At 53.4% G+C, this 49,301-nt stretch carries 47 protein-coding genes and 1 riboswitch; of the genes, 23 read left to right on the top strand and 24 right to left on the bottom strand.

The window, feature by feature from the left end; all coding sequences use genetic code 11:
- Positions 1–133: 133 nt before the first annotated feature.
- Positions 134–787 (top strand): hypothetical protein, encoded by a 654-nt coding sequence (locus tag ACFCTO_RS10185; protein ID WP_499876823.1) that lies wholly within the window; start codon positions 134–136, stop codon positions 785–787.
- 470 nt (positions 788–1,257) lie between these two features.
- On the opposite strand, the gene ACFCTO_RS10180 is transcribed toward ACFCTO_RS10185, so the two are convergent.
- Positions 1,258–2,541, bottom strand: a complete 1,284-nt coding sequence (locus ACFCTO_RS10180; protein WP_020310302.1) for an adenylosuccinate synthase — start codon at positions 2,539–2,541, stop codon at positions 1,258–1,260.
- A 712-nt stretch (positions 2,542–3,253) separates the two neighbouring features.
- Here ACFCTO_RS10180 and ACFCTO_RS10175 point away from each other — a divergent pair.
- The 6 genes from ACFCTO_RS10175 (at position 3,254) to ACFCTO_RS10150 (ending at position 9,934) form a co-directional block, all read left to right on the top strand.
- The gene (locus tag ACFCTO_RS10175) at positions 3,254–4,378 is read left to right on the top strand and encodes an NADH:flavin oxidoreductase (RefSeq protein ID WP_370842803.1); all 1,125 of its coding nucleotides are present in this window, start codon (positions 3,254–3,256) and stop codon (positions 4,376–4,378) included.
- A 73-nt stretch (positions 4,379–4,451) separates the two neighbouring features.
- Positions 4,452–5,198, top strand: a complete 747-nt coding sequence (locus tag ACFCTO_RS10170; RefSeq protein ID WP_370842804.1) for a hypothetical protein — start codon at positions 4,452–4,454, stop codon at positions 5,196–5,198.
- Positions 5,191–5,604 (top strand): GerW family sporulation protein, encoded by a 414-nt coding sequence (locus tag ACFCTO_RS10165; protein WP_020310297.1) that lies wholly within the window; start codon positions 5,191–5,193, stop codon positions 5,602–5,604. Before ACFCTO_RS10170 ends, ACFCTO_RS10165 begins: the two co-directional genes overlap by 8 nt.
- Before the next feature lie 104 nt (positions 5,605–5,708).
- Complete coding sequence (locus tag ACFCTO_RS10160; RefSeq protein WP_178323713.1) at positions 5,709–6,137, top strand: OmpH/Skp family outer membrane protein; 429 nt, start codon at positions 5,709–5,711, stop codon at positions 6,135–6,137.
- A 613-nt stretch (positions 6,138–6,750) separates the two neighbouring features.
- Positions 6,751–7,071 carry a metal-sensing transcriptional repressor gene (locus tag ACFCTO_RS10155; RefSeq protein ID WP_020310295.1) on the top strand — a complete coding sequence of 107 codons (321 nt, stop codon included), beginning with the start codon at positions 6,751–6,753 and terminating at the stop codon, positions 7,069–7,071.
- A 13-nt stretch (positions 7,072–7,084) separates the two neighbouring features.
- The gene (locus ACFCTO_RS10150; RefSeq protein WP_499876822.1) at positions 7,085–9,934 is read left to right on the top strand and encodes a heavy metal translocating P-type ATPase; all 2,850 of its coding nucleotides are present in this window, start codon (positions 7,085–7,087) and stop codon (positions 9,932–9,934) included.
- Here ACFCTO_RS10150 and ACFCTO_RS10145 read toward each other — a convergent pair.
- From ACFCTO_RS10145 to ACFCTO_RS10110, 8 genes are all read right to left on the bottom strand, one after another.
- Complete coding sequence (locus ACFCTO_RS10145; RefSeq protein WP_370842806.1) at positions 9,900–11,048, bottom strand: sensor histidine kinase; 1,149 nt, start codon at positions 11,046–11,048, stop codon at positions 9,900–9,902. The two genes, ACFCTO_RS10150 and ACFCTO_RS10145, sit on opposite strands and share 35 nt — an antisense overlap.
- Positions 11,035–11,751 (bottom strand): response regulator transcription factor, encoded by a 717-nt coding sequence (locus ACFCTO_RS10140; RefSeq protein WP_499876821.1) that lies wholly within the window; start codon positions 11,749–11,751, stop codon positions 11,035–11,037. The genes ACFCTO_RS10145 and ACFCTO_RS10140 overlap by 14 nt, the downstream gene beginning before the upstream one ends.
- A 13-nt stretch (positions 11,752–11,764) precedes the next feature.
- Positions 11,765–12,142, bottom strand: a complete 378-nt coding sequence (locus ACFCTO_RS10135) for an HI0074 family nucleotidyltransferase substrate-binding subunit (protein ID WP_499876820.1) — start codon at positions 12,140–12,142, stop codon at positions 11,765–11,767.
- The gene (locus ACFCTO_RS10130) at positions 12,129–12,413 is read right to left on the bottom strand and encodes a nucleotidyltransferase domain-containing protein (protein ID WP_020310291.1); all 285 of its coding nucleotides are present in this window, start codon (positions 12,411–12,413) and stop codon (positions 12,129–12,131) included. The genes ACFCTO_RS10135 and ACFCTO_RS10130 overlap by 14 nt, the downstream gene beginning before the upstream one ends.
- 270 nt (positions 12,414–12,683) lie before the next feature.
- Entirely contained in the window at positions 12,684–13,301 is a 618-nt protein-coding gene (locus ACFCTO_RS10125) for a DUF6803 family protein (protein ID WP_299721509.1), read from the bottom strand.
- Positions 13,302–13,329: 28 nt separating this feature from the next.
- Entirely contained in the window at positions 13,330–13,626 is a 297-nt protein-coding gene (locus ACFCTO_RS10120; protein WP_292300743.1) for a hypothetical protein, read from the bottom strand.
- A gap of 102 nt (positions 13,627–13,728) precedes the next feature.
- Entirely contained in the window at positions 13,729–14,574 is an 846-nt protein-coding gene (gene panC, locus ACFCTO_RS10115; protein ID WP_020310288.1) for a pantoate--beta-alanine ligase, read from the bottom strand.
- Between the two features lie 27 nt (positions 14,575–14,601).
- Positions 14,602–15,576, bottom strand: coding sequence for a bile acid:sodium symporter family protein (locus ACFCTO_RS10110; protein WP_292300746.1), 975 nt, complete (start codon positions 15,574–15,576; stop codon positions 14,602–14,604).
- A gap of 482 nt (positions 15,577–16,058) precedes the next feature.
- On the opposite strand from ACFCTO_RS10110, the gene ACFCTO_RS10105 reads away from it, so the two are divergent.
- The 5 genes from ACFCTO_RS10105 to ACFCTO_RS10085 all read left to right on the top strand — a co-directional run bounded on the left by ACFCTO_RS10105 (position 16,059) and on the right by ACFCTO_RS10085 (position 21,578).
- Entirely contained in the window at positions 16,059–16,406 is a 348-nt protein-coding gene (locus tag ACFCTO_RS10105; protein WP_292300747.1) for a LytTR family DNA-binding domain-containing protein, read from the top strand.
- A 94-nt stretch (positions 16,407–16,500) separates the two neighbouring features.
- Positions 16,501–16,917: an ESPR domain-containing protein gene (locus ACFCTO_RS10100; protein WP_292300748.1), complete on the top strand. Its 417-nt coding sequence runs from the start codon at positions 16,501–16,503 to the stop codon at positions 16,915–16,917.
- A 36-nt stretch (positions 16,918–16,953) separates the two neighbouring features.
- Positions 16,954–18,585, top strand: a complete 1,632-nt coding sequence (locus tag ACFCTO_RS10095) for a YadA-like family protein (protein ID WP_499876819.1) — start codon at positions 16,954–16,956, stop codon at positions 18,583–18,585.
- 500 nt (positions 18,586–19,085) lie between these two features.
- The gene (locus tag ACFCTO_RS10090) at positions 19,086–20,492 is read left to right on the top strand and encodes a sodium:solute symporter family protein (protein ID WP_292301651.1); all 1,407 of its coding nucleotides are present in this window, start codon (positions 19,086–19,088) and stop codon (positions 20,490–20,492) included.
- A gap of 270 nt (positions 20,493–20,762) precedes the next feature.
- Positions 20,763–21,578 carry a basic amino acid ABC transporter substrate-binding protein gene (locus tag ACFCTO_RS10085; protein WP_416183659.1) on the top strand — a complete coding sequence of 272 codons (816 nt, stop codon included), beginning with the start codon at positions 20,763–20,765 and terminating at the stop codon, positions 21,576–21,578.
- 221 nt (positions 21,579–21,799) lie between these two features.
- Here the strand turns inward: ACFCTO_RS10085 and ptsP are convergent, their stop codons facing one another.
- From ptsP to rpmH, 15 genes are all read right to left on the bottom strand, one after another.
- Positions 21,800–23,431 carry a phosphoenolpyruvate--protein phosphotransferase gene (gene ptsP, locus ACFCTO_RS10080; protein ID WP_292262080.1) on the bottom strand — a complete coding sequence of 544 codons (1,632 nt, stop codon included), beginning with the start codon at positions 23,429–23,431 and terminating at the stop codon, positions 21,800–21,802.
- Positions 23,432–23,452: 21 nt separating this feature from the next.
- Positions 23,453–23,710, bottom strand: a complete 258-nt coding sequence (locus ACFCTO_RS10075) for an HPr family phosphocarrier protein (RefSeq protein WP_292262081.1) — start codon at positions 23,708–23,710, stop codon at positions 23,453–23,455.
- Between the two features lie 82 nt (positions 23,711–23,792).
- Positions 23,793–25,742, bottom strand: coding sequence for a PTS fructose transporter subunit IIABC (locus ACFCTO_RS10070; RefSeq protein ID WP_292262082.1), 1,950 nt, complete (start codon positions 25,740–25,742; stop codon positions 23,793–23,795).
- A 49-nt stretch (positions 25,743–25,791) separates the two neighbouring features.
- Complete coding sequence (gene pfkB / locus ACFCTO_RS10065) at positions 25,792–26,697, bottom strand: 1-phosphofructokinase (protein WP_370836719.1); 906 nt, start codon at positions 26,695–26,697, stop codon at positions 25,792–25,794.
- Positions 26,694–27,455: a DeoR/GlpR family DNA-binding transcription regulator gene (locus tag ACFCTO_RS10060; protein WP_292262086.1), complete on the bottom strand. Its 762-nt coding sequence runs from the start codon at positions 27,453–27,455 to the stop codon at positions 26,694–26,696. The genes pfkB and ACFCTO_RS10060 overlap by 4 nt, the downstream gene beginning before the upstream one ends.
- Positions 27,456–28,190: 735 nt before the next feature.
- On the bottom strand, positions 28,191–29,429 hold the full coding sequence (locus tag ACFCTO_RS10055) for an L-lactate MFS transporter (RefSeq protein WP_292301393.1): 1,239 nt from the start codon (positions 29,427–29,429) through the stop codon (positions 28,191–28,193).
- Positions 29,430–29,504: 75 nt separating this feature from the next.
- A riboswitch (ZMP/ZTP riboswitch) is annotated at positions 29,505–29,589 on the bottom strand.
- Positions 29,590–29,647: 58 nt separating this feature from the next.
- A complete protein-coding gene (locus ACFCTO_RS10050) occupies positions 29,648–30,793 on the bottom strand; it encodes a D-alanyl-D-alanine carboxypeptidase family protein (RefSeq protein WP_499876818.1) in 1,146 nt (381 codons plus the stop codon).
- 17 nt (positions 30,794–30,810) lie between these two features.
- Positions 30,811–31,521, bottom strand: a complete 711-nt coding sequence (gene rsmG, locus ACFCTO_RS10045; protein WP_292300730.1) for a 16S rRNA (guanine(527)-N(7))-methyltransferase RsmG — start codon at positions 31,519–31,521, stop codon at positions 30,811–30,813.
- On the bottom strand, positions 31,508–33,397 hold the full coding sequence (mnmG, locus tag ACFCTO_RS10040; RefSeq protein ID WP_292260529.1) for a tRNA uridine-5-carboxymethylaminomethyl(34) synthesis enzyme MnmG: 1,890 nt from the start codon (positions 33,395–33,397) through the stop codon (positions 31,508–31,510). Before mnmG ends, rsmG begins: the two co-directional genes overlap by 14 nt.
- A gap of 12 nt (positions 33,398–33,409) precedes the next feature.
- Positions 33,410–34,786, bottom strand: coding sequence for a tRNA uridine-5-carboxymethylaminomethyl(34) synthesis GTPase MnmE (mnmE, locus tag ACFCTO_RS10035; RefSeq protein WP_499876817.1), 1,377 nt, complete (start codon positions 34,784–34,786; stop codon positions 33,410–33,412).
- 167 nt (positions 34,787–34,953) lie between these two features.
- On the bottom strand, positions 34,954–35,742 hold the full coding sequence (gene jag, locus ACFCTO_RS10030; protein ID WP_481325017.1) for an RNA-binding cell elongation regulator Jag/EloR: 789 nt from the start codon (positions 35,740–35,742) through the stop codon (positions 34,954–34,956).
- Positions 35,739–36,428 (bottom strand): YidC/Oxa1 family membrane protein insertase, encoded by a 690-nt coding sequence (locus ACFCTO_RS10025; protein WP_499876816.1) that lies wholly within the window; start codon positions 36,426–36,428, stop codon positions 35,739–35,741. Before ACFCTO_RS10025 ends, jag begins: the two co-directional genes overlap by 4 nt.
- A 36-nt stretch (positions 36,429–36,464) precedes the next feature.
- The gene (gene yidD / locus ACFCTO_RS10020) at positions 36,465–36,674 is read right to left on the bottom strand and encodes a membrane protein insertion efficiency factor YidD (protein WP_292297765.1); all 210 of its coding nucleotides are present in this window, start codon (positions 36,672–36,674) and stop codon (positions 36,465–36,467) included.
- Positions 36,675–36,680: 6 nt separating this feature from the next.
- On the bottom strand, positions 36,681–37,034 hold the full coding sequence (gene rnpA / locus ACFCTO_RS10015) for a ribonuclease P protein component (protein ID WP_292297766.1): 354 nt from the start codon (positions 37,032–37,034) through the stop codon (positions 36,681–36,683).
- Between the two features lie 75 nt (positions 37,035–37,109).
- Entirely contained in the window at positions 37,110–37,244 is a 135-nt protein-coding gene (rpmH, locus tag ACFCTO_RS10010; RefSeq protein WP_020310268.1) for a 50S ribosomal protein L34, read from the bottom strand.
- A 384-nt stretch (positions 37,245–37,628) separates the two neighbouring features.
- Between rpmH and dnaA the strand changes: the two genes are divergently transcribed.
- The 11 genes from dnaA to budA all read left to right on the top strand — a co-directional run bounded on the left by dnaA (position 37,629) and on the right by budA (position 49,103).
- On the top strand, positions 37,629–39,158 hold the full coding sequence (dnaA, locus tag ACFCTO_RS10005) for a chromosomal replication initiator protein DnaA (RefSeq protein ID WP_499876815.1): 1,530 nt from the start codon (positions 37,629–37,631) through the stop codon (positions 39,156–39,158).
- A 225-nt stretch (positions 39,159–39,383) separates the two neighbouring features.
- Entirely contained in the window at positions 39,384–40,499 is a 1,116-nt protein-coding gene (gene dnaN / locus ACFCTO_RS10000; RefSeq protein ID WP_499876814.1) for a DNA polymerase III subunit beta, read from the top strand.
- A complete protein-coding gene (locus tag ACFCTO_RS09995) occupies positions 40,499–40,714 on the top strand; it encodes an RNA-binding S4 domain-containing protein (RefSeq protein WP_499876813.1) in 216 nt (71 codons plus the stop codon). The genes dnaN and ACFCTO_RS09995 overlap by 1 nt, the downstream gene beginning before the upstream one ends.
- Positions 40,715–40,716: 2 nt before the next feature.
- Complete coding sequence (gene recF / locus ACFCTO_RS09990) at positions 40,717–41,826, top strand: DNA replication/repair protein RecF (RefSeq protein WP_499876812.1); 1,110 nt, start codon at positions 40,717–40,719, stop codon at positions 41,824–41,826.
- A complete protein-coding gene (locus ACFCTO_RS09985; protein ID WP_499876811.1) occupies positions 41,807–42,709 on the top strand; it encodes a DciA family protein in 903 nt (300 codons plus the stop codon). The genes recF and ACFCTO_RS09985 overlap by 20 nt, the downstream gene beginning before the upstream one ends.
- Complete coding sequence (locus tag ACFCTO_RS09980; RefSeq protein WP_020310262.1) at positions 42,687–42,950, top strand: hypothetical protein; 264 nt, start codon at positions 42,687–42,689, stop codon at positions 42,948–42,950. The genes ACFCTO_RS09985 and ACFCTO_RS09980 overlap by 23 nt, the downstream gene beginning before the upstream one ends.
- Before the next feature lie 75 nt (positions 42,951–43,025).
- On the top strand, positions 43,026–44,945 hold the full coding sequence (gyrB, locus tag ACFCTO_RS09975; RefSeq protein ID WP_292260550.1) for a DNA topoisomerase (ATP-hydrolyzing) subunit B: 1,920 nt from the start codon (positions 43,026–43,028) through the stop codon (positions 44,943–44,945).
- Between the two features lie 11 nt (positions 44,946–44,956).
- Positions 44,957–46,117 carry a pyridoxal phosphate-dependent aminotransferase gene (locus ACFCTO_RS09970; protein ID WP_370842830.1) on the top strand — a complete coding sequence of 387 codons (1,161 nt, stop codon included), beginning with the start codon at positions 44,957–44,959 and terminating at the stop codon, positions 46,115–46,117.
- 33 nt (positions 46,118–46,150) lie between these two features.
- A complete protein-coding gene (locus ACFCTO_RS09965) occupies positions 46,151–46,939 on the top strand; it encodes a hypothetical protein (protein ID WP_302485419.1) in 789 nt (262 codons plus the stop codon).
- A gap of 26 nt (positions 46,940–46,965) precedes the next feature.
- The gene (locus tag ACFCTO_RS09960) at positions 46,966–48,345 is read left to right on the top strand and encodes a hemolysin family protein (protein ID WP_292299972.1); all 1,380 of its coding nucleotides are present in this window, start codon (positions 46,966–46,968) and stop codon (positions 48,343–48,345) included.
- 26 nt (positions 48,346–48,371) lie between these two features.
- The gene (budA, locus tag ACFCTO_RS09955) at positions 48,372–49,103 is read left to right on the top strand and encodes an acetolactate decarboxylase (protein WP_292299971.1); all 732 of its coding nucleotides are present in this window, start codon (positions 48,372–48,374) and stop codon (positions 49,101–49,103) included.
- Positions 49,104–49,301: the final 198 nt, after the last annotated feature.

Genomic DNA, 49,301 nt, shown 5'->3' with positions numbered 1-49,301 from the left:
CACTTTGGTCGCTAAGGCCCAAACCGCAAAAAATCCAACGGACTTAGTTCAGGCCTTGTGTAAACTAGCTTCATCAACTTCCGAGGCAGCGTAAAAGTTGTAAAGTGCTGTAGATTCAGAAAGGATGTAAAAAATGCCAACATTTACTGACCCCTTGCGGGAAATCGACGCTGCCAGCGTCAAAGAATATGCCTTGCAGCGCGGAGCTGCTGAACTTTCCGATGATTTCGTCCACGAAGCCTGCCAGCGCGTCATGGATTTGGCCAAACCACAGGCCACATGCCAGCAGTGCTTCTATGACAGCACGTCCCATATGGTCCTTTGCGACAGCCCGTTCATCATCAACAGCCCGACTGTCTGCCAGCGCATCGAAGATTCGGCCATCGTCCTGATGTATGCCGTCACCCTCGGCGAAGCCCTGGAAAAAGAGGTCGATGCCTTGTTCATGAATAAAGAAATCACCCGCGGTCTGGCCCTCGACTCGGCCCTGGCCGTCGCCACAGCGGGCTATACGAAACAGCTCATCGACATGCTCGACGAAGCCGGCGCCGACAAAGGCTACAAAGCCGCCTGGATCATGAATCCTGGCACTGGTGACTGGCCATCCGGCCAGATGGCCAATATCGCCCAGGCCGTCCATGCCGAACAAATCGGCGTCTCCCTCCTGCCCAGCGGCATGCTCATGCCACGCAAAACCGTAACCGGCGTCATCGGCCTGAACTTCATCGGCGGTGGCTGCTCCGGCTCGTGCAGCGCCTGCGCCATGGCCGGCCATTGCGGGGAGTAGGGGCTAGGGGTTAGCCGTTAGCCAGCGGACCGCTGGCTCGTAGCTCGTAGGGGCCGTCCCAAAGGGCGGCCCGCTACGAGCTGAGGGTTTCCCGAAGCGTCGTTGTCAGCTTGAGTCTGTCGCGGCGGAACGCCGCATCTGAATCCGAAAAAAACGCCGGTCGTAAAATCATGCCACATGAACCATATAATGTATTACCGACTGGTCACGGCGGGCCGCCTTTCAGGACGGCCCCTACGAATGCCCCGATTGGGGCGTTTGTTTTTGACGAACCACTAATAACTTGAAAGGGACTGTCGCACAAAGGTTTCTGCCATCATGCGAGGTTCCCTTTGCTTCATAGTTTGTAGTTTGTAGAAGAGGGCTTTAAATTTAAAAGCCTTCACTACAAACTGCAAACTTAATACTCAAAAAGGCGCTGTCTTCATAAGACAGCGCCTTTTCACAATTATGGTGTAATTCAGTTGTTTTTAGAAAATCTTTTTGAGGATGATCGTCTGGCTGCGGTTTGGGCCGACGGAGACGATGCCCAGGGGAACGCCTGTGAGTTCGCTGATGCGTTCGACATAGTGGCGGGCAGCTTCAGGCAGTTCATCGTAGGATTTGCATTTCGAGATGTCTGCTTTCCAGCCCGGCATTTCTTCGTAAATCGGTTCGACGTTTTCCAGGACGTCGAGGCTGGCCGGATATTCTTTCAAGAGCTGGCCTTTATATTTGTAGCCCGTGCAGATTTTAATGGTATCCAGGTCATCGAGGATGTCCAGGCGGGTAATAGCCAGGTAATCGAGGCTGTTCAGCATGGCTGCATATTTGACGACAGCCGTGTCGAGCCAGCCGCAGCGGCGGGGACGACCGGTGACAGTACCGAATTCATGGCCTGTGTTGCGCAGATATTCGCCGACTTCGTTGAGCTGTTCTGCCGGGAACGGGCCAGCGCCGACGCGGGTCGTATAGGCTTTGACGACGCCGACGATATTTTCCATGCGGCGAGGACCGACGCCGGAACCAGTGCAGGCACCGCCAGCCGTCGGATTGGAGCTGGTAACGAAGGGATATGTACCATGGTCGAGGTCGAGCATAGCAGCCTGTGCCCCTTCAAAGAGGACTTTCTTGCCTTCACTGACATAGAGGTTCGCCGAGTAGTTCGTATCCTTGACGTACTGGCGGATCTGATCGGCATAGCCGAGGTATTCTTTGAGGACTTCATCGTAATCGAAGCCTTCGCAGCCATAATATTTTTCAAAGAGACGGTTTTTAAGGTCAATATTGATGCGCAGTTTCTTGGCAAATACATCGCGGTCCATGAGGTCGCCGATGCGGATGCCTACGCGGTTGACTTTGTCGGCATAGCACGGTCCGATACCGTTTTTCGTCGTGCCGATTTTAGCGTCACCCTTGAGTTTTTCATCTTCTTCATCAATGCGGATATGATACGGCATGATGACATGCGCACGCGTGGAAATTTCCAATTTGCTGATCTGCACACCTTTGGAGGTCATGCCTTCGATTTCTTCAAGGAGGACTTTCGGATTGACAACGACGCCGCTGCCGATGATGCAAGTTTTGTCGGAAAAGAGGATCCCCGACGGCAAGAGACGCAGTGCAAAGGACTTATCGTCGACGACGACCGTATGGCCGGCGTTATTCCCACCCTGGGAGCGGATGACGACATCGGCCTTCTGGGCCAAATAATCTACAATCTTACCTTTACCTTCGTCGCCCCATTGGGTTCCGATTACCATTGCTGTAGCCATGTATTCAACATCCCTTCGTGAATTGTAAAATTAACAAACACTTATATTATATCATAGTCGCTTAGTGAAGCCAACTAGAAACATCATTCTTTACAAAAGGAGCAGAAAAGGAGCTGTCGCATGACGACAATCCTTTTTAAGGGGTTAGGGGTTAGGGGCTAGCAGTTAGTGGTTAGCGGATAGTTCTAAACCATAGAGAAAGCCCCTGGAATGGCAGTTCCAGGGGCTTTCGTGTTTCAATTGCAAAAATTCACTACTTTTACTAACATTATATCATTTAAACTCACTTTGTCAATTATAGCGTACCATTTCCCCATTATGCTATAATGCGAATGTTGCTCGCCCCTATACTGAGCTGGTAAGGGGGTGTTTCAATGCAAAAATTCACTAACTTCTTAATGGCTGTCATGGCAAGTGTAGTATCTTATTACCTTTGCAAGTGGTTAGACACCATTATTTCCCTTATGAGCAACTAGCCCCGGTGCGTCTCCGCTAGACGCCACATAGAGAAAGCCTCTGGAATGGCAGTTCCAGGGGCTTTCGTGCATTTGCATAATACTATATTTCCTACCATTATTATATCATTGAAATAGGTACTATCAATGAATCCCAAATGTTCAAAAAACAATGCATTGGCTTATTTCCTCAAATATTGTATAATATTCGGGATAAACTGAAATTCATTTTTTATTACCAAGGAGAGATTTCTACCATGTTATTTGATACATGTCACATCGGCGGTATTGAAGCGAAGTGCCGCCTTGTCCGTTCTGCTACCTTTGAAGGAATGGGGAACTACGGCCTTCCGACAGAAAAGCTGGCCCAAATGTATGAAAATCTGGCCGACGGCGGTGCCGGTATCATTATTACCGGCATGATGGCTACTACCAAAATGGAACCGCGTCAGCACTGCCAGATCCGCATCGACGATGATGAATGTATTGCCCCGCTGTCCCAGGTCGTCCACCGCGTCCACCAGCACGGCGGAAAAATCATCGCCCAGCTCGTCGTCATGGGGTCCGCCATCCTCCTGCCGGAAATCCCGGAAGGGGAAACGCGCATTATCATCAGCCCCAGCGGCGTTACGGAAAAGGTCGGCAAGTGGACCCAGGAATCGCAGGCCCTGACAGTCGACCAGATCCACGAACTGACGGAAGCCGTCGCCAAAGCCGCTGCCAGAGCCAAGGCCGCCGGTTTCGACGGCGTCCAGTTCCACGGCGCCCACGGCTACCTGGCCAGCAAGTTCTTGTCGCCCCATTTCAACACCCGCACCGATGCCTACGGCGGCAGCCTGGAAAACCGGGCCCGCTTCCTCCTGGAATGTGTCGCCGCCATGCGCCAGGCCGTCGGCGCCGATTATCCGGTCTGGGTCAAATTGAACTGTGCCGATTTCATGAAAGACGGCAGCATGACCTTTGAAGAAAGCAAGCAGGTCATGACCTGGCTGGCCGACATGGGTGTAAACGCCATCGAAGTCAGCGGCGGCAACACATCGTCCCTGCCGCGCAAGGGCCCGATCCGGGCTATCCGCCGCACAAAGGAACCGATGTATTTCAAAGCCTATGCCTCTGAAGCCGCAGCTATGCTGAAAGACAAAATCGATGTCGGCGTCGTCGGCGGTTTCCGCAACGTCAAAGATATCGAAGATACACTGGAATCGACAGACCTGGCTTTCGTGTCCATGAGCCGTCCCTACCTGCGCCAGCCGGACCTGCCGAACCGCTGGAAATCGGGCGATACCGAACCGGCCCTCTGCATTTCCTGTTCCCGCTGCTTCGGTGCCGAAGATGTTGACTGCATTTTCAATAAACAAGAAAAAGCAAAACAAGACGCCTAAAAAAGAGGAAATCGCCCCGAGTTCATAGAATAAATAAAAGTAACGGATTATTTTCACAAAAGGGGGCTGCCCTATGGCAATCATCGTCATCCTTGCCATCTTATTCAGTTGCATACTGCTCATCCTCTGCCTGCCCGTCTCCTACGCCCTTACCATCCATATGGGAACGCCCTTCCACATCGAAGGCCAGGGCCGATGGGGCCGGAAATTGGCTGATGCATCCTGGTCCTATACGCTGGGAGAGGAACCGCATCATGAACTGCATATGTGCTGGAAGCGCAGCCCTGCCGTGAAAGAGTCTGTCGAACCGCCGCCCCCTACAGCGAAAGAGGAAGAAAAAGCCTGGGACGAACTGGAAAAAGAAAGCCAGCGTCTCACGTATGAAGACCTGCTCCGCCAGGAAGGGCCGGATGCTCCGGCACGGAGTGACGCGAAAGAGGCGAAAAAAAAGAAACCGCCCATACGTCACTTCCTGGCCAGCCTCTTCAATGCCGACTTTCTAGCGGCTTTCTTCACCTGGCTGTCGCGCCTGCTCGGCTACGGCCAAATCCGCCGCTTCACCCTGACCGGCATCATCGGCCTCCCTGAACCGCATGAAACGGGGATGCTGGCCGGCACCCTCTATGCCATCTGTCCGGGGAGCGTCACAGACTTACAATTCAATTTCGTAGAGGAACAGTATGACTGTACCGTCCGTGCTTCGGGCCGTCTATATCCGGCAGTGCTGCTTCTGTTTACAGCCGCCTTTGCCGCCTCCCGGCCTGTACGCCGTTTATGGGCTGAGTGGCACGCTGTGAACAAGGAGGAACAACATGGATAACTCGTACATCAAGAACAACTTGGAACAAATTTTTGAAAGTTTCAAAGAAATGATCAAAGTCGAAACCGTCGTCGGCCAGGCCGTCCACATCGGTGACGCCATCCTGGTACCGTTCGTCGACGTCACCTTTGGCTTCGGGTCCGGCGGCGTCAACGGCAAGACCGAAAACGGCCGCAGCAGTGCCGGCAGCGGCGGCGGTGCTAAGATGGAACCGGCAGCCATCCTGGTCATCAAAGGGGACCGGGTAGAAATGTTCTCCATCAAGAAAGATGGCTACCAGGCTTCGGCCTTTGAAAAACTCATCGCCATGGCGCCGGAAATCATCGACAAGATGAAAAAAGACAAATACATTTATATTCACGACGATGAAGAAGACAAAGCAGAAGGCGACGACGAAAAAGCCTGATTCTGTGCAGGTTGTACTTTATCGGTAAGTTTGTTATAATATACGAATAGAACCATAGTAAGAAAGAGTAATTCAGCCGCTCTGCGGCACAGGAGGAATACATTATGAAACTGAAAAAACAATTAGCATCCCTTGCCGTTATGGGAATGATGAGCCTCGTCGCTGCTTCGTCGGCCTTTGCTTCCGGCGTCGGTGTCGTCAACTTCGATACATTGGTACAGTCCCATAAGGACTTCCCGAAAGTCAGCGCCCAGATGCAGGCTGCCGTTAAAGACGCTAACGAACAGTTCGCTAAAAAAGCTCCGAAAATGAAGACCGACCAGGAACGCCAGAACCTCGGCCGTGAATTGGCTCAGAACTTGAGCAAATTGGAAAACAAACTGATCGTCCCCATCGAAAAAGACGTCGTTTCCAAAGTCGAACAGGTCCGCAAGGACAAAGGCCTCGACTGCATCGTAGTCCAGGGTGCCATCATCTCCGGTACTGAAAACGCTACGGATGAAACAGAAGCTGTAAAAGCATTGTTGAAATAGGAGTAAAAAAGCTGCCTCTTTGCGGCAGCTTTTTTTAGTGGTTAGTGGTTAGTGGCTAGTGGTTAGTGGTTAGTGGCTAGTGGTTAGTGGTTAGTGGCTAGTGGTTAGTGGCTAGTGGTTAGTGGTTAGTGGCTCGCGGCTCGTGGCGGCCTCATGGCCGCACCGTAGGGGTCGCACGTGGGCGACCCGTTAGGAACTGGGATGATTCTCCTGGCAAACTGATTGGGATATCAGACATATTCCGGAGCGGGCGCCCCACGCGGTCGCCCCTACAGTGAAATCGCATAATCCCGGGGCGGACGCCCCTACAGAAAAAGGACTATCGTATGAGGGCTTATATCATCGTACGTAGTCCTTTTTTTAACAATCCGCGGTTAGCGTTCGTAGGGGTCCGTGGGCGACCCGTTAGGAATTGGGATGATTCTCCTGGCAAACTGATTAGGAAATCATGCATATTCCGGAGCGGGCGCCCCACGCGGTCGCCCCTACAAATTAAAAACCATCCGCTAACCCCCAACTGCTAACCGCTAAAACACCCTTGACATATACCCCATATCGGTATATTATATCAATGTACCCCATAGGGGTATTTAAATGAAAGGAGAACTCAATTATGGACGAAAAGAAAGTCTGTCCCTGCTGCGATACGGAGAAACATAAGTATCGCAATAAAGAGGGCAAAGAGTATAAATCGCTCATTTCCCGCCTGAACCGCATCGAGGGCCAGGTACGGGGTGTGCGAAAGATGGTCGAAGACGACCGCTACTGTATTGATATCCTGACTCAGGTCAGTGCCATCCAGTCGGCATTGAATTCTTTCAATAAGGAACTCCTGGGCCAGCATATCAAGTCCTGCGTCGTCCACGACATCCGTGAAGGCAAAGACGAAGTCGTCGATGAACTCGTCTGCGCCCTTCAGAAACTCATGAAATAAAGGAGTGAGTCCGTTGAAGCACGAAAAATTCAACATCACGGGCATGAGCTGTTCCGCCTGCTCGTCCCGCGTGGAAAAAGCCGTCAACAAGCTGGACGGCATCGACAAGGCCAGCGTCAACCTGCTGACCAACAGTATGCAGGCCTCGTACGATGAAAATGTCGTCAGCGAGCAAGACATCATCCAGGCCGTCGTCGAAGCCGGCTACGGAGCCAGCCCGGCCGAAGGCGGCAGTCAGAAACAGGCCGGCGCTCCGCAAAAGAGCGCCTCTGACATAGCCAAGGAAGAAATGAAATCCATGAAGCACCGCCTCATCTGGTCCATCGTCTTCCTCATCCCGGTCATGTACATCGCCATGCACCACATGTTCTACGAATGGTTCGGCATCCCCGTACCGGAAGGTTTCCAGTACGTCTTCCACGGCGATGAAAATGCCATTACCTTTGCCTTTACTCAGTTCTTACTGATTCTGCCGATCATGTACTTGAACCGCAAGTATTATGTCAACGGCTTCCGCAACCTCTTCCAGGGCGCCCCGAACATGGACAGCCTGGTCGGCATGGGTTCCATGGCAGCTGCCCTGTACGGCGTCTTCGCCATTTTCCGCATGAGCTGGGGTATGGGTCATGGCGACTGGGCCCTCGTCGCCCAGTACAGCACCAATCTGTACTTTGAATCAGCCGGTATGATCGTCACCCTCATCGACATCGGTAAATATCTCGAAGCCCGCGCCAAAGGCAAGACCAGCACGGCCATCGAAAAATTGATGGACCTGGCGCCGAAACAGGCCACGGTCCTGCGCAACGGCGTCGAAACGGTCATTCCCGTCGAGGACCTCGTCGTCGGTGATGAAATCGTCATCCGTCCGGGTGAAAGCATCCCGGCAGACGGTATCATTTCTGAAGGGACGACCAGCGTCGATGAAGCCGCCATTACTGGCGAAAGCATCCCTGTAGAAAAACAAGTCGGCGATAAAGTCACGTCGGCTACGATAAACAAGACGGGTTTCATCCACATCACAGCCCGCCGCGTCGGCGACGACACGACGATCAGCCAGATCATCAAGCTCGTCGATGAAGCCAGTGCCAGCAAGGCACCTATCGCCAAGATGGCCGATACCATTTCGGGTTACTTCGTCCCGGCCGTCATCACCATCGCCATCATTACAGGCCTCATCTGGTACTTCGTCATGGGCGTCGACGCCGAATTCGCCTTCTCGACGGCCATCTCCGTCCTGGTCATCTCCTGCCCGTGCGCCCTGGGCCTGGCTACGCCAGTCGCCATCATGGTCGGCACTGGCAAAGGGGCTGAAAACGGTATCCTCATCAAATCCGGCGAAGCCCTGGAAACGGCCCATGCCATCGACACGGTCGTCATGGACAAGACCGGTACCATTACCGAAGGCCGTCCGAAAGTCACGGATATTCTTCCCCTGAAAGGCACGAAAGAAGACCTCGTCGCCATCGCTGCTGCCCTGGAAAAAGGCAGCGAACATCCCCTGGCCGAAGCTATTACGACCTATGCCGGCGACCATCAGCTGACCGGCAGGACAGCCAGCGATTTCAAGGCCCTCTTCGGCCGCGGCGTCCAGGCCGTTATCGACGGCAAGACCTATTATGCCGGCAACACGCGCCTCATGGACGAAGCCCATATCGACACCAAAGCCATCACGGCCAGCCTCAATGCCCTGGCCGACGACGGCAAGACGCCGCTCCTCTTTGCTGACGACAAGGAAATCATCGGCATCATCGCCGTAGCCGACGTCGAAAAAGCGACCAGCGCCGAAGCCATTGCCGACTTTGCCAAAATGGGCATCAACGTCGTCATGCTCACAGGCGACAACCAGCGCACAGCCGAAGCCATCCGCCAGCGCCTGCATATTCCCCAGGTCATCGCCGGCGTCCTGCCGCAGGATAAAGAAAAACACATCGCCGCCCTCCAGGCCGAAGGCCATAAAGTCGCCATGATCGGTGACGGCATCAACGATGCGCCGGCCCTGGCCAAAGCCGATCTGGGCATGGCCATCGGTGCCGGGACCGACGTCGCCATCGAAAGCGCCGATGCCGTCCTCATGCGCAGCGACCTCCTCGACGCCGTCAGCGCCATCTGCCTGAGCAAGGCCGTCATCAAGAATATCAAAGAAAACCTGTTCTGGGCTTTCTTCTACAACATCATCTGCATCCCCCTGGCTGCAGGCGTCCTCTATCCGGCCTTTGGCATCCGCCTCAATCCCATGATCGGCGCCGCTGCCATGAGTCTGTCGAGCTTCACGGTCTGCATGAACGCCCTGCGCCTGCGCTTCTTCAAGACGACGCACAGTGCCGATGTTTCACGTGAAACATCGGCGCCGGAAACCAGTAGCCCGAAAGCTGCACAGGCAGCGCCGCAAACGCCGGTTCCCGAAGTGGCAGCCGCTCCGGCTCCGTATCACTATACCCTGTCCATCAAAGGCATGATGTGCCAGCACTGCGTGGCTACGGTCACGAAAGTCCTGAAAGCCATGGACGGCGTCACCGATGCCGTCGTCGACCTCGATGGTCAAAAAGCCGATGTCTCGGCTGACAAAGCTATCTCCGCAGAAGACTTCAAAAAAGTCATCACTACTGCTGGATATACATTACAAAATCTCACTACACCAAAGAAAGAAGAGGATGAAACGATGGAAAAAACATTGAAAATCGAAGGCATGATGTGCCAGCACTGCCAGAAACACGTACACGATGCATTGGCAGCCATGGACGGCGTCACGGCTGTCACTGTCGACTTGGAAGGTAAAAAAGCCGACGTCACGACCAGCAAAGACATCCCGACGGAAGCCTTTGCCAAAGTCATTGCCGACGCTGGTTATGAACTGGTAAAATAAAAGTAAACGTCGTGCCCCTGCCGACTTCGCTGTCCGCCCATATCCTGCCGCCATGACTGCGGACGAACTGCCGGGCCAAAGCCAGGCCGATACCACTGCCGCCGCTCTTGCGGCTCCGCGATTTCTCGCTGCGGTAGAAATACTGGAAGATATGCTGTAAATCCTCTGGGGCAATGCCGCTGCCCGTATCGGCGATCTGGACCTGCACATAGGGTTGGCCCTTCACGGTGACGACGAGCGTCGACACGGTAATCGTACATCCCGCTTCGATATAGCGGATGGCGTTGTTGAGCAGATTATAAATGACCTGATTGATACGGTCTATATCGATGGATACTTTCGGTAAATCCCTGGCCAAGTCCAAATGGACGGTCAGGGATTTTTCGTCGCATAAAGGCTGGAGCATGCTCACGGCCCGTTCCAGGAGGACGTTGATATCATAAGGTTCTTTATGGAGGGTGAGCTCGTTGATTTCAGCCAGTGACAAATCGCGCAGGTCCTGGATGAGCCGGCCCATGCGCAGCGTTTCATCTTCCATGGACAGGAGGACCTTCTTATCCGTCGGGATGACATCGTCGATCATGCCTTCCAGATTACCCTGCAAGATGGCCAGGGGCGTACGCAGTTCATGGGCGATGTTGGCAAAGAGGCGGCGCCGCATCTTATCATTTTTCGCCAGTTCCTGGGACATGTCGTTGAAAGTCTCCGTCAGGGTCCCGACTTCGTCATGACGCTCGACGGGAACCGTCTGGCCATACGTGCCGGACTTGACCTTCTGGACGGCGTCAGTCAGGGCCGACAAAGGCCGCATGATTTCCCGGACAATGAAGTAGCTGATGGTGACGCTGACGGCCAGCATGACCAGGCCGACCCACAGCAGCGACCGGTGGACAGCCGATATATACGTAATTTCCGCCGGCCCATGCATCATTCCGTGCATCATCCCCATGCCCTGATGGCCGTTTCCCATCATTTGCGACATGTTATTCAAATACTGGGAAAAATGGCTGTCCATCTGATTATTGACCAGGATGAGCAGGATGGCGATGGTCAGGAAAATTAGGATAAAGACCATCCCGGTCAGGCGGATGACGATGCTGTCAGCTTTCTTCATGATTCCCTCCGTCGAATTTATAACCGATACCGTATACGGTCAGGATATACATCGGATGGGCCGGGTCGGGCTCCAGTTTCTTGCGCAGGTTGCGGATATGCGTGTCGATAGTCCGTTCATAACCTTCAAAGCCATAGCCGCCCTGTACTTTATCCACGAGCTGCATGCGGCTGAATACCCGACCCGGTGCCGAGGCCAGGACCAGCAGGAGATTGAATTCCGTCGGCGTCAGGGTGATGGGCTGCTGTCCCCGCAGGACGGTAAATTTTTCCTTGTCGATAGTCAGGTCCCGTATGGTATACGACGTCGTCTGCTGCAGCACTTCACCGCGGGTCCGCCGCAGCAGACTGTAGACGCGGGCAATGACTTCCTTGACGTGGAAAGGCTTGGTCACATAATCGTCGCCGCCCATGTTGAGGCCGACCAGGCGGTCCGTTTCATCGTCCTTGGCCGACAGAAAAATGATGGGTATATCGCTGAACTGGCGGATGCGGCGGCAGACTTCGAAGCCATCCATGCCGGGCATCATCAAATCGAGGAGCATGATTTGCGGCTTCTGGGTACGCAGTGTATGTAACGCCGTCATGCCATCATGGGCGACATAGACCATGAACCGCTCCTGCTCGAAATAGGACCGCAGCAAGGCACAGAGTTTTTCATCATCATCGACGATCAAAATCGAATTCGTTCGCAAAAATTCCACCTCCCGATTATTTTCACAACCAATTTTTTTCTATTTCCCGTTGCAGCTCTTCAAACATGGCGATGTGCTTTTCCTTGCTGTCCTTGATGATATTATTGGCAATTTCTTCATTATAAGAATGGGCTACATTGTTCCGGTCCCGCAACGCCTCCAGCCAGCAATCCTCATCGTCAATCAGATTGGCCTGATAAGCCATTTTGATAATCGCCCGCGGTGACCCTATCTTATGCTGGCTATAGCCATTGTTTTCCAATACTTCTTTCATGGCTTTCCCAGCCTGTTCAAAGCAGATTTCATAAAGGGAAACCATTCCCGTTTGGACGACCGTCGAATAAGGCGGTATTTCTTTGAGGTTATTCAAGGCTTTGCAGAAATTCTCATACTTTTTCATATATAACAACTCCTTCCCGTTGGATAGCGGCTCGTAGTTCGGGCTGGACCGGTTCATCTAAATCGACGACATCGAACATGAGCAGCGTCGGTATGACCTCGTCGACATCGAGAGAAAACCGCGTGACATTTCCACCGCAGACAGCCAGGTCAATATCACTGCGTTCCCAATTATCGCCACGGGCACGGGAGCCAAAAAGAATGACTTTTTGAATATCGTATTGTTTAGCCAGAGCGATGATGCCCTCTAAAATCGGCTGCGCTAAGTCCATCGTGTTCACCTCTTTTTGCATTAATTATAGCATGAAAAAAGGCGCTGTCGTATGAAGACAGCGCCTTTTTCTGTAGGGGCGCCACGTGGGGCGCCCGCTCCAGGATATGTACGATTCTCCCCCAAAAAGCTAATTAGGAAATTCTAACATAACCTGCGGCGGGCTTGCCACGTGCAAGCCCCTACAGATGGGAACAGCTTATGCGGGCGCCCTCTGGGACGGCCCCTACGAAGCCACGAACCACCGAACCACTAGCCACTAGCCACGAAACTACATCTTGCTGTGGTCCATCTGGCCGTTATTGTTATTCATCTGGCCATTCATTTGACCGTTCATCTGGTCATGATTCATCTGGCTATGGTCCATCTGACTGTGGTCCATAGGCATATTGCCGTTCATCTGCATCTGCATGTTGTTCTGTTTCGGCGGGACGTAGCCTGCGAGCTGCGGGTCGGCCATGCCGAAGACCATGGCTAAATGGGTGAACAAGACGAAGAGAATCATGAGGACGATGTGTTTCTTGATTTTTGCCGTTGTATCGAGGCCCTTAAAGATGATGCCCAATTCCTGCAAGAGGATGAGGACGGCCGGGATGACGCCCAAGACATAAGCCCAGATAGAAATGTAATCAATCGGGCCGCGCCACTGGATAGTCGGCACGTAGGATGTGACGATGTATACTGTAGCTACGATGAAGAAGACACCCAGGATGAGGCCGCAGACGTGGCTCAGGCTGTCCCATTTTTCACTGCGGCTGTCCTTGTAGAGCAAGGAAAAAGCACCGGCAGCCAAAATCGTTTCGGCCAGTACCATCGGTACGAGCATGAAGAGAATCAAAAACCAAGGTTCATGGAGCGATAAGAGTTCCATGTAGTGAGTCATTACCATATTGTTTTCCCCCTTTGATTAGAACGGCTTACTGTTGAGCGCTATAGGCAGGGCAATCCTGACGGCCCTGACAACCGCGCTGGCCATCAGCCCGGCAGCCGCGGCGCGGTCCCTGGCAATAGCCATTTCCAGTATAGCAGTTATCCTGGTCATCATAGCAGGCACGCGGTCCCCGGCAATACCTGTTACCGTTGTCATAACACGTATAGCCCGGGCCGTAAGTCCCTGACGATGAACCATCTGAAGCAGCTGGTGTCGCTGCAAAGGCGGAAAAACCGGCAATCACTACGAGTGCAGCCAATCCGGCTAAGATTTTTTTCTTCATCACGAAAACCTCCTTTGTAGTACCCCTCTGTTTATGCTTCTACTATACCAGAGGGGTGCGAAAAAGATGTGGAGGAAATGTGAAGATAATGTGAAGATTTCCTTAGCCCAAGATGACGTTATCGATGAGACGCGTCTTGCCGATGCGGACGGCGATAGCCAACAGGCTTTCCTGGTCGACCGTCGCAATCGGTTTCAAGGCCGGGAAGGAGAAGAGATCGACGTAGTCGATAGAAGCCATCGGTTCCGACTGGATTTCCTTGGTCACGATGGATTTCAGTGTTTCTACATCCTTTTCGCCGCCTTCATAAGCGGCTTTGGCTTTGCGCAGGCTGCGGGACAGAACCAGGGCCGCCTGTTTTTCTTCCGGCGAAAGGTAAGCATTGCGCGAGCTCCGGGCCAGACCGCTTTCTTCGCGGACGATGGGGACCATATTGATGTGGACCGGGATATTGAGGTCGCTGACGAAACGGCGGACGACGACGACCTGCTGGGCGTCTTTCTGACCGAAGAAGGCTTCATCGGCGCGGGTAATGTTCATCAATTTCGTGACGACCGTAGCGACGCCGCGGAAATGGATAGGCCGCTGAGCCCCGCAGAGTTTATGCGTAATGTCGCCGTCGACATTGACATAGGTGCAGTAGCCTTCAGGATACATTTCCGACGGTTCCGGATGGAAAACGGCATCGACGCCGACGCTTTCCAATTTCTGGCAGTCTTCATCGAAGCGACGCGGATAAGCATCATAGTCTTCGTTCGGGCCGAACTGGGTCGGATTGACGAAGACCGAAGCGATGACGACGTCGCATTTGGCCTTGGCAGCCCGCATCAGGGTCAGATGACCTTCGTGGAGCGCACCCATAGTCGGGACCAGGCCGATAACCTTACCAGCCTTTTTCTGTTCACCAGCAAATGCCTGCATTTCTTTGACAGTACGGAAAATTTTCATGATTGTAAGACTCCTTTGAAATATGAATTAATGAGTAGGAACACTCGATTTATCGACAGACAGGGCACGAGCCTTTTCTTCGGCTTTTTCATCGCGGCGCGAGAAGAAATTGGCCACAATGGACCCGGAAATATTGTGCCATACGCTGAAAATAGCGCCGGGAATGGCCGCTGCCGGGTTGAAATATAAGACGGCCAAAGACGCAGCCATGCCGGAATTCTGCATACCCACTTCGATGGCTACGGTCCGGGATTTACGCGAATCGAGGCGGAACAATTTGGCCATGCCATAGCCCAGGGCCAGGCCAAAGACATTGTGCAAGATGACGATAGCCGCCATGAGCAGGCCGACGTCAAAGAGACGCGATGCACTGAGGGATACGACGCAGCCGACGAGGATGACAATAGTCGCTACCGATACGACGGGCATGGCCGGCAGGACTTTTTCGACGCCGCGGGCGAAGAAATGATGAGCCGCCAAACCGAGCAGGACCGGTACCAGGACCATTTCCGCAATGGAAATCATCATGGATACGAAGGAAACATGGATCCAGGCGCCTGCCAGGAACCAGGTCAGGGCCGGCGTCACGATAGGCGCCAGGAGCGTCGTCGACATGGTCATCGAGACAGACAGGGCGACGTCGCCTTTGGCCAGATAAGAGATGACATTCGATGCCGTCCCACCCGGGCAGGTCCCGACGAGGATGACGCCAATGGCCAGTTCCGGCGGCAGGGCAAAAAGGCGTACCAGGGCCCAGGCCACGAAGGGCATGATGAGAAACTGAGCGACGACGCCGATGAGGACTTCCCACGGCTGCTTGAAGACGGTCTTGAAATCTTGTACAGTCAGGGTCATGCCCATGCCGAACATGACAATCCCCAGCAGCCAGCCAACGTACGGGCCGACCCATTGCAAGGTCTGGGGCCATACGGCGCCGACAATACCGATGAGGACGACGAAAATGGCCATGTTGTTTACCAGAAAATCACAACACTTTTTCAATAAAAAAACCTCCCTATGAGAATCTGGGGCAAAAGAAACAAAAAAAACACCTTCCGGCACAGACCGAAAGGTGTCTAAGCGACAAACGTCCATATTGGCAGGCGAAATTGTGAAAAATCCCACGTATTTCAGCACTACCAACAAATGATGAGCCATCCTTTCTGTCTCGGTCCAAAGCAGATCCAAGCAGATGAAAAAACCATCTTGAAAAATATCCGAAAAAAGTATAACTCACGATACGTGATGTTATCTTTTGCCTCGGCCGTATCATACCATATTTAGGAACTTGATGCAATGGCCTTTCTTGCTAACCTTGACGTATCGGTAAATTTTCCTTTTTCATGAATTATAAATTATATTTATCCGCTCACGACAAAAAATGTGCATTTTATGTCACGTTGAATATTTAAGCAAAAAATCACGCTATAATAGGAATTGCAAAGACAAGTGTTTCCCTATCACAAACAGAAAGGAGGTATCCTATGCGGAAAAAAGTCATCTTCCACCTTGTCGGCGGCGGCATCCAGGTCGAGGAAATCAATCATATCCTCTTCGTCAAAAGCGACGGCCACGTCCAGCAAGTCCATACCGTAGATGGCTCCATGCTGGAAACGCGCCAATCCCTGTCAGCCATGCTGCAGACCTTTGAATCCATCGTCCCCGGCCAGTTCGTCTCTCCCGGAAAAGGTTATATCGTCAACCAGTCCGCAATTCACATCATAAAGAGTGAGTACATCGAAGTGAAGGGGCACAAAATCCCCCTGGCCAAACGAAAATATCGCCAGTTCCAGGAAGATTATTTCAAATTCATTTTCCAAAAAGACGCATAAAAATCCCAAAAATTTCAGCATTTCCGGTACCTTTTATTTTTGTACGCAAAATTAAGGTCCCTGTCAAATCTTTATACAGAAAGGGTGCGATAATATGAATAAGATATTTAAAGTCATCTGGAGTAAATCAAGAAATTGCTACGTCGTAGCATCGGAATTAGCCAAAGGCCATACCAAGGCCTCCAGCACAGGCGATAAGACCAGACGCCTGGCCCTGGCCGCCATCACGGCCCTCATGCTCCTCCCGGTCGGAGGGTTTAGCTATGCAGCGGATGCCACCATAATGGTGGAACCAGCTGGCACTGGTTCTACTACGGCAGTAGAAGTTTATACCAAAGATGGGATAGATAACGGGATAACAAGCCTGCAGGAAGATATTGAAAAATCTAATCAGCAAGTTCAAGCTAGCCTTCAGGCCAGTGATGCTGCCATTAAGGAAGAAGCACTGAAACGGAAATACTCTATGACGAATCCGGAAAAGGCAGATGCCGCTGAAGCTGCTGCCCGGTAAGCTGCCGATACGGCTCTGGATACCCGGATTACCAATGTGAAGGAATATCTGGAAAAACAGACATCTGATAACTATGTGAGCAAGGCCGATGCGGCCGTACAGGATGGGGCTGTTGTAAAAGCCGCCAACACCATTGGCGACAACGTGACCAAACTGGACGCCGCCCTGGCCAACGGTTCCACCCTCATCGACATCATAAAAGATTCGACAACAGGCATGGTCAGCAGTGCCGTAACGGATGGCAACATCAGTACCGGTATCAGTCAGAGTGCCAAAGACATCAGCCTGAGTGCTGCTGGCGGAACCATTGCCAATGCTGCTCAGAACATTACCAACACGGCCAGCGAATCCATTACCAATACCGTAGGTAAAACGACGGTAACGACGACGGACAGTGGAACAACCTTTGAAAACACGGACCACAACACGGCCATTAAAGATGAGACCATCACGAAGACAACCATTGCCGGCAACACCCTCACAACGGGTCAGGCTACGATGAATTATGCCGATATCATGAAGGACCTCGGTGTCCGCGGCAATGTGACGGTCGATGGTGATACGACGCTTGGCAAAGAAGGAGCCGATACTAAACTCACTGTCAACAGCAAGTCAACGTTTAAAGACACAGTTAAGTTGGAAAAGACGCTGGAAGTCGACGGGACCTCTACATTTAACAACAAAGTAACCGTCACTAAAGGCGGACTCGATGTAAACAGCGGCACGACGACGGATACGCTCCACGTCACCAGCACGTCCACCTTCGACGGCGCAGCCACCTTTAAGGATGCAGTCAATATGGAAAAAGACCTCTCGGTTGGTGGCAATGCTACGGTTGCTGGCAGCATGACTGCTTCTTCCTACAAAGTCGGCGACAAGACTTACATCGATTCCAACGGCATCAACGCCAACAATCAGAAGATTGTCAACGTAGCAGCCGGTGACCTTTCGGCCAGCAGCACGGACGCTGTCAACGGGACCCAGCTCTATCAGACTAATGAACGCGTCGCTAGCGTCGAAAATCGGGTAGACACGGTTGAAAACCGCGTCAGCAATCTGGACAGCCGCGTCGACAAAGTCGGGGCTAACGCAGCGGCATTGGCCAACCTGCATCCCCTCGAATTCGATGCTGATTCCAAGTGGAACATTGCAGCTGCCGTCGGCGGTTACAAAGGCGAAACGGCTACGGCTATCGGCGCCTTCTACCGGCCGAATGAAAACGTCATGGTCAATGTTTCGTCGTCCTTCGGAACAGGCGAAAACATGTATGGCGGCGGCATTTCCCTCCGCATCGGCCAGGGTGGCAACAAGGCAAGACGCAACGCCACGAACGGCCTGACAGACCGTGAAAAAGCGATGCAGAAGCAGATCGACTCCCTGACCAACCGCCTCGATGCCCTTCTGTCGGTCATCAATCCGAATATGTCCAAAGACTTCCCGGACGTACCGGAAAACCACTGGGCCTATGAAGCCGTCAGCCGCCTCGCCGGCAATGGCGTCATCCAGGGCTACGAAGACGGTAAATACCACGGCGATCGTACGATGACCCGCTACGAAATGGCAGAAATCATCTACAACGCCCTCTCCAAAGGCGCCAAAGCCGAAAAGAAACTGGTCGAAGAATTCAAACCAGAACTCCAGGCCATGGCCGCACAGAAAAAAGCATAGCATAAAAAAGGGAGCTGTCGCATCGCGACAGCTCCTTTCAAGTTGTTAGTGGCTAGTTGTTAGTTGTTAGCGGATGGGTTTAAATTTAAAGCTTTTCTCTGCAAACTACAAACTCTGTACTACAAACTATAAAGTAAACGGGGCATCACATGATGGCAGAAACCTTCGTGCGACAAGCCTTTTTTACGCTGTAGGGGTCGCCCGTGGGCGATCCGTTAGGAGTGTGGACGACTTTCTTAGCAAGACGATTGGGGAATCCTACAGCTCCTGATAGGAGAATTATTCAAATGTCCAACGGGCTTGCCACGTGCAAGCCCCTACGAAAACGCAGGCCGCCCTTGGGGACGGCCCCTGCGAACTGCGGCCTGCGTTTTCTCTCTCCTTGTATTTTTCTTCGTTTTAGCCTATAATAACGTTACTTATTGGCATATTATGTTCCCATAGACGGAACTAAGGTTGCAAATTTTTAAATTTATAAGTCAAAGGAGGATGGAGAGAAAATGTCGATTCAATTGTGTATTGTCATCTTATACATCATTTTATTATTTGCCATTTCTTTCTATGTCAAACGCCGGGCCAGTCAGAACCCGACAGAGTATTTATTTGCAGGGCGCCAGTTTTCTACGGGCCTGGTCGCCGTCAGTATCACGGGCATGGCCGTCGGCGCGGCTTCGACCGTCGGCGTCGCTGAAAGTGCAACGAAAATCGGTCTGGCTGCCGGCTGGTACAATGCGGCCTGGGCTATCGGCGCCATCATCATGGGCTTTGTCGCTGCCGGTAAGTACCGTTCCCTGAACTGCACGACCATTCCGGAACTCTTTGAACGGAGTTACGATAAAAAAGCCCGCATCATCAGCGTCATCGGCCTGTCCCTGATCATGATCTGCATCACGTCCCTGCAGTACGTCGCCGGCGGTTCGATTTTACACGCCCTCATGCCGGATATCTTCTCCATGCATGCCGGCATGATTACCAGTGCCGTCGTCTTCGTCGGCATCACAGCCATCGGCGGCCTCTGGTCTTCCGGTTTATCGAATATCCTCAGCGTCACCGTCATTTACCTCGGCATCCTCTATTCCCTCGTCCGAATCCTTCTCCGCGACGGCGGCATCAGCGGCATCAACGCAGCCCTGCCGGCAGCGGATTTTAACTGGTTCTCGCCCATGGGCGGCCTGTCCTTTGCCGTACTCCTGGGCTGGATCATCGTCATGACGACCCAGGCCATCACGGCTCAGGGGCCGGTCCAGATTGCCTGCGGCGCCAAGAACGCCAAGGCAGCCCGCAGGGGCTTCATCCTCGGCGGCCTGCTCATCTTCCCGGTCGGCTTCTTGTCGGCTATCCTCGGCCTGGCTGCCAAAGCCCAGTTCCCGGGCATCAATCCGACCATGGCTCTGCCGCAGATCATCATGAGTCTCGACCCGTTCTCGTCAGGGATGACCCTGGCTGCCCTCTGGGCGGCTGATGTATCGACGGCCTGCACGATTCTCCTCGGCGCCGGTACTCTCATCTCTCAGGACATTTTTAAACGTTTTATCAAACCGGATATTTCCGAAGCAAGCTACGTCAAGGCCAACCGCCTAATCATCCTTATCATCGGCGCCGGTACGTTGTGGCTGGCCTTCAACGCCGTCGGCATCGTCAAAGTTATGCTCATCGGTTTGAGCCTGACGACGGCCTTCACGCTGGTCTTCCTTTGCACCATGTTCTGCCCGTCCCTGTGCCGCAAGAACACGGCCTTCTGGACGACCCTGGTCGGCATCATCGGCCTCTTTGCCTGGCAGCTCTGCCCGCAGATCCGCGTCCTGCCCCACGTCATTTATTTTGAATGGATCATCTGCATCATCACCCTCCTCGTCGTCCGCCTCATCGATAAGACACCTATCAAGATGCCGGAGTTGAAGGAGTAGCAGTAAGTAGTCAGCTGCTTGCTGCTCGTAGGGGCCGTCCTGTTAAGGCGGCCCGCTTCGGGATATGTACGATTTCTCCAGCAGATTAGCCGTAGCCGGAAGATTCGTACATCCCCAGGAGTGTGTGCCCCACGTGGTCGCCCCTACGAATCATGAATCACGAACAACGATAAAGGGCTTGTCGCTTGCGACAAGCCCTTTACTTTTTCCCACAAGATGGTATAATAATAAGCATAAATTTATTTTTATTCAATTTCTGGAGGGGATTGTATGGATACGAAAAAATTAGGTGCTGCTTTGCTTACAGGCGTATTAGCCGCTTCGATGCTGGCCGGCTGCGGCAGTGACAAAAAAGATGCTGCCAACGATACGAAGAAACCGCTTCGCGTCGCTACCAATGCGACGTTTGTTCCTTTTGAATTCAAGGATAACGACCAATCGACGGAATATAAGGGCTTTGAAATGGACTTGATCCGCGCCGTAGCCAAAGAAATGGGCCGTGATGTCGAATTCAACAACATCGCTTTTTCCGGTATCATCCCCATCATCCAGCAGGGTGACATGGATATCGCCGCTACGGGCATGACCGTCACCAAGGAACGGGCTCAGAAAGTCGCCTTTGCCGCTCCGTTCTACGAATCGAAACTGGTCATCTTGACACCGAAAAACAGCGGCGTCCATTCCGTAGCCGACCTGCAGGGCAAACAGATTGCCGTCCAGATCGGTACGACTGGCGCTAAATACGCCGAAGAACAGGGCTATACGATCAAACAGTTCGACAATAACTCCGAAGCCATCATGGAACTCCAGGTCGGCGGTTCGCCGGCAGCCATCCTCGATAAACCGGTTGCCGATTACTTCCTGACCCAGGACGGCAAAGATAAATTCGACGTCATCGACATCCCCGATACCAAACCGGAATACCTGGCCTTCGCCATCAACAAGGACAACAAGGAATTGTTGAAACAAGTCAACGACGCCATGGCCAAACTGAAAGAATCGGGCGAATTCCAGAAAATCTACAAAAAATGGTTCAACACCGATATGCCTAACCTCCCGACCAGCTCGGAAGAAGTGCTGAAGTAATGGTTATCAGGTCCTAGGGGCTCGCACGTGGCGAGCCCGCTTGGGGGGTGTACGATTTCCCGGCTAGCCTGCTGAGAGTATCATCCAAATTCCTAACGGGTCGCCCACGTGGCGACCCCTACAATGCAAAAAAAGCTCCCCTTCACAGGGGAGGCCGATGGCTAACAACTAACCACTAACAACTTTAAAGGGCTTGTCGTCATGCGACAAGCCCTTTTTTATTACTTGCTCAAATCAAGAGAGCGTACTTTTTCACGGAGCGGCAGGACCGACGGTGGGCTGACGGAGAGTTCGTCTACGCCCATGCGCAGGAACGTTTCGGTCAGTGTCAGGTCTGCACCGAGTTCGCCGCAGATGCCGACCCAGATGCCGGCTTTGTGGCCATTTTCGATGGTCATCTGGATGAGTTTGAGGACAGCCGGATGATGGGGATCGAAGAAGGCATCGAGCTGGGTCTGCTGACGGTCGATGGCCAGGGTATACTGGGTCAAGTCGTTGGAACCGATGCTGAAGAAGTCGACTTCCTTAGCCAGTTCTTCACTCATGACGGCAGCAGCCGGTGTTTCGACCATGATGCCGATTTCCATATCTTTATCGTAGGCAATGCCTTTTTCATCCAATTCCTGACGGACTTCGTTGAGGATTTCTTTGCACCGCTGTACTTCCCAGACGGAAATGATCATCGGGAACATGATAGCGATCTTGCCATAAGCCGAAGCGCGCAGGAGAGCGCGGAGCTGCGTCTTGAAGAGGTCGACGCGGGTCAGGCAGATGCGGATAGCACGCATGCCCATGGCCGGGTTTTCTTCCGGGTCGAGCTGGAAGTAGTCGACTTTCTTGTCGGCGCCGATATCCAGGGTACGGATGACGACGGTCTTGCCCTGCAGGGCTTCAGCAGCCTGTTTATAGGCTTCGAACTGCTGGTCTTCCGTCGGATAATCGCTGCTTTCGAGATACAGGAATTCGCTGCGGAAGAGGCCGATGCCTTCGGCGTCGTTGGCCAGAACCTGCGGCAGATTGCCAGGGTTGCCGATATTGGCATAAAGGTTGATCTTCTTGCCATCTTTGGTAACCGTCGGGACGCCGCGTACCTGTTCCAGAGCGGCTACGCGAAGTTCTTCTTCCTTCTGTTTCTGCTTCATGGCCGCCATGGTTTCTTCATCCGGATTGATGTAGACCGTGCCCGTCGTGCCATCGATGATGGCCGTCATGTTGTCGACGTCGTTGTGGAGCTGTGTGCCCGTGCTGACGACGGCAGCGATGCCCAGGGTGCGGGCCAGGATGGCCGTATGCGAGTTCGTGCTGCCTGCTGACGTAACAAAGCCGAGAATCTTATCCGTATCGAGCTGTAACGTTTCGCTGGGAGCCAGGTCATCGGCTGCGATGATGACGTGGTCATAATTGCTGAAGTCGATTCCCGGGCCGCCGCAAAGCTGCTGTTCTACACGGCGGGAGATGTCGAGGACGTCGGCTGCGCGGGCCTGCATATAAGCATCTTCCATGGAACGGAACATTTCAGCAAATTCCTGAGCCGTCTGGTCGACAGCGGCTTCAGCATTCATTTTTTCATCGCGGATCTTGGTTTCAATACCTTCGATATAGTCATCGTCATCAAGCATCATCTGATGGACTTCAAAGACAGCGGCTTGTTCTTCACCGACTTTGTCTACAGCCTTGACATACAAGTCCTTGAGCTGGCCGATAGCTTCTTCGCGGGCTTTCTGGAAACGCGCGATTTCGGCATCGACGTCTTCGATTGGCCGTACGGCCGTAGAAATCGTATTACGATGGAACAGTGCCAGCGGTCCGATGCTGATACCGGAGAAGACACTTTTACCTTTTAACGTCAGCATGTACTTTCCCCCTCAAAGAAATTAGAAGTTTTCTTTCAAGAAGGCTTCTACAGTACTAGCTGCCTGTTCTTCGTCTGCGCCTTCTACTTGTACTTTAATCGTTTCGCCCTGTTTTACGCCGAGAGCCATGACGGTGAAGATTTTCTTCAAATCGCCTTTGCGGGCGCCTTTGAATACGCTGATATTGGATTCAAATTTTTTTGCTTCTTTGACCAAAAGGCCTGCCGGACGAGCGTGGATACCCTGGGGATCAGTGACAACAAATTCAAATTCTTTCATGACAAATTCCTCCTTTTAGGAAATATAGAAGATGAGATAAAGCTACATAATATAGTGTATACGATTTATAGCGATAACGCAATCAGTCTTGCGGACGTTTTTTGCGGAAAATACCGAGCAGGATAGCTGCGACGATGACGCCGGCCACTAAGGCGACGATGTACATAGGCCAGTTGGTGATGACACCGAAGACGAAGATACCGCCGTGAGGAGCCGGAAGGGCGCAGTTGAAGAGCATCGACAAGGCACCGGCGACAGCGGCGCCGATAGCGCAGGGCGGGATGACGTGGACCGGGTCCGATGCGGCGAAAGGAATGGCCCCTTCGGTGATGAAGGACAGGCCCATGATGAAGTTGGTAATCGTCGACTGGCGTTCTTTCGGTGTGAATTTACCTTTAAAGATGAGCATAGCCAGGGCGATAGCCAGAGGCGGAACCATGCCGCCGACCATGACCGAAGCCATGATACCCGAGCTGACAGCCTGACCGCTGGCACTCATGAGCGAGGCCGTACCGAAAACGTAAGCGGCTTTGTTAATCGGGCCGCCGAAGTCGATGGACATCATGCCGCCGAGGATGAAGCCGAGGACGATACGGCTCGACGTGGTCATGCTGTTGAGGACGTCGAAGAGCCACGTATTGAAAACAGAAGTCGGCGGATTGATGATATAAGTCATGATGACGCCGATGAGGACCAGGCCGAGGACCGGATAGAAGAGGATGGACTTCGTGCCGTCCAGCGCTTCCGGCAGATGGGCCAGGGCTTTTTTCAGGAAAATGATGAGATAGCCTGCGATGAAGCCGGCAAAGAGGGCGCCGAAGAAACCGGAACCGCCTGTCGTTGCCAGGAAACCGCCGACGATACCGGGCATGAGAGCCGGCCGTTCACCGATACTCATGGCGATATAGCCTGCCAGGATAGGCATCATCATGCTGAAGGACAGGCCGCCGACATTTTTCAGGAAAGCAGCCAGCGGCGTGCCGCTGCCGAAGTTGGCCGTACCGGCGTTATCCATGTCGCAGAGGAAAGCCAGGGCGATGAGGATCCCGCCGCCAATGACGAAGGGAAGCATATGGGATACGCCGTTCATCAAGTGCTTATAAATCTGACGGCCGACGCTTTCTTTTTCAGCGCTTTCGACATCGACGGCTTCCGACGACGATTCATTGCCCTGATAAATGGGTGCTTTGCCGTCGAGGACGGTCTGGATGAGTTCTTCCGGGATCTTGATGCCGTTGGCGACTTTCGTGAAGATGACCGGTTTGCCGGCAAAACGCTGGACCGGTACGTCTTTATCGCAGGCGACGATGACGCCGACAGCGCGGTCGATATCGGCCTGGGTCAGGTGATTCTTGACACCGCCGGAACCATTCGTTTCGATTTTGATGTCGACGCCCATGGCAGCGGCTTTGTTTTCCAGGGCTTCTGCTGCCATGTAGGTGTGGGCAATGCCCGTCGGGCAGGCTGTGACGCCGATGACGTAGGGACGATCCGACGGAGCGGCCGTTTCCGTTTCAGCCGGTGCTTCTTCGGCAGCGGCTTCAGCGGCAGCTTCTGCTTCTTCAGCTGCGACCTGTTCGGCTTCGGCCTTGTCGATGATAGCCAGGTATTCTTCCGGCGTCTGGGCCTTCATCAGGTTGTCGCGGAAATCGTCGTCCATGAGCATACGGCTCAGACGGCTCAAGACTTCCAGATGGACGTTGGCACCGCCAGCCGGAGCGGCGATGAGGAAGAACAAGTGAGCCGGTTCGTCGTCGAGGCTTTCGTAGTCGACGCCGTCGCGGACAATCATCGAAGCCAGGCCCGGTTCGTTGACGGCTTCCGTCTTGGCGTGGGGAATGGCGATGCCTTCACCGATACCCGTACTGCCTTCCTGTTCACGGGCGAGGACGCGCTGCTTGTACAGCTCTTTGTCGTTCAGGTTGCCGCCGGCGGCCATGAGGTCGACCAGGTGGTCGATGGCAGCGGCCTTGTCGGCTACAGACGCATTGAGGTCGATGCTCTGTTTCTTGAGTAAATCTACAATACGCATTATTTCTCTCCTTCTCTTCTCAACTCTCTACACAAAAATGCGCGTTTCTTTATAAGTTAGCGTATACTTCCTTGATATCGTCTTCCGTAGCCAGCCATTCATGGAAGGCCGATGCACTGCCGGCGCTGATGCCCATTTTCAAGGCTTCCTGGAGGTCGCCCTTGGATGCTTCGAAACCGGCCAGGAACCCAGCGACCATGCTGTCGCCGGCACCGACGGAGTTGACCAGCGTGCCTTTCGGGGACTGGCGGCGGTAGACCTGGCCGTCTTCGCCGAGGAGCAGGGCGCCGTCACCGCCGAGAGATACGAGGACGTTGCGGGCCCCCATGGCCTGGAGCTGTTTGGCGCAGACGATGATTTCTTCATCCGTATGAAGGTCGACGCTGAACAATTCGCCTAATTCAAAGTTATTCGGTTTGATGAGGAACGGTCTATATTTGATGACATTCTTCAAAAGGTCGCCTGTGGCATCGACGACGACGCGGATATCGCGGTCCTGGAGGCGTTTGAGGATCTGTTCGTAAATATCATCGGGAATATCGCTGGGGATGCTGCCGGCCAATACCAGGGTGTCACCGGCTTTGAGGGTATCGATCTGGGCCAGCAGGGCTTGCAGTTTTTCTTCGGGAATATGCGGTCCCATGCCATTGACAGCCGTTTCATCATCGGCGCTGACTTTGAGGTTGATGCGCGAGCAGCCTTCGTCGAGGGTGATGAAATCCGTATCGCCGCCGTTGATTTTGGCCAGGCGTTCAATTTCCCGGCCTGTGAAACCGGCGATGAAACCGAGCATCTTAGAAGGAATATGAAGGTTTCCCAGGACGAGGGACACGTTGATGCCTTTGCCGCCGGGATAGATCATTTCCTGTTCGGCCCGGTTGATGTCACCGGCCGTGAAGGTCTTCATATGGACGACATAGTCTAACGATGGATTGAACGTAACTGTATAAATCACAGGATATGCACCTCCGTAATCTGCTGATAAGGCCGGTAATCGACGTGTTCTTCATCTTTGGCCGTAATCAGCGTAACCATTGATAAGTCTGCAAATGTAATGTGCGAAGATAAACCGAATTTACTGGAATCGGCCAGGACAAAGCGGTCCAGGCACTGGCCTACGGCAGCGCGCTTACAGACAGCTTCTTCATCATCCGGCGTCGTACAGCCGGAATGGGGAGCGATTCCATTGGCTCCGAAGAAGCCCTTGGTGAAATGATAGCGGCCGATCATATCCCGCATATCACTGCCGACAATGGCTTCCGTATCGCCTTTGACCCGTCCGGGCAGGATGTAGACGCGGCTGCCGCTGCGCCCCAGTTTCTGGGCCAGCGGGATGCTGTTGGTCACGAAGGTCGCTTCAGATCCGGCCAGGAAATCGGCCATCTGTTCCGTCGTCGAACCGGCATCGAGATAGACGAAGTCATCCTTCTTGATCAGGCTGGCCGCATACTGGGCGATGCGGCGTTTATCGCTCATATGAATGGAATACTTGTCCTGCAGATTTTCCATATCCGCTTCATATGAAGAATCATCGCGCAGCGTCGTGGCGCCGCCATGGACGCGGCGCAGGCGGCCTTCCCGGTCCAGCGTGAGTAAATCCCGACGGACCGTCGATTCGGAAATGTTCAGAAAACTTACTAAGTCCTGAACCGAAACGGCCCCACTCGTATTGACAAGACGCATGATCTTTTCATGTCTTTCTTCTGTCAACATCGTATCACTTCCCTTTTTATCCTCCTTTGGCCTCATTATACCGTTATATTCAATCACTTTCAATCAAATTCATTCATTATAATCAAAAAGCAATCATTTTTCGTTCATCTATGCGTCCAACTCATTAAGTGATTTTATTCACATATGTAAAGAGGCTGTCGCAGGTGCGACAGCCTCTTTAAGTGGTTAGTGGCTAGCAGTTAGTGGTTAGCAGATGGCTTTAAATTTAAAATCATCTCTGCAAACTACACACTCCGTACTACAAACCATAAAGAAAAAGGACGGCACATGATGGCAGAAACCTTCGTGAGACAGCCCCGCAGGCCGCAGGTCGCCGCGACATCACAGATGTCGCTGTAGGGGCCGTCCCAAAGAGCGGCCCGTTGTGGGAATCCCGTGAAATGCCATTTGCTGATATCATTATTCACAGGTCGCAAAACCATTCCTCATAGACCAGTTGAGTATATCTCCCATTGTTCACAACGGGACGCCCAAGGCTCCCTTTATAGGGGAGCTGGCCGCCGAAGGCGGTCTGAGAGGTTAAAGAGCATCCCCCTACGCACGAGGCCACAGGCCTTGGATTATTTGTCGCCTGGCTGCGATTCGTTCATCGTTCATCGTTCGTCGTCATCGAAAAAAAAGCTGCCGCATGAGCGACAGCTTTTTTTCGTTGTAGGGGCGACCCGTGGGGCGCCCGCGTGCGCCCCCCTACGACGAACGACCTACGATGAACGATCATCCCCGTGCTTCTGCGACGCGGGCGATGCCGTGGCGGGTGCGGTATTTGAGGAAGAGCATCAGGGCCAGGGCGACGGTGAAGGCGCCGACGAAGAAGTACAAGGTGACGGCATAACTGTTGGTATTTTCTTTGATGAGCGACAGGACCAGGGGACCGGCGACGCCGGCAGCACCCCAGGCCGTGAGGATGCGGCCGTGGATGGCACTGAGGTATTTCGTACCGAAGAGGTCGCTGAGGTAGGCCGGCATGCACGAGAAGCCGCCACCATAGCAGGAAATGATGAGCAGGACCAGGACCTGGAAACTGAAGGCGCCCGTAACGCCAGCCAGCTGCCAAAAGGCCAGGATTTCAATGACAAAGAAGAGGACATACGTAGCCGAGCGGCCGATGTAGTCGGATATGGTCGCCCAGGCGATGCGGCCGGCGCCGTTCATGAGGCCGATGAAGCCGACCATGGAAGCCGCCGCCATAGGCGACATGCCGACGACATCCTGTGCCATGGGCGAAGCGACAGACAGCAGGGCAATACCGCAGGTGATGTTGGTGAAGAAGAGCCACCAGATGGCGTAGAACTGCCAGGTCTTCATGGCCCGGCGGACGGTGAACTGCGGCTGGGCGTCGGCGTATTCGACGGAAGATTCTTTTTCGGCCTTGGCCGGAACGTCTCCGGCTGCCGGCGGAGCCAGGTAGAGCGACGAAGCCGTCATGACGACCATATAGACGCAGCCGAGGATGATGAAGTTAGCGACTAAGCCAAAATGCTGGACCAGCAGCTGCATGGCCGGACCGGCGATGAGGCTGGCAAAACCGAAGCCCATGATAGCCAGGCCCGTAGCGAAGCCCCGATTTTCCGGGAACCATTTGACCAGTGTCGATACGGGCGTGATATAGCCCGTCCCCAGGCCGACGCCGCCGATGACGCCGTAAAAAGCGTAGAGCATGGGCAGGCTGTGGGCATAGAGAGCCGCTGCCGTGCCGAACATGGCCGTGACGAAACAGGTCATAGATAAGAGGCCGGACTTGCGAGGGCCGATTTTCTGGACGAAACTGCCCAAAAAGCCGGCCGACAGGCCGAGGAAGAGAATGGCCAGGGAAAAGGTCCACGTCGTTTCCTTTAGGGTAAAGCCCATAGATTCCATGATGGGCTTGGTGAGGACGCTCCAGGCGTAGACACTGCCGATACAGAGGTGGAGCCCCATGGCAGACAGGGCGATGAGCCAGCGATTTCGTTTCATTTAGACAACACTCCTTGTGAGGAGCCAGGCTGGCGAAAAAAAAATACCGGCCGCCTGGCTCAAGAATATGTAGCATACTCTTGCCCAGACGGTCGGCATGAAAATCTCCGTACAGTTCATGTGGTTACTCCACTTGATTCCGTCAGTCCTGTACGAATCTGCTGATGTGCTTATTATACGAATATGGACGGTGATTGTCAATATCCCTTTGTAAACTTTTAAGCAGCCGGCGAGAAGGGAACGTAAGGCTGGCTGGAAACAGCCGGCTTACTGGTCTTCACCGTATCAGCTTTGGCAGCGGTTTTCGCAGTCGTCTTGGCTGCCGTTTTAGCAGCTGTTTCCGTTGCGGTCTTTACCGTTGTAGCTGTTTTGACAGGCGCTTTGGCCGCAGCCGTGGAAGCGGCAGCCGTAGCTGCTTCCTGCTTCTGCTGCGATGCCAGTTCAGCAGCCTGGGCCTGTTTTTCCTTGATATCCGACAAGGTCTGGCCTGCCGGTGCCTGACGCAGGATATAGACGTTTTCTGCCGGTTCGACCGGTTTCAGGACGGAAAAACCATAGGCCATCAATTTCTGGGCATCGCCGAAGCGGTCGTCCGAGTTCATGATGGAAGCGATGACCGTCCGGCCATCCTGGGTAGCCGAAGCGATCAGGCAGGGACCGCCGGCATTGGTCGTACCGGTCTTGATACCGTTGGCACCTGGGAAGCCGCTGGTCAGGAAATAGTTCGTCGTCGTGCAGTGCTTGGACCCGCCGTTGATATAGGGCATGTCGTATTCACTGTGGCTGACCATGTCGCGGAATTCCGGCATTTTCATGCCATAAGCGGCAATCGTCGCCATATCGCGGGCCGTCGAATAGTGATTGCTGTCCGGCAGGCCATGGGGATTGGCGAAATGGGTATTCGTGCAGCCCAGGGCGGCTGCTTTTTCATTCATCTTGGCGACGAAATCGGCCTGGGTCGGCGTAACCGTTTCGGCTACGGCAACGGCCGCATCACAGCCGGATACGGTCATCATGCCGGTCAGGGCATGGCGCAGGGTAATCTGGTCGTCAGGATCGATGCCCAGGACAGACGCATCGCTTTCGATGTTGTAGACGTCATTGGTGATATTGAGGGGCTGGTCCATTTTGCCCTGGGCCTTACCCAATTCGACGCCGAGAATACCGGTCATGATTTTCGTCGTACTGCCCGGATAGGCCCGGTCGTCGGCATTTTTCGCATAGAGCGTGTCACCCGTATCGGCATCCATGACATAGGCGGCATGAGCGCTGATTTCAGGCGGCTGCGGCGTATCGGCAAAGACGGCGGCCGACACGGTCAGGCAGGCGGCTGCAGCCAGACAGAAGATTCTTTTCAAAGACATAGCATACACTTCTTTCTCTATAAGGGATTTTTCGCAGCCATCTTGGGCTTGCGGGGATACTTCTTGGGGCTTTCCTTCACTTTCTCGATGTAAAGGACGGCGCGGACGTCATCGAGTCCCGGCAGGTGGACAGGCCGGACTTCGGCGATTTTGCCGCCCAGGATCTGCAGGGCTTTTTCGCCTTCTGCCAGTTCGTCTTCATACTGGGCCCCTTTGAGGGAAATGAAATAGCCTCCGGTCTTCACGTAGGGCAGGGCCCATTCGGCCAATATGTTCAGGCGGGCGACGGCCCGGCTGGTGACGATATCGAAAGCGCTGCGGTATTCCGGCTTATGGGCCATTTCTTCGGCCCGGCCGTGGAGGAACGACGCCGTCAGTCCTATATCGCGGACCGTGTTTTCCAGGAAGGTCAGGCGCTTTTGCAGGGAATCGAAGAACGTCACGTTCAAGTCCGGCCGGTAGATGAGCAGGGGCAGGCCGGGGAAGCCGGCGCCGGTCCCCAAATCGAGGACACGAGCGCCTTCTTTGAAATAGTCCGGGTCATAACAGGACAGGCTGTCGGCCATGTGCTTGATGGCGACGCCTTTCGGGTCGGTAATGGCCGTCAGGTTCATGACTTTATTCGTTTCCACCAGTCTTTCATTAAAAGCGCAGAACTGGGAAAGCTGCCCGTCTGTCACGGTAAGGCCCATGGCCTTCAGGGCCTGTTCTAATTCATTGCGAAACATGATTTTTTTCCTCCCGGCTGTGCTGTTCCAGTACGATGAGCAAGGCCGTGATATCCGCCGGGGACACACCGGAAATACGGCTGGCCTGGCCTAAGGACAAGGGCCGGATTTCATCGAGTTTCTGCCGGGCTTCGGCTGACAGGGTGTCGATATCGGCATAGACGATATCGGCGGGCATCTTCTTCTGTTCCAGGCGGTTCATCTTTTCGACTTGTTCCATCTGGCGGCTGATATAGCCTTCGTACTTGATCATGATTTCGATTTCTTCTTCCACGTCGGCAGCCAGTTCCGGCAGGTCGAAGACCGTCCGCAGGGCCTCGTAGTCGACATCGTTGCGGCGCAGGAGGTCGTAGGCCGTGATGGCCGTGTGGATCGGTGCCGTGCCCAGGCGTTCCAATTTTTCCAGATTGGCCTTGGACGGCGTGACGGAAATGGCCCGGAGAGCGGCGATGCCTTCTTCGATGGCCTGTTTCTTGGCCGTGAAGCGGTCATACCGTTCCTGCGTGACCAGGCCCAGGTCATAGCCCTTCTGGGTCAGGCGCAGGTCGGCATTGTCCTGACGCAGGATGAGGCGGTATTCGCTGCGGCTGGTCATGATGCGGTACGGTTCATTCGTCCCCTTTGTGACCAAATCGTCGATGAGGACGCCGATATAGGCTTCGGAGCGGGTCAGGATGAACGGTTCCCTGCCCTGGACCTTCAAGGCCGCGTTGATGCCGGCCATGAGACCCTGGGCAGCGGCTTCTTCGTAACCGCTGGTCCCGTTGGCCTGGCCTGCCGAGAAGAGGCCGGAAATCTTCTTCGTTTCCAGCCACGGCGTGAGCTGCGTCGGGTCCAGGCAGTCATATTCGATGGCATAGCCCGGGCGCATGATTTTGACGTCTTCCAGGCCCGGGATGGTGCGCAGGAAGGCGTACTGGACGTCGGCAGGCATACTGGTGCTCATGCCCTGGACGTACATTTCTTCCGTCGATTCCCCTTCCGGTTCGATGAAGAGCTGATGCCGCTTCTTATCGGCAAAGCGGACGATCTTCGATTCGATGGACGGGCAGTAGCGCGGCCCGATGCCGGTGATGATGCCATTGCACATGGGAGCCCGGTCGAGGTTGTCGCGGATGATCTTATGCGTTTCTTCGTTGGTAAAGGTCAGCCAGCAACATTCTTTGTTGCGGTCTTTCCGTTCCGACAGGAAGGAAAAGGCATGACCGTCTTTGTCGCCTTCCTGCTTGGCCATTTCATCGGTCCGCAGGGTACGGCGGTCGACGCGGGCCGGCGTACCGGTCTTGAAGCGCATGAGCTTGAGGCCGGCCTTGACCAGGGACCCCGACAAATCTTCAGCCGAGCGCTGGCCGATAGGGCCACCGGAATAGGTACAGGTGCCGATGATGATCTTCCCTTTGAGGTAGGTCCCCGTCGCCAGGATGACGCACTTGGCTTTATAGACTTCATCCAGTTCCGTCCGGACACCGGTGACGGCGCCGTCTTCGACGAGAAGGTCTGTGATCATGAGCTGCTTGACGTCGAGGTGGTCCTGGTTTTCCAGGGTCTTGGTCATGGCCATCTGGTACATCTTCTTATCGGACTGGGCCCGGAGGGAATAGACGGCCGGTCCTTTGCCGGTGTTGAGCATGCGCATCTGGAGGCACGTCTTATCCGTATTGATGCCCATTTCGCCACCCAGGGCGTCGATTTCCCGGACGAGATGGCTCTTCCCAGGCCCGCCGACAGCGGGATTGCAGGGCATGAGGGCAATATTATCTAAGTTCAGCGTCGCCATCAGGGTCTTGGCGCCCAGGCGGGCACTGGCCAGGGCCGCTTCACAGCCGGCATGGCCGGCCCCGATGACGATGACATCGTATGTATCGACTACAAACATGGTTACACCCCTTTATTTACCTAAACAGAATCGGCTGAATATTTCTTCGACCATATCGTCGTGGACCGTATCGCCCGTGATCGAGCCCAAAAGCTCCCAGGCTTCGCGCAGGTCGACGACGGCACAGTCGACGGGCATACCGGCTTCGATGGAATCGAGGGCCCGCTGCAGGGCTTGCCGGCTCTGGCGCACCAGTTCGATGTGGCGCGTATTGGTGAGCAGGGCACTGCCTGCCGTATCGGCATGGGACAGGGCCAGGGACAACAATTTATCTTTTAGGGAATCCAGGCCGTCACCCGTACCAGCCGACAAGGAGAGGACGGGATGACCATAGCCTGCCAAATCTTTTTCCGTAACGACTGGCATTAGATCGGTCTTGTTGAGGACGACCAGGACATGCTTATCCTTCGTGTCTTCCAGGATGGCCTTATCTTCATCGGACAAGGGCCGGGACCGGTCGATGACGACCAGGATAATATCGGCTTTGTCCATATAGCCCTTGGCCTTGGTGACGCCTATCTTTTCGACGGTATCGTCTGTTTCCCGGATACCCGCCGTATCGACGAGGCAGACCGGGACGCCTTTGAGGGAAATCCATTCTTCCAGGACATCCCGCGTCGTCCCCGGCACATCGGTGACGATGGCCCGGTCTTCCTGGAGCAGGCGGTTGAGCAGGCTCGATTTGCCGGCGTTCGGCGTACCGGCAATGGCGGCCATGACGCCGTCGCGGATGATGCGGCCGTCGTGAGAAGCCTCCAGCATATCGTCCAGGGCCGTCAGCTGTTTGCGGATAGCTCCGGCTACATCGGGGACGGTAATATCTTCCAGGTCTTCTTCAGGATAATCGATGGTGACTTCCAGGCGGGTAATGAAGTCCGTCAAATCATGGCGCATGGCACCGATGACTTTAGACAGCCGCCCTTCAAGCTGATTGACGGCACTGGTCAGGCCCTGGCGGCTCTTGGCCTGGATGACATCCATGACGGCTTCGGCCTGGGCCAGATCGATGCGGCCATTGACGAAGGCACGCTGCGTAAATTCTCCGGGATTGGCCATGCGGGCGCCGTGGGCCAGGACCAGGCCGAGGATTTCTTCCAAGGCCTTGCGGCCGCCGTGGCACTGGATTTCCAATACGTCTTCCGCCGTATAGGAGTGCGGCCCTTTCATGATGAGCATGAGCACTTCATCGACAGGACGGCCGTCATCGGCGACGATGAGGCCATGCTGGATAGAACGGTCCCGGCGCTGGGCCAGGGGCTTTCCCGAAGGGCTGCGGAAAATGGCATCGCCTACGTCATAGGCATGGCTGCCGCTGATACGGATGACGCCGATGCCGCTTTCCCCCAGGGGGGTGGCAATGGCCGCGATCGTATCGGTCGTATCGTACATATGGCAATACTCCTTTCATAGCCAAGGGGCTCGCATGAAGTTTCCTGACATCATGCAAGATTCCTTTTACTTTATAGTTTGTAGTACAGAGTTTGTAGAAAAATACTCGAAAGAGGCTGTCTGGATGCGACAGCCTCTTTGTTAAGCTTCATAGGGCAAACTAAAAATTATTCTTGATAGTAAATGACGACGTGGCGGTACGGGTCCTGGCCTTCACTTTCCGTGCGGACCTGCGGGTCGTTCTGCAAGGTCACATGGATGATTTTGCGTTCATAACCGTTCATCGGTTCCAGGACGACGCGGTCGCCGTTCTTCTTGACGCGGTTCGCCAGACGGATAGCCAGCTGTTTCAGCGTTTCTTCCCGGCGATGGCGGTAATTTTCAACATCGAGCATGATGAAATGGCGCGTCGTTTCGCCCTGATTCGTCGTCAAGTTGGTCAGGTACTGGAGGGCATCCAGGGTCTGGCCATGCTTGCCGATGAGGATACCCAGGTTCTTGCCGTGCAGGTGGAGCAGGACTTTATCGGACTTGATCATCTTTTCGATGACGACGTCGATGCCCATGTTCTTGAGCACTTCCTGAAGGAAGGCCTTAGCCTTGACGGCGGCTTCTTCAGCCGTAAAATCATCGCCTGTTTCGGCTTCAGCCGGTTCCGTTTCTACCTGGGGAACCGCTTCTTCAGCGGCATCAGCTGCGTTGGCAGCCGGTTCAGCCGCTGCCGGTGCGACAGGCTTTTCCACGGCTGCCGGCTGGCTTTCCATGGTCGGGACCGTCGGTACGCCTTCTTTTTCGGTAATGCGTACTTTCGCCGGCTTACTGCCGAATCCGAAGAAACCGCTCTTCGGTTCTTCCAAGACTTCGATGTCGACTTCGTCCTTCATTCTGCCGAGACGGACCAGACCGGAGCGGACGGCATCTTCAATCGTTTTTCCTGTAGTTTCGATGGTACTCATGCTTCTGATCGTGCTCCTTTTTTCTTGAGGTGGGTCATGAGGAACTGCTGTGCCCACTGGAATACGTTAGAAACAACCCAGTAAATGACCAGGCCGCTGGGGAAATTCAAACTGATCCAGCCGATGAATAACGGCATGACGATCTTCATGATTTTCTGCTGCTTGGCCTGCGCATCCGAAGCCGTTACCTGCGCACCGGACATCTGGTTCTGGATGAAATAAGTCGAAACCGCCGACAGTATCGGCATGATATATGTGGGGTCCGGCTGGCCCAGGCTGGGAAGCCATAAAAAGCTTTCAAAAGCAGGGTCATAGGGATATTCCCGGAGAGCATAGAAAATAGAGATGAGGAATGGCATCTGGATGAGGATCGGCAGGCAGCCCGACAAGGGGTTGACGCCCATTTCCCGATACAGTTTGGTCATTTCTTCCTGCATCTTTTTCTGATTGCCCTTATATTTCTTCTGTAATTCTTTGATCTTAGGCTGCAAGGTCTGCATGCCTTCCATGGAACGGATCTGTTTAGCCGTAAGCGGAGCCAGAACCAGTTTGATGATCAAGGTAAGCATGATAATGGCAACGCCATAGCTCGGATAGCCTACATTCTGGGTAAATGCATAACAGTAATTCATGAATGTCGTCATAATACCGCTGAGGACATCCATTATTCCACTGAAAAAGCCCAATACGCTCAACTCCTGTTCGGTTGTAAAAATAGGGATCTACGGTACCGGATCATATCCGCCTTTGTGAAAGGGATGGCATTTTAAAATGCGCCTTAGTGCCAAATAACTCCCTCTGACAGCACCGTACTTCTGCAAAGCCTCGATGGCATAAGCAGAACAAGTCGGATAAAACCGGCAGCACGGCCGGTGAAGGGGCGATATGAACAACTGGTAAAACCGGATAAGGGCTATGAAACACCGTTTCATGTGTCATCACTTCTTCTTCAATACCCTGGCATGCCGGAATAACTGCAGGATGCTGTGTTCCGCTTCTTTGTATCCGGCATATTTTAAACTGCTTCGGCCGATGAGGACCAGGTCGAAACCATCGCGCAAATCAAACTGATGCAGACGATAGACTTCCTTCATCAGGCGGCGGCAGCGGTTGCGTTCGACGGCGCAACCGATTTTCTTACCCGTTACGAAACCAATCCGGGTCGGCTGTTTTGGCGAACGCGGCAGGACGTACAGGACGACACGGCGGTTGACATACGACTTGCCGCGGCGGTATACGAGCTGGTATTCACGATTTTTGCACAGCCGTTGCTCTTTTGTTAGTTCATACATACGTAATTGTCCTAAAAATGCCAGAAAAACAGAAAAATTCCGCCATCCGGAACTTTTCTGTTTATCTCGTAATAATTAAGCAGAGAGTTTCTTTCTGCCTTTCATGCGGCGTTTTTTCAAAACCATGCGGCCGCCTTTCGTCTTCATTCTTTCGCGGAAGCCGTGAGTTCTCTTTCTCCACAATGTATTCGGCTGATATGTCTGTTTCAAGCTAGACACCTCCTTTGTCGTCATTGACAGTAAATGAATTTACACCATAACAGGTTAATTATAGTAAGCGAACCACAAGCTGTCAAGTCCTATTTTTCAGGCATTATGCCTTTTGAGTATACCTTCTGTATAAGTATTCCATGAAAATTTTCTTCCCTTAATTTCGCTTTTGTTGTAAAATGTGGATAGATAAATAAGTTGTCAACAATCTATCCACATTTTGTGGATAAGTGGAAAAGAACCGGAAATTCGATGATTATCGTCTTTCCGCCTTTTTGTGTCCCCTTTGTCCACGTTATCCACAATTCAGGCTATACACATATACACTTTATATGGTACACTCTATGTCTCGCACAATTTTACGCACAGATTGGAAGGATTATTATGGACCTGCTCAGCTTATGGGAAAAAATGCTGGCTAACCTGAAACAAGTCTTGCCGAAAGAGATTTTTACCAACTGGTTTGAAGGCAACATCATTCCCTACTCCTATTCCGAAGAAGAAAATCTCCTCATATTGGACACAATGACGAATTTTCTCCGCGACTACGTCAGCAAAAAATACACGGATATCCTGGAAACCGTCGCCCAGGACGCCATCGGCCGCCCGACAAGGGTCCAGCTGATTACGAGCCAGGAAAAGAAACCCGCTCCCGAAAGCCAGCCAGAAGCCGTCGCTGAAACGATCACCCTGCCGAAAAAACCGGCAGCGCCTCCCGCGCCGGCAGCCGCTGCCCCGGCCGGAGACGCGCAGTCCGTCCCGTCAGGACAGACAGAATGGGTTCAGCCTGAATTGCCCATCAGTGACGGTCCGGCAGCCCCTATGCCCGTCGTCAAAGAAGCTGTCCCCGTCACGCCTGATGAAATCCCTTATAATAATAATTTAAATAAAGATTATACCTTTGATAACTTCATCGTCGGCAACAGCAACCGCGTCGCCACAGCCGTCGCCAAGTCCATTGCCGCTGCACCGGCCCAGAAATGGAATCCCTTCTACATCTACGGCGGCAGCGGCCTGGGCAAGACCCACCTGATGCACGCCATCGGCCACGAACTGCTGAAGAACTTCCCCAACATGCGCCTGTTGTGCATCACCAGTGAAGACTTCGTCAACGAATTCATCCAGTGTATCCAGGACAAGAACACGGAAAGTTTCCGCCGCCGTTACCGCAATGTCGATGTCCTCTTCGTAGACGACATCCAGTTCCTGGGCCGTGGGGATAAAGAAAGTTCCAAAGAAGAATTCTTCCACACCTTCAACAAGCTCTATCAGGACAAAAAACAGATGGTCTTCACCAGCGACCGTCCGCCCCGGGACATCAAGAAACTGGAAGAACGCCTGCGTTCCCGCTTTGAAAACGGCATGGTCACGCAAATCGAGCCGCCTGATTTAGAAACGCGCACGGCTATCCTCCGGGCCTGGGCAGAAAAAGAAAATATCACCTGCGACCTGGATGCCCTCAATTACATCGCAGCCAATGTCAGCGAAAACATCCGAAAACTGCACGGTGCCTTCATCCGCGTCCTCCTGGAAGCGTCGCAGTCCAAGAGCAACGTCACCCTGCCTTTGGTAAAACATGCCATCCATTACATTACTGACGCCCAGGATGAAAAGAAATATATCACCATTGACGAAATCACGACGTATATCTGCCAGCACTATAACATCAATTATAAAGAGCTCATGGGCAAAAAAAAGACCAAAGACATCGCCCTGCCGCGGCAGATTGCCATGTATATGTGCCGCAAACTGACAGGAAATACGTATCCCCACATCGGGACAGCCTTCAACGGCCGCGATCATACGACAGTCATGCATGCCTGCTCGCAGATTCGGAAGAAAATAGACAAAGATAGCCATTTCAAAGAACATCTGGAAAAGATGATGAATGAAATCCGCGGTGTGGATAACTAGGCTGATAAAATTGTACATACATTGTGGATAAGTCAAAAAAAGAAATCCACAGTGGAAATGTGGATAAAAAATGACGATTTGTCCACACGTTGTCCACAGCTGTGGACAGCTTAAAATCGCTGTCTTTTTCCACTTATCCACAAATTCACAGCCCCTATTACTAAGACTACTATTTTTTAATTCACATTTAATTAATTTATTCAGCGCAGAAAAGAGGATACTCCATTGAGACTAAAACTGAAAAAAGAAGATCTGAACAAAGGCCTGCAGGCTGTCCAGAAAGTCGCCCAGAACAAAAGCAACAATATATCTTCTGAAAACGGCTTGCTTATCAAAGCCCTCCATGGTATCATCGAGTTCCAGGCCAATGACTACGATATGGGCATTAAGATCACCATTCCCGGTATCATTGAAGAAGGCGGTGAAGCCTTTATTGCCAATCCTTATTTAATGGAATTGACCCGCCGCCTGCCCAGTGATGAAATCGAAATCATCAAGGAAGATGCCGATACACAGCTGCTCATCAAAGGCGGCAAACTCAAGTTTGAATGTCTGACCATGAATCCCGATGATTTCACAGAAGTCGAAATCGTTGAAAACGGCTATGCCAGCTTTACGACGACGAGCGTCGTCATGAAGGACCTCATCGATAATACGTCCTATGCCTGCGCTACTGATGTGGCCCGCCCGATTTTCATGGGGACCTTCCTGGACGTCCAGGGGGATCAGATGACCATGGTCGCCACCGACACGCACCGCCTGGCATTGAAGACGGCTACCCTCGATGCGCCTGTGGATAATCCCTTACAGGCCGTTATCCCCAGCCGATTGTTATCAGAAATTTCCCGCCAGCTGCCGACAGATATCCCGGAAACCGTCGAAATCACGGCAGTCCGCAATTACCTGGCCGTACAGTTCGGCAATGTCTACATCCGGACGCGGCTCATCGAAGGGGAGTTCCCCAATTATCGGCGCGTCATCCCCAGTGACTTCAAGTGCATCGTCACGGTGGACCGGGCCGAATTCACGGGCGCTGTCGAACGCGCTTCTATTGTCGCCAAAGATGCCCAGTACAATGTCATCAACTTCATCGTCGCCGACGACCAGATAAAACTCATGAGCCAGCATCCTGACTACGGTACGGTCGAAGACTACGTCCCCTGCCATTTGGAAGGCCAGGGCCTGGATATTTCCTTTAACGGGAAATTCATCCTCGACATCTTGAAGCATTGCCATTATTCGGAAGTCATCTTGAAATCCAAGGAAAACAGCCCCATGCTGGTCCAGGATAAAGAAGATACTTCCTGTGTATTTGTTGTAACGCCTATGAGGACAAAATAATGGAAACAGTAAACATTACGACACCGATGATCCAGCTCGACCAATTCTTGAAATGGGCCAGTATTTTACAGAGCGGCGGTGAAATCCGCTTTCTGCTGGACGAAAAAAAAATTTTTGTAAATGGAATTTTATGCAATGCGAAACGCAAAAAACTCTATCCTGGAGACAAAGTTGAAATTAAAGGTATCGGTACGTATTTGATTAAAGGTGAATAATTATGATGATTGAATCGGTCCGGCTCCACCGTTTCCGGAATTATGATGATGAAATGATTACCTTTCCCAAGGCCATCATCCTCCTCTATGGGAAGAATGGCCAGGGCAAGACGAATCTATTGGAATCATTATATATGGGGGGCATCGGCAAGTCCTACCGGGGCATCGCCGATGCCGACCTCATCAGCTGGAACCAGGATCAGGCCAGCATCATCATCCAGTTTCAGCGCAGTGATACGCAGCAGCAGCTGAAAATCATCTTATCCCGGACGGCCAAGAAAGAACTCTGGGTCAATGAAACAAAAGTTCCCCAAAAGGAACTGGTCGGGACCCTCAACGAAGTCTTGTTCTCGCCGGACGACCTGCAGCTCATCAAGGGCAGCCCGTCGCTGCGGCGCCGTTTCATCGACATGGAAATCTCCCAGGTCAGCCGGCCGTACTACCGGGAACTGCTGCAGTACAACCGGGCCATTTCCCAGCGCAATCTCCTGCTGAAGAAGATGAAATATGAAGGCATCCATCCTCTCGATGAATGGGACCGCCAGATTGCCGGCTTTGCAGCTTCGCTGGTTGCGAAAAGGCTCGAAGCCCTGCACAAGTTGTCCTTTTTGGCCGGCGTCCTCCACAAGCGCCTGAGCCGGGGGACGGAAATGCTGAACCTAACATATGTTCAGCCCTATGGCGGCGACCGGGACCATCAGACCGATCCGGAATGGTACTATGCCCTCTTGCAGCGCCATCTCGAAGAAGATGTGCGCCGTCAGGCGACATCAGTCGGACCGCACCGGGACGACCTGGTCTTTTCCGTCGGCCCGGCGGATCTGCGGAAATACGGCTCCCAGGGGCAGCAGCGGACGGCCGTCCTGGCCTTGAAATTGTCGGAGCTGGAATACGTCAAGTCCGAGACGGGTGAATATCCGGTCCTGCTCCTGGACGATGTCATGAGCGAGCTGGACCCGGACCGCCGGCATGCCCTGCTCGATTTCGTCCGCGACCGTATCCAGACGTTCATTACGACGACGGAACCGGGGATCTTTGCCGGCATGGCCGGGTGTCATCCCATTTGCATTGAACAAGGGAGGGTCCTGTCTCATGGAGGAACGCAGTCTTGAATTAAAAAAAGCCTGTTTAGCCATACCGAAAGTATTGGAGAAAAATCGGCTCCTTTTGCCTTATCACTTATACCAGGCCAAACGGGACTGGAAACAGATTGCTGGCGAACAGATTGCCAAATATTCATATATATTAGATTTTAAGGATAAACAGGTTATCATTGCCGTCATGAACCCGGTATATATGAATTATCTGTTTATGTATAAAAATAAAATCATAGAGGAAATTAATTCTTACGTAGGGCATCGGGCCATTGCCGATGTCCGTTTTGTCAAAAAGGGGAAAAAACCGGTCCGGCCGGTCTATGAGACCTTGCAGGGCGAAAGGGAAGATGTCTTTCCTAAAGAGACTATCAGCCAGGTCCGCCTCGATGACGATACGGTAGCCCGTATCCGCCAGGAAACGGCCCATCTGGCAGAAGGGCTGCGGGAAAAAGTGGTCCAGCTCCTTTTCGCCCAGGCCAAGCGGAAGAAGGCTTACCAGCTGGAAGGCTTCGTTTCCTGTCCCTGCTGCGGCCGCTGGATGGCGCCTGGCGAAAGGCAGTGCCTCTTTTGCCGCAGCGAGGCCCGGCAGGCCTTGAAGCGGCAGATACGCGCTTACCTCGACGACATGCCCTGGCTGTCGTGGGAGGCCGTGGCCGGTTATCTGAAGACGGACGTGACGGCGGCTGCGGAAGAACAGGCGTACAATGAAGTCCGCCGCAATCTCATCTATACCTATATTGAAAAGGTATATTACGAATACGATACGGCAGCCGATGATTTTACCCTGGCCATGCTCATCACCCGCCGCGTCCCCGGCGATATCCCGCCGAAATTCATCGAGAACCTCGTTGCCAAATACAGAAAGAAGGACGACCATGTACCTCCATCTGAGCCGTAATCTCTCCATCCATGCCGGCGATGTCGTAGCCATCGTCAACCTGTCAGGCCGTCAGGGCCGCTCGGTCTGCCAGCATTGCGGCCTGCCTCTCGTCGCCGTCGACGGGATACCGGAAAAGGCCTGGCGCTGCCTGGTCGTCACAGGAAAGCAGGTCTTTGCCCTGCCGGTCACGGGAGAGACTGTGGTCCGGCGCTATCAGAAGTGCCTGCATCCGGCAAGGTATGTATTCAAAAATGTTTGATTTTACGGTATAATAAAGTGTTAGATTGCCTAAATGAATCATTAAAATTGCAAGAAACAGGAGTTGAGAATCTCTATGTCGAAAGACAAAGCTAGATATGGTGCCGAACAGATTCAAGTATTGGAAGGACTGGAAGCCGTCCGCAAACGGCCTGGGATGTACATCGGCAGTACATCGACACGGGGCCTTCATCACCTGGTCTACGAAGTCGTCGATAACAGTATCGACGAAGCTCTGGCCGGCTATTGTACGCACATCGAAGTAACCATCCAGGAAGACAACAGCATTACTGTCGTCGATAATGGCCGCGGTATCCCTGTAGCCATGCATAAGATCGGCAAGCCTGCCGTCGAAGTCGTCCTGACGGTCCTCCATGCAGGCGGGAAATTCGGCGGCGACGGCTATCCCATTTCCGGCGGCCTCCACGGCGTCGGCATTTCTGTCGTCAACGCCCTCAGCGTCTGGACGAAGGTCCAGGTCAAACGGGATGGCTATTTATGGGACATCTCCTTTACCCGCGGCGTGACCGATCAGCCGCTCCGGAAGGTACGCCCTCTGGAAGCAGGAGAAGAAACGGGGACGAAAGTTTCTTTCAAACCGGACCATGAAATCTTCCCGGATACGGTCTATGACTTCAATACCTTGAAGACGCGCCTGCGCGAACTGGCTTTCCTCAATAAAGGCCTGCACATCACCCTGACCGATAAGCGCGGCGAAGGCAAGAGCGAAGTCTACTGTTATGAAGGCGGCTTGACGTCGTTCGTCGAATTCCTCAACGAAAGCCATCAGGCCGTCAATCCGACGGTCATCAACGTCGACGGCGAAAAGAACAAGGTCATCGTCGACATTGCCATGCAGTATAACGACGGCTACAGTGAAAATATCCTGACCTTCGTCAACGATATCTTCACTGAAGAAGGGGGTACGCATCTGAGCGGCTTCCGTTCCGGTCTGACGCGTACGATCAACGATTATGGCCGCAGTGCCGGCATCATCAAAGAGAACGAAGACAACTTGTCCGGCGAAGACGTCCGCGAAGGCTTGACGGCGGTCATCAGCGTCAAAGTACGGGAACCGCAGTTCGAAGGCCAGACCAAGACCAAGCTGGGCAACAGCGAAGTCAAGGGCATCGTCGACAACATCGTTTCCGACGGGCTGAAAGAATTCTTTGAAGAACATCCATCTGAAGCCAAGGCCATCATCAATAAGACCATTTCTGCGTCCCGTGCCCGCCAGGCCGCCCGCCGCGCCCGCGAGCTGACGCGCCGCAAGAACGCCCTGGAAATCAGCAGCCTGCCTGGGAAACTGGCGGACTGCTCGGAAAAGAATCCGGACCAGACGGAAATCTACCTGGTCGAAGGGGATTCGGCAGGCGGCAGCGCCAAGCAGGGCCGTGATCGTCGTTTCCAGGCTATCCTGCCCCTGCGCGGCAAGATCATCAACGTCGAAAAGGCCCGCCTCGACAAGATCCTGGCCAATGATGAAATCCGTTCCATGATCACTGCCTTCGGCACGGGCATCGGCCAGGAATTCGATTTGAGCAAACGCCGCTATGACAAGATCATCATCATGACCGATGCCGACGTCGACGGCGCCCATATCCGGACGCTGCTCCTGACCTTCTTCTACCGCTTCATGAAGCCCCTCATCACAGACGGCCACGTCTATATCGCCCAGCCGCCGCTCTATCAGGTGCGCAAGGGCAAACAGGTCTGGTACTTCTATACCGACGAATCGATGCAGGCCAAACTCGATGAACTGGGCCGTGACAGCAACAACGTCGTCGTCCAGCGCTATAAAGGCCTGGGCGAAATGAACCCGGAACAGCTCTGGGAAACGACGATGGACCCGGAAAACCGGACCATGCTCAAAGTCGAATTGGAAGACGCCGCCGAAGCGGACCGCATTTTCTCGGTCCTCATGGGCGACAAAGTCGAACCGCGGCGCAAATTCATTGAAGAAAATGCCAAGAAAGTCCGCAATCTGGACTTGTAAGAGGAGGACCTATGCCGGACATTTCCCGAAAGATAGACTTATTCACTGATTCCGTCATCGCCCGCATGTCGAAAGTGGCCGAAGCCTGCGGTGCCATCAATCTGGCCGAAGGCTTCCCGGACTTTCCGCCGCCCCAGGCCATGCGCGACCGCCTCAGCGAAGTAGCTCAGGCCGGACCGCACCAATACAGCATGGATAATGGCGCAGCCAATCTGCGCCAGGCCATGGCCGACTGCCGCCGCATGTTCACGGGCCAGACCATCGACCCTGAACGGGAAGTCGTCGTCACCTGTGGCGGGACGGAAGCCCTCATGGCGGCTATGATGACCCTCGTCGACCCTGGCGATAAAGTCATCCTCTTTTCGCCTTTCTATGAAGCCTACAGTACAGACGCCCTGCTCTGCGGGGCAGAGCCTGTCTACGTATCGCTCCGCGAACCGGACTATACCTTTGATGCCGATGAATTGGAAGCGGCTTTCAAACAGCATCCGAAAGCGATTTTCCTCTGTAATCCGTCCAATCCGTGCGGCAAGGTATTCTCCCGGGAAGAGCTGATGACCATTGCCAAGCTGGTCGAAAAGTACGATGCCTTCGTCGTCGTCGATGAGGTCTATGAACACATCATCTATGAACCGACGCAGTATACATATTTTTCTACCCTGCCCGGCATGTATGAACGGACGCTCTGCTGCGGTTCCCTGTCCAAGACGTATTCCATCACGGGCTGGCGCCTGGGCTATATTTTCGCCCCGCCGGCTCTGACAGATGCCATCAAGAAACTCCACGTCTACCTGACCATCAGTGCGCCCAGCCCGCTGCAGGAAGCGGCTGTGACGGGCCTGCGCTTCGGCCGAGACTATTACGATGGCCTGCGGGCCATGTATACGCGCAAGCGGGATTTCGTCATGAAGCGCCTCGATGACATCGGCATCGGCCATAATGTGCCGCAAGGGGCCTTCTATATGCTCGTCGATATCGGCGGTTATGGTTATGATGACGACGAAGCGTTCTGTCGGGACCTGACAGAAAAAGTCGGCGTCGCCTTAGTGCCGGCTTCGACGTTCTTCATCGAACCGGTCCATCACCTGGCGCGGCTGCAATTCGCCGTCCGCGATGAAACCTTGGAAAAGGCGATGGAACGGCTCGAAAATATTTCTCTATTGAAAAAATAAGTTGCCTATGGCAACCAGGGGGAGGGATTTTTGATGAAAAAGTGGCAGATTCTCTTAGGAGCCCTTTGTATCAGCGTATCGAGTCTGACAGCCTTTGCTGCCGATGAGCCCGCCAAGGCGGAGCCGGCAGCGGCTATCGTCCTGACCGACCCGACGGTCAACGTCAAGAACCTGGACGATTTTTATATCCTCAAAGGGAGTACCTATGATAAAGTGACGGGACTTTTGCAAAATCTGCCGTCTCAGACGACAGGCCTCGTTGGCAGCTACTATTTCCGCGTCGACAAGAATGTCGTCGGCGATTACTTTTATCACGTCAAGGCCTATGATACGGTATCCCACGTCCTCATAGGCAATTATTTCGTCGCCAAGGATGAAAGTTGCGCCTGGAAACTGCAGGCCGGCGACGATGCGGCCCTGATTTATGGCAATGCAGAAAAGCTCATGGATAAGGTCGAAGTCGTCGTCTATCCGAAGAAAATCCCCCTGGGCAGCTACGGCATCATCCGCGTCCATGTACCGGGGATGGTCCCCTATGACGTCAAAGCGATGAGTTTGAATACGAAAGTCGCCGATATTACGGAAAAAATGAATATTCATCCCATGCAAGCCGGCAAGACCGACTTGGTCATCGACATCAAGATCGGTGACACTGTGCGCACTGTGACCAAGTCGATTACCATTGTCGATGAAGCCGACCGCTATACGAGTGAACCGTCCCATAGCGGCCCTAGTGTCGGCGTAGGCATCGGCATCGGCTGGGGTGGCGGCTGGCACCACCACGGCGGTGGTATCGGTATTGGCGTCGGCCCTTGGTGGTAACCATTTAAAAGGAGTGTGTATCTATTGTGGAGTTTTCCCTAGGAAAACAATTTCTCGTCATCATTTTGCTGATTTTTGGCAACGGCATCTTTTCCCTCTTGGAAATGGCCATCGTCAGCTGTCATCAATCCCGTCTGGAAGCCCTGGCCGATGAAGGCAGCAAGTCAGCCGCTATTGTCCTGAAACTTCGTGAAAATCCGAATAAGATGTTTTCCATGGTCCAGTTCGGCATTACCCTGGTCAGCCTGCTCACCGGTGTCTACGGGGGCACGGAAATGGCCGGACCCTTGTCGAAATACGTCGCCAAGATCCCGGGATTGGAAAATTATGCCTATACGATCAGCCTGACGGGTATCGTCGCCTTCATCACCTATTTGACGATCATCCTCGGCGAAATCGTGCCCAAGCGCATTGCCATCGACAAGCCGGAAAAAATCGCCTGCCTCCTGGCCCGGCCGATGCTCTACTTTTCCATCCTCTGTACGCCTGTCGTATGGATCCTGTCCTGGTCGACGGCAGTGGTCACGAAGATCATGGGCGTCAATAAACCGGAAGTCCTTCCCGTTACGGAAGATGAAATCAAGCTGCTCCTGGAACAGGGCGTCGAACTCGGGGCCTTTGAAAAAGAAGAACCGGAACTGGTAGACCGCGTCTTCCGCCTGGCCGACATGGATGTCGGCGACATCATGACCAACCGGACCCAGGTCGATTGGATCGATGTCGAAGACCCGGAAGAAACGATGATGCAGGAACTGGTAGCCTTTAACCACAATACTCTGCCCGTCGGCCGGGGGTCGCTGGATGATTTCATCGGCATGATTTCCGTCAGCGAAATCTTCCAGAAATACTATGCCGCCGTCCGGAAGGATAAGATCGTCTCCCTGACGACCATCGTCGAAGAGAGCGTCCACAAGCCGATTTATATTCCCGAATCGATGGACATCATGAAAGTCGTCCACGTCTTTCGCGAACACAGCGTCCATGAAGTCGCCGTCCTCGACGAATACGGCAATTTCAGCGGTATCCTGACCCTGCATGATATCCTGGAAGAACTGGTCGGCATCATGCCGGCTGGCGAAGAAGAGAAAAAGGAGGAAGCGAACCGCATCATTCAGCGCGGCCCTAATGAATGGCTCATGGAAGGCCTGCTGACCATCGAAGAGTTCAAGGATTTCTTCGACATCGAAGACGATTTGCCCGACGAAGACGAAGATTTGTATAAGACCCTGGGCGGCCTCATCACCTATGGTGTCGGCCGTATCCCGCGGGAAACCGATACGTACGAGTGGGAAAATTTCACTTTTGAAGTCATGGATATGGACAACCTGCGGGTCGATAAGATACTGGTGACCCGCAGAGATACACCAGATGCCGATGAAAAAGCGGATAAAGGTGCCGATAAATGATCAGGTCTTTGAGAAAGGAAGTGTGTATGGAAATGGGAGAACGCCAGGCAATTTACCAGGTGTCTACGCTGCAGGCCCTGGCCCGCGGCAATTATTACGGAAGTACCGATATGGAAACGCTGCTGACCCATGGCGACACGGGGCTGGGGACGTTTCACGCCGTAGGCGGTGAACTCATCGTCATCGACGGCCACGCTTACCGCGTCTTAGGCGATGGATCGGCTGTGGAAGCGGCCACGAGCGATACGACGCCCTTTGCCACGGTGACGTGGCTGCGGGAACAGGTTCCCGTCACTTTGAAGCGCCAGCCGTCGATTGAAGCCCTGAAGGATATCCTGACTGAGCAGGTCAGGGAACTGGGCATTAATGATGTCTATATCGTCCGCATCGACGGCCATTTCCGCAGCGTGTCGGCCCGGACCGAACTGGAACAACAGGAGCCCTATCTGCCCTTTGCCAAGGTCCTGGAAAAAGATGAACGCCGCTTCACCTTTGAAGATATCGATGGCAGCCTCATCGGCATCTATATCCCGGACTATCTGAGCGGCGTCAATACGTCGGGCTGGCATTCCCACTTCATTTCGGCAGACCGGAAAAAAGGCGGACACGTCTTTGACCTGGACCTGGAAGAAGGCCGTGTCATCTTCAACAAGGCCGACCGCTTCATTCTCGACATGCCCCATAATAAGCAGTTCGAACGGGGCGACCTGACGGCTGCCTCACAGGAAGAAATCAAACAGATCGAACAAGGAAAATAGTTTGTAGTACGGAGTTTGTAGTTTGGAGAAGATGGCTTTAAATTTAAAACCATCCGCTAACCCCTAGCCACTAACTGCTAACCACCAAAAAAAGGGCCTGTCGCACGTAATCGTGCACAGGCTCTTTTTCTGTATGCAAAAATATCATAGCTTTATAGTCATTCTTCGGGATTTGTTTGCTCGGACTTAGAAGCGGCT

The organism is Megasphaera indica (assembly GCF_046614755.1).
GTDB lineage: Bacteria > Bacillota > Negativicutes > Veillonellales > Megasphaeraceae > Megasphaera > Megasphaera intestinihominis.
Note: the sequence above shows the minus strand (reverse complement) of the source record. Positions and strands in the feature narration are given on the sequence as shown.

Excerpts from the sequence above, each read along its gene's own strand:
- ACFCTO_RS10185 (WP_499876823.1), top strand. The coding sequence starts at position 134 with ATGCCAACATTTACTGACCCCTTGCGGGAAATCGACGCTGCCAGCGTC.
- ACFCTO_RS10180 (WP_020310302.1), bottom strand. The coding sequence starts at position 2,541 with ATGGCTACAGCAATGGTAATCGGAACCCAATGGGGCGACGAAGGTAAA.
- ACFCTO_RS10175 (WP_370842803.1), top strand. The coding sequence starts at position 3,254 with ATGTTATTTGATACATGTCACATCGGCGGTATTGAAGCGAAGTGCCGC.
- ACFCTO_RS10170 (WP_370842804.1), top strand. The coding sequence starts at position 4,452 with ATGGCAATCATCGTCATCCTTGCCATCTTATTCAGTTGCATACTGCTC.
- ACFCTO_RS10165 (WP_020310297.1), top strand. The coding sequence starts at position 5,191 with ATGGATAACTCGTACATCAAGAACAACTTGGAACAAATTTTTGAAAGT.
- ACFCTO_RS10160 (WP_178323713.1), top strand. The coding sequence starts at position 5,709 with ATGAAACTGAAAAAACAATTAGCATCCCTTGCCGTTATGGGAATGATG.
- ACFCTO_RS10155 (WP_020310295.1), top strand. The coding sequence starts at position 6,751 with ATGGACGAAAAGAAAGTCTGTCCCTGCTGCGATACGGAGAAACATAAG.
- ACFCTO_RS10145 (WP_370842806.1), bottom strand. The coding sequence starts at position 11,048 with ATGAAGAAAGCTGACAGCATCGTCATCCGCCTGACCGGGATGGTCTTT.
- ACFCTO_RS10135 (WP_499876820.1), bottom strand. The coding sequence starts at position 12,142 with ATGAAAAAGTATGAGAATTTCTGCAAAGCCTTGAATAACCTCAAAGAA.
- ACFCTO_RS10130 (WP_020310291.1), bottom strand. The coding sequence starts at position 12,413 with ATGGACTTAGCGCAGCCGATTTTAGAGGGCATCATCGCTCTGGCTAAA.
- ACFCTO_RS10125 (WP_299721509.1), bottom strand. The coding sequence starts at position 13,301 with ATGGTAATGACTCACTACATGGAACTCTTATCGCTCCATGAACCTTGG.
- ACFCTO_RS10120 (WP_292300743.1), bottom strand. The coding sequence starts at position 13,626 with ATGAAGAAAAAAATCTTAGCCGGATTGGCTGCACTCGTAGTGATTGCC.
- panC (WP_020310288.1), bottom strand. The coding sequence starts at position 14,574 with ATGAAAATTTTCCGTACTGTCAAAGAAATGCAGGCATTTGCTGGTGAA.
- ACFCTO_RS10105 (WP_292300747.1), top strand. The coding sequence starts at position 16,059 with ATGCGGAAAAAAGTCATCTTCCACCTTGTCGGCGGCGGCATCCAGGTC.
- ACFCTO_RS10100 (WP_292300748.1), top strand. The coding sequence starts at position 16,501 with ATGAATAAGATATTTAAAGTCATCTGGAGTAAATCAAGAAATTGCTAC.
- ACFCTO_RS10090 (WP_292301651.1), top strand. The coding sequence starts at position 19,086 with ATGTCGATTCAATTGTGTATTGTCATCTTATACATCATTTTATTATTT.
- ACFCTO_RS10085 (WP_416183659.1), top strand. The coding sequence starts at position 20,763 with ATGGATACGAAAAAATTAGGTGCTGCTTTGCTTACAGGCGTATTAGCC.
- ptsP (WP_292262080.1), bottom strand. The coding sequence starts at position 23,431 with ATGCTGACGTTAAAAGGTAAAAGTGTCTTCTCCGGTATCAGCATCGGA.
- ACFCTO_RS10075 (WP_292262081.1), bottom strand. The coding sequence starts at position 23,710 with ATGAAAGAATTTGAATTTGTTGTCACTGATCCCCAGGGTATCCACGCT.
- ACFCTO_RS10070 (WP_292262082.1), bottom strand. The coding sequence starts at position 25,742 with ATGCGTATTGTAGATTTACTCAAGAAACAGAGCATCGACCTCAATGCG.
- ACFCTO_RS10060 (WP_292262086.1), bottom strand. The coding sequence starts at position 27,455 with ATGTTGACAGAAGAAAGACATGAAAAGATCATGCGTCTTGTCAATACG.
- ACFCTO_RS10055 (WP_292301393.1), bottom strand. The coding sequence starts at position 29,429 with ATGAAACGAAATCGCTGGCTCATCGCCCTGTCTGCCATGGGGCTCCAC.
- ACFCTO_RS10050 (WP_499876818.1), bottom strand. The coding sequence starts at position 30,793 with ATGTCTTTGAAAAGAATCTTCTGTCTGGCTGCAGCCGCCTGCCTGACC.
- rsmG (WP_292300730.1), bottom strand. The coding sequence starts at position 31,521 with ATGTTTCGCAATGAATTAGAACAGGCCCTGAAGGCCATGGGCCTTACC.
- mnmG (WP_292260529.1), bottom strand. The coding sequence starts at position 33,397 with ATGTTTGTAGTCGATACATACGATGTCATCGTCATCGGGGCCGGCCAT.
- mnmE (WP_499876817.1), bottom strand. The coding sequence starts at position 34,786 with ATGTACGATACGACCGATACGATCGCGGCCATTGCCACCCCCCTGGGG.
- jag (WP_481325017.1), bottom strand. The coding sequence starts at position 35,742 with ATGAGTACCATCGAAACTACAGGAAAAACGATTGAAGATGCCGTCCGC.
- yidD (WP_292297765.1), bottom strand. The coding sequence starts at position 36,674 with ATGAAACGGTGTTTCATAGCCCTTATCCGGTTTTACCAGTTGTTCATA.
- rnpA (WP_292297766.1), bottom strand. The coding sequence starts at position 37,034 with ATGTATGAACTAACAAAAGAGCAACGGCTGTGCAAAAATCGTGAATAC.
- dnaA (WP_499876815.1), top strand. The coding sequence starts at position 37,629 with ATGGACCTGCTCAGCTTATGGGAAAAAATGCTGGCTAACCTGAAACAA.
- ACFCTO_RS09995 (WP_499876813.1), top strand. The coding sequence starts at position 40,499 with ATGGAAACAGTAAACATTACGACACCGATGATCCAGCTCGACCAATTC.
- recF (WP_499876812.1), top strand. The coding sequence starts at position 40,717 with ATGATGATTGAATCGGTCCGGCTCCACCGTTTCCGGAATTATGATGAT.
- ACFCTO_RS09985 (WP_499876811.1), top strand. The coding sequence starts at position 41,807 with ATGGAGGAACGCAGTCTTGAATTAAAAAAAGCCTGTTTAGCCATACCG.
- ACFCTO_RS09980 (WP_020310262.1), top strand. The coding sequence starts at position 42,687 with ATGTACCTCCATCTGAGCCGTAATCTCTCCATCCATGCCGGCGATGTC.
- gyrB (WP_292260550.1), top strand. The coding sequence starts at position 43,026 with ATGTCGAAAGACAAAGCTAGATATGGTGCCGAACAGATTCAAGTATTG.
- ACFCTO_RS09970 (WP_370842830.1), top strand. The coding sequence starts at position 44,957 with ATGCCGGACATTTCCCGAAAGATAGACTTATTCACTGATTCCGTCATC.
- ACFCTO_RS09965 (WP_302485419.1), top strand. The coding sequence starts at position 46,151 with ATGAAAAAGTGGCAGATTCTCTTAGGAGCCCTTTGTATCAGCGTATCG.
- budA (WP_292299971.1), top strand. The coding sequence starts at position 48,372 with ATGGAAATGGGAGAACGCCAGGCAATTTACCAGGTGTCTACGCTGCAG.